Annotated in this window: 36 protein-coding genes (2 of these 36 running past the window's edge); 33 read left to right on the forward strand and 3 right to left on the reverse strand. The window is 39.8% G+C overall.

Annotated elements, in window-relative coordinates:
* The 11 genes from EO127_RS05955 to EO127_RS06005 all read left to right on the forward strand — a co-directional run.
* Window positions 1–355 carry the end of an NADP-dependent malic enzyme gene (locus EO127_RS05955; protein ID WP_127448558.1) on the forward strand. It extends 833 nt beyond the left edge of the window, so 355 of the gene's 1,188 nt are visible here — the last part of the coding sequence; its start codon lies off the left edge, out of view; the stop codon is at window positions 353–355.
* A gap of 215 nt (window positions 356–570) precedes the next feature.
* The gene (locus tag EO127_RS05960; protein ID WP_127068321.1) at window positions 571–1,245 is read left to right on the forward strand and encodes a helix-turn-helix transcriptional regulator; all 675 of its coding nucleotides are present in this window, start codon (window positions 571–573) and stop codon (window positions 1,243–1,245) included.
* The gene (gene dpaL, locus EO127_RS05965; protein ID WP_127448559.1) at window positions 1,217–2,425 is read left to right on the forward strand and encodes a diaminopropionate ammonia-lyase; all 1,209 of its coding nucleotides are present in this window, start codon (window positions 1,217–1,219) and stop codon (window positions 2,423–2,425) included. The genes EO127_RS05960 and dpaL overlap by 29 nt, the downstream gene beginning before the upstream one ends.
* 69 nt (window positions 2,426–2,494) lie before the next feature.
* On the forward strand, window positions 2,495–3,802 hold the full coding sequence (locus tag EO127_RS05970) for a YgeY family selenium metabolism-linked hydrolase (protein ID WP_127161079.1): 1,308 nt from the start codon (window positions 2,495–2,497) through the stop codon (window positions 3,800–3,802).
* A 45-nt stretch (window positions 3,803–3,847) separates the two neighbouring features.
* Window positions 3,848–5,041: a knotted carbamoyltransferase YgeW gene (ygeW, locus tag EO127_RS05975; protein ID WP_127147514.1), complete on the forward strand. Its 1,194-nt coding sequence runs from the start codon at window positions 3,848–3,850 to the stop codon at window positions 5,039–5,041.
* Window positions 5,042–5,127: 86 nt separating this feature from the next.
* Window positions 5,128–6,063: a carbamate kinase gene (gene arcC, locus EO127_RS05980; protein ID WP_127448560.1), complete on the forward strand. Its 936-nt coding sequence runs from the start codon at window positions 5,128–5,130 to the stop codon at window positions 6,061–6,063.
* A 48-nt stretch (window positions 6,064–6,111) separates the two neighbouring features.
* A complete protein-coding gene (gene ssnA / locus EO127_RS05985; protein ID WP_127448561.1) occupies window positions 6,112–7,440 on the forward strand; it encodes a putative aminohydrolase SsnA in 1,329 nt (442 codons plus the stop codon).
* Between the two features lie 26 nt (window positions 7,441–7,466).
* Window positions 7,467–9,167 (forward strand): selenate reductase, encoded by a 1,701-nt coding sequence (locus EO127_RS05990; RefSeq protein WP_127448562.1) that lies wholly within the window; start codon window positions 7,467–7,469, stop codon window positions 9,165–9,167.
* Between the two features lie 31 nt (window positions 9,168–9,198).
* On the forward strand, window positions 9,199–10,500 hold the full coding sequence (gene hydA, locus EO127_RS05995; protein WP_240646020.1) for a dihydropyrimidinase: 1,302 nt from the start codon (window positions 9,199–9,201) through the stop codon (window positions 10,498–10,500).
* Between the two features lie 18 nt (window positions 10,501–10,518).
* Window positions 10,519–13,068 carry a selenium-dependent xanthine dehydrogenase gene (gene xdh, locus EO127_RS06000; RefSeq protein WP_127448564.1) on the forward strand — a complete coding sequence of 850 codons (2,550 nt, stop codon included), beginning with the start codon at window positions 10,519–10,521 and terminating at the stop codon, window positions 13,066–13,068.
* Window positions 13,069–13,218: 150 nt separating this feature from the next.
* A complete protein-coding gene (locus tag EO127_RS06005) occupies window positions 13,219–14,619 on the forward strand; it encodes a nucleobase:cation symporter-2 family protein (protein ID WP_127448565.1) in 1,401 nt (466 codons plus the stop codon).
* Between the two features lie 137 nt (window positions 14,620–14,756).
* Here the strand turns inward: EO127_RS06005 and EO127_RS06010 are convergent, their stop codons facing one another.
* On the reverse strand, window positions 14,757–15,917 hold the full coding sequence (locus tag EO127_RS06010) for an aminotransferase class V-fold PLP-dependent enzyme (RefSeq protein WP_127448566.1): 1,161 nt from the start codon (window positions 15,915–15,917) through the stop codon (window positions 14,757–14,759).
* A gap of 119 nt (window positions 15,918–16,036) precedes the next feature.
* Here EO127_RS06010 and yedE point away from each other — a divergent pair, with 119 nt between their 5' ends.
* From yedE to EO127_RS06090, 16 genes are all read left to right on the forward strand, one after another.
* Entirely contained in the window at window positions 16,037–17,089 is a 1,053-nt protein-coding gene (gene yedE / locus EO127_RS06015) for a YedE family putative selenium transporter (protein ID WP_127448567.1), read from the forward strand.
* An 18-nt stretch (window positions 17,090–17,107) separates the two neighbouring features.
* Window positions 17,108–17,308 carry a sulfurtransferase TusA family protein gene (locus EO127_RS06020; protein ID WP_127448568.1) on the forward strand — a complete coding sequence of 67 codons (201 nt, stop codon included), beginning with the start codon at window positions 17,108–17,110 and terminating at the stop codon, window positions 17,306–17,308.
* Window positions 17,280–17,558: a DUF3343 domain-containing protein gene (locus tag EO127_RS06025; RefSeq protein ID WP_240646022.1), complete on the forward strand. Its 279-nt coding sequence runs from the start codon at window positions 17,280–17,282 to the stop codon at window positions 17,556–17,558. The genes EO127_RS06020 and EO127_RS06025 overlap by 29 nt, the downstream gene beginning before the upstream one ends.
* Before the next feature lie 252 nt (window positions 17,559–17,810).
* A complete protein-coding gene (locus tag EO127_RS06030; RefSeq protein ID WP_127448570.1) occupies window positions 17,811–18,599 on the forward strand; it encodes a xanthine dehydrogenase family protein subunit M in 789 nt (262 codons plus the stop codon).
* Entirely contained in the window at window positions 18,590–19,045 is a 456-nt protein-coding gene (locus EO127_RS06035; protein ID WP_127448571.1) for a (2Fe-2S)-binding protein, read from the forward strand. Before EO127_RS06030 ends, EO127_RS06035 begins: the two co-directional genes overlap by 10 nt.
* A complete protein-coding gene (locus EO127_RS06040) occupies window positions 19,042–21,324 on the forward strand; it encodes a xanthine dehydrogenase family protein molybdopterin-binding subunit (RefSeq protein WP_127448572.1) in 2,283 nt (760 codons plus the stop codon). Before EO127_RS06035 ends, EO127_RS06040 begins: the two co-directional genes overlap by 4 nt.
* A gap of 26 nt (window positions 21,325–21,350) precedes the next feature.
* A complete protein-coding gene (gene yqeC, locus EO127_RS06045; protein WP_127448573.1) occupies window positions 21,351–22,106 on the forward strand; it encodes a selenium cofactor biosynthesis protein YqeC in 756 nt (251 codons plus the stop codon).
* On the forward strand, window positions 22,097–22,750 hold the full coding sequence (locus EO127_RS06050; RefSeq protein ID WP_127448574.1) for an NTP transferase domain-containing protein: 654 nt from the start codon (window positions 22,097–22,099) through the stop codon (window positions 22,748–22,750). Before yqeC ends, EO127_RS06050 begins: the two co-directional genes overlap by 10 nt.
* A complete protein-coding gene (gene yqeB, locus EO127_RS06055) occupies window positions 22,725–23,528 on the forward strand; it encodes a selenium-dependent molybdenum cofactor biosynthesis protein YqeB (RefSeq protein ID WP_127448575.1) in 804 nt (267 codons plus the stop codon). The genes EO127_RS06050 and yqeB overlap by 26 nt, the downstream gene beginning before the upstream one ends.
* 4 nt (window positions 23,529–23,532) lie before the next feature.
* Window positions 23,533–24,258 (forward strand): XdhC family protein, encoded by a 726-nt coding sequence (locus tag EO127_RS06060; RefSeq protein WP_127448576.1) that lies wholly within the window; start codon window positions 23,533–23,535, stop codon window positions 24,256–24,258.
* Window positions 24,248–24,562, forward strand: a complete 315-nt coding sequence (locus EO127_RS06065) for an XdhC family protein (protein WP_127161061.1) — start codon at window positions 24,248–24,250, stop codon at window positions 24,560–24,562. Before EO127_RS06060 ends, EO127_RS06065 begins: the two co-directional genes overlap by 11 nt.
* Before the next feature lie 103 nt (window positions 24,563–24,665).
* On the forward strand, window positions 24,666–25,493 hold the full coding sequence (cdaA, locus tag EO127_RS06070; RefSeq protein WP_127068299.1) for a diadenylate cyclase CdaA: 828 nt from the start codon (window positions 24,666–24,668) through the stop codon (window positions 25,491–25,493).
* Window positions 25,490–26,419, forward strand: coding sequence for a YbbR-like domain-containing protein (locus EO127_RS06075; RefSeq protein WP_127448577.1), 930 nt, complete (start codon window positions 25,490–25,492; stop codon window positions 26,417–26,419). The genes cdaA and EO127_RS06075 overlap by 4 nt, the downstream gene beginning before the upstream one ends.
* Window positions 26,420–26,428: 9 nt before the next feature.
* Window positions 26,429–28,042, forward strand: coding sequence for an NAD(P)/FAD-dependent oxidoreductase (locus EO127_RS06080; protein ID WP_127448578.1), 1,614 nt, complete (start codon window positions 26,429–26,431; stop codon window positions 28,040–28,042).
* Window positions 28,035–29,381, forward strand: a complete 1,347-nt coding sequence (gene glmM, locus EO127_RS06085) for a phosphoglucosamine mutase (protein ID WP_127448579.1) — start codon at window positions 28,035–28,037, stop codon at window positions 29,379–29,381. The genes EO127_RS06080 and glmM overlap by 8 nt, the downstream gene beginning before the upstream one ends.
* Window positions 29,381–29,722: a hypothetical protein gene (locus tag EO127_RS06090; RefSeq protein WP_127448580.1), complete on the forward strand. Its 342-nt coding sequence runs from the start codon at window positions 29,381–29,383 to the stop codon at window positions 29,720–29,722. Before glmM ends, EO127_RS06090 begins: the two co-directional genes overlap by 1 nt.
* Window positions 29,723–29,888: 166 nt before the next feature.
* Here EO127_RS06090 and EO127_RS06095 read toward each other — a convergent pair whose 3' ends face one another.
* Together EO127_RS06095 and EO127_RS06100 are read right to left on the reverse strand one after the other, a co-directional pair.
* Window positions 29,889–30,824: a hypothetical protein gene (locus EO127_RS06095; protein ID WP_127448581.1), complete on the reverse strand. Its 936-nt coding sequence runs from the start codon at window positions 30,822–30,824 to the stop codon at window positions 29,889–29,891.
* An 81-nt stretch (window positions 30,825–30,905) separates the two neighbouring features.
* A complete protein-coding gene (locus tag EO127_RS06100) occupies window positions 30,906–31,808 on the reverse strand; it encodes a helix-turn-helix domain-containing protein (protein ID WP_127448582.1) in 903 nt (300 codons plus the stop codon).
* Window positions 31,809–31,993: 185 nt separating this feature from the next.
* Between EO127_RS06100 and EO127_RS06105 the strand changes: the two genes are divergently transcribed.
* The 6 genes from EO127_RS06105 to EO127_RS06130 all read left to right on the forward strand — a co-directional run.
* Window positions 31,994–32,611, forward strand: a complete 618-nt coding sequence (locus tag EO127_RS06105) for a site-2 protease family protein (RefSeq protein WP_127448583.1) — start codon at window positions 31,994–31,996, stop codon at window positions 32,609–32,611.
* Between the two features lie 149 nt (window positions 32,612–32,760).
* Window positions 32,761–33,477 (forward strand): DUF4198 domain-containing protein, encoded by a 717-nt coding sequence (locus EO127_RS06110; protein ID WP_127448584.1) that lies wholly within the window; start codon window positions 32,761–32,763, stop codon window positions 33,475–33,477.
* A 1,092-nt stretch (window positions 33,478–34,569) separates the two neighbouring features.
* Window positions 34,570–35,361 (forward strand): Rpn family recombination-promoting nuclease/putative transposase, encoded by a 792-nt coding sequence (locus EO127_RS06115; RefSeq protein WP_127448585.1) that lies wholly within the window; start codon window positions 34,570–34,572, stop codon window positions 35,359–35,361.
* A gap of 814 nt (window positions 35,362–36,175) precedes the next feature.
* Window positions 36,176–36,979, forward strand: a complete 804-nt coding sequence (locus tag EO127_RS06120; protein WP_127448586.1) for an Rpn family recombination-promoting nuclease/putative transposase — start codon at window positions 36,176–36,178, stop codon at window positions 36,977–36,979.
* A 571-nt stretch (window positions 36,980–37,550) separates the two neighbouring features.
* The gene (metE, locus tag EO127_RS06125; protein WP_127448587.1) at window positions 37,551–39,827 is read left to right on the forward strand and encodes a 5-methyltetrahydropteroyltriglutamate--homocysteine S-methyltransferase; all 2,277 of its coding nucleotides are present in this window, start codon (window positions 37,551–37,553) and stop codon (window positions 39,825–39,827) included.
* Between the two features lie 621 nt (window positions 39,828–40,448).
* Window positions 40,449–57,671, forward strand: the 5' portion of a protein-coding gene (locus EO127_RS06130) for an ESPR-type extended signal peptide-containing protein (RefSeq protein WP_127448588.1). Its footprint extends 927 nt past the window's final position; 17,223 of the gene's 18,150 nt are visible here — the first part of the coding sequence; the start codon lies at window positions 40,449–40,451; the stop codon falls past the right edge of the window.

The raw sequence follows: 57,671 nt of genomic DNA on the forward strand, positions 1-57,671 counted from the left end.
TATTGTATTTGCTATGGCAAACCCTAACCCAGAAGTAATGTACGATGATGCGAAAGCAGCAGGTGTACGTGTTATGGGTACAGGCCGTAGCGATGCGCCGAACCAAATTAACAATGTAAATGTATTCCCTGGTATTTTCCGTGGAGCCATCGACGTACAAGCACGTGAGATTAATGATGAAATGAAATTGGCAGCCGCTGAGGCGCTAGCAGCTCTTGTAACTGATGAAGAATTAGCAGAAGACTACGTAGTAGCCAATGCATTCGATAAACGTGTTCCATTGGCAGTAGCAAAAGCAGTTGCTGAAACGGCAATCAAAACTGGTGTAGCTCGTAAAACAGAAGTTCCTTACTAAGAGTAGGGCTTGTATATAGTATAGAGGTAGGTTGAGTGTTAATTCGACCTACCTCTATCTTTTTTTTATGAATGGGTTGTGAAAAACATCACCTAACAAAAAATTAGAAAACCTAAAAAATATTTAGAAAAAGTATTGAATTATGAATATGACAGTGCTATAATAAGGGCATACCTAATAAATTGTTAGATAGCCTAAAAAATAGTTAGGAGACAATTATGAAATTAGAACAATTAAAGGTAATTGCGCATGGTATTGCGACACAATTTGGAGCTTCATGTGAAGTGTTAATTCACGACGTGCAAATAGAAACATTAGAGAGTTCTATTGTGTATATTGAGCATGGAGATATTTCTAACCGAAATGTAGGTGATGGCGCCTCGCATGCAGTACTAGATGCGATACGAAATGACGATGGTCAGTGTCAGGGTAAACAAGCTTATCTCACACGAACCAAAGATGGAAGAGTTCTCCGATCGACGACGATGTATATACGTGATGATAATGATAAATTACAGTATTTATTGTGTATTAACTATGATATTACTGATTTTATTACATTACAAAACTCGTTAGATCGAATTATTACATCCAGTAATCGCGCATGGGAAACAAAAGGTGAACGAATTGTTACATCTGTTAGCGATTTGTTGAGCGATATGTTATCTCAAGCTGAAAAAGTAGTAGGGCGGCCAGCACATTTGATGAATAAAAATGAGCGCCTGGAAGCAATACGATATTTATATTGTCAAGGCGCTTTTTTGATTTCAAAAGCATCTGACAAAATTTCAGAGTATTTTAATGTTTCCAAATTTACATTATATAACGACCTAAATCAAGTGAAAGAAGAGGAGGAGTTACATGGAACGGATTCAATGGGTGAAAAATAATATGCCTGGGTCTGAAGATCTAAATACGCATATTATGAGTGTACAAGCAAGTGAAGGTGTGCGTGAATTTCATAAAAGTTTCCCACAATATGAAGAAACACCATTAACTGAATTACCACGTATGGCAGAGCATTTAGGATTGAACAGATTGTTCATTAAAGATGAATCCTACCGCTTTGGATTAAATGCTTTCAAAGTATTGGGTGGATCCTATGCGATTGCTAAATTCGTGGCACAAGAATTAGGTAAAGAAGTATCCGAGTTACCATACTCTGTATTAACATCTAAAGAATTGCGTGATGAATTTGGTCAAGCTACATTCTTCACAGCAACAGATGGTAATCACGGTCGTGGCGTAGCTTGGGCAGCGAATAAATTGGGCCAAAAATCTGTAGTATTTATGCCAAAAGGTTCTACAGAAACTCGTAAACAAAATATTGCAGCAGAAGGTGCAACAGTTACGATTGAAGAAATGAACTACGATGATTGCGTACGCTTAGCTACAGCAGAATCTAAAAAAGTAAACCACGGCGTTGTTATTCAAGATACAGCATGGGATGGCTATGAAGAAATTCCAGCATGGATTATGCAAGGCTATGGCACAATGGCATTAGAAGCTACTGAACAACTAGAAAAAGCAGGCGTAGACGTACCAACACATGTTATCGTTCAAGCTGGCGTTGGTTCCTTAGCAGGTGCTGTGACTGGTTATGTAGTAAACCGCTATAAAGATGCTCCTGTAAAACCCAAAATTGTTGTTGTAGAAGCATCTGCAGCAGACTGCTTATACAAAGGTGCTAAAGCAGGCGATGGAGACTTACGCATTGTTGGCGGTGATTTACAAACTATCATGGCAGGGTTAGCTTGCGGTGAACCAAATACAATCTCTTGGGACATCTTAAAAAATCATGTGGACGTATTCGTATCTGCTCCAGACTGGGTAGCATCTTTAGGTATGCGCATGAGTGCAGCTCCTATTAAAGGCGATGCAAGTATTACATCTGGTGAATCTGGTGCCGTACCATTTGGTTTAGTAGCAGCGGCTATGACAATGGATGAATATAAAGATTTACGTGAAGACTTAGGTTTTACAAAAGACTCCAAAGTTCTTTGTTTCTCCACAGAAGGGGATACAGATCCAACACGTTATCAAGAAATCGTATGGCAAGGAAAATTTTAATATAACCAAGTAGTCATATACAGTTAACATTAACTTTTAAGTATATGTGTGTTTAAGGAGGAAATGGTAATGGATTTACAAGCAGTAAAAAAAGCAGCAGAAGCTTATGGACCAGCGATGACAAAATTTTTAAGAGAAATCGTCGCATTCCCTGGTGAAAGTGCAGAAGAAGAACAACACGTTCGCCGCATTGAAAAAGAAATGAAAGACTTAGGATTCGATGAAGTAGAAGTAGATCCTATGGGTAACATTCTTGGCTATATGGGAACTGGTAAAACATTGATTGCTTTTGACGGACATATTGATACAGTAGGTATCGGCAACCGTGATAACTGGAACTTTGATCCATATGAGGGATTTGAAAGCGATACTGAAATCGGTGGCCGTGGCGTATCTGACCAATTAGGTGGTATCGTATCCGCAGTATACGGTGCAAAAATCATGAAAGACTTAGGTTTATTGAATGATAAATATCGTGTATTAGTAGTTGGTACAGTACAAGAAGAAGATTGCGACGGATTGTGCTGGGAATATATTATTAAAGAGCGTGGCATTCGTCCAGAATTCGTAGTATCCACAGAACCAACTGATGGCGGTATCTATCGTGGTCAACGTGGCCGTATGGAAATTCGTATCGATGTAGAAGGCGTATCTTGCCATGGTTCTGCACCAGATCGTGGTGACAATGCAATCTACAAAATGGCTGACATTTTACAAGATGTTCGTGCATTAAATGCAAATAACTCTACTGAAAGCACTCGCGTTAAAGGTTTGGAAAAAATGTTGGATCCAAAATTCAACCCTGACCATTATGAAGAAGCTCGTTTCTTGGGCCGTGGTACAGTAACAACTTCCCAAATTTTCTATACTTCTCCAAGTCGTTGTGCAGTAGCAGACTCTTGCGCAGTATCTCTTGACCGTCGTATGACTGCAGGCGAAACATGGCAAAGCTGCTTAAAAGAAATTGAAGATTTACCAGCTGTAAAAGCGCATGGTGCAAAAGTATCTATGTACGAATATGCTCGTCCATCCTGGACTGGTTTAACATATCCGATCGAATGTTACTTCCCAACATGGGTAATTCCTAAAGATCATAAAGTAACAAAAGCGTTAGAAGAATCTTACATCTCCTTATACGGTACAGAACGTATTGGTGCAGAAGTTACATTGGCAGAACGTAAAGCTCGCCCATTAACTGATAAATGGACATTCTCCACAAATGGCGTATCCATCATGGGACGTAATGGTATCCCTTGCATCGGTTTCGGTCCTGGCGCAGAAGCACAAGCACATGCTCCTAACGAAATCACATGGAAACAAGACCTTGTAACATGTGCAGCAGTATATGCAATCTTACCTACAAACTATTGCAAATAATAGTTTACATTTTATAAAGCTATAAATTATTAATGAGGTGCAAAAATGGCAGATTTCAAAAAATGTGTAGACGCATTAGCTAAGTTAGACACAAAAAACATGTACAACAACGATTTCTTCTTGACTTGGGAAAAAACAGACGACGAATTACAAGCTGTTTGGGCTGTAGCTGATGCATTACGTGCATTACGTGAGCGCAATATCTCTACAAAAGTATTCGACAGTGGTCTTGGTATCTCCTTATTCCGTGATAACTCCACTCGTACTCGTTTCTCCTTCGCATCTGCTTGTAACTTATTAGGTTTAGAAGTACAAGACTTAGATGAAGGAAAATCTCAAATCGCTCATGGCGAAACTGTACGTGAAACAGCTAACATGATCTCCTTCATGGCTGACATCATCGGTATCCGTGATGATATGTACATCGGTAAAGGTAATGCGTACATGCATGCAGTAGCTGATGCAGTAGAAGAAGGCCATAAAGACGGCGTATTAGAACAACGTCCTACATTGGTAAACTTACAATGCGATATTGACCATCCAACACAATTGATGGCTGATACTGCACATCTTATCAATGAATTTGGCGGACTTGAAAACTTAAAAGGTAAAAAAGTGGCTATGACTTGGGCATACTCCCCATCCTATGGTAAACCTCTTTCCGTACCACAAGGTGCTATCGGTTTATTCACTCGTTTAGGCATGGAAGTAGTATTAGCGCATCCAGAAGGATACGAAGTAATGCCAGAAGTTGAAGAAGTTGCTAAAAAACAAGCACAAGCTAGTGGCGGATCTTTCAAACGTACAAACGACATGAAAGAAGCTTTCAAAGATGCTGATATCGTATATCCTAAATCCTGGGCACCTTTCGCAGCAATGGAAGAAAGAACTGACCTATATGGTAAAGGCGATACTGCAGGTATCAAAGAATTAGAAGGGCGTTTGTTAGAACAAAATGCACAACATAAAGATTGGGCTTGCACAGAAGATATGATGAGTCTTACAAAAGACGGTAAAGCATTATATTTACATTGCTTACCAGCTGATATCACTGGTGTAAGCTGTGAAGAAGGCGAAGTTGACGCATCCGTATTTGATCGTTATCGTGTACCTCTTTACAAAGAAGCAAGCTATAAACCATATGTAATTGCTGCTATGATTTTATTAAGCAAATTTGAAAATCCAGTAGAATTATTGAAAGAGCTAGAAGAAAAGGGAACAGAAAGAGTTCTCCGCTAAGAGCAAAGGGGCTGTCTGTTCAGACAGTCCCTTATTTTAATCCCTACAAAGTAGTTAGGAATATATACACCATAGAGAGGTACCCTATGAAAAAACGTGTTGTTATCGCTTTAGGGGGCAATGCCCTAGGTAATACATTACCAGAACAAATGATTGCAGTAAAAGAAACTTCAAAAGCAATCGTAGATTTAATCGAAGCAGATTGTGATGTTATCGTTACCCATGGTAACGGTCCTCAAATCGGTATGATTAATAATGCTATGGCTGCATTAACAAGAGAGGTCTCTACTCAGCCTAACACACCATTATCTGTATGCGTAGCCATGAGCCAAGCGTATATTGGATATGATTTACAAAATGCATTGCGGGAAGAATTGTTAAATCGAGGAATTAATGATTTGCCTGTGATGACAATGGTTACACAAGTTCGTGTAGATGCAGATGATCCAGCTTTCTTAGACCCTACAAAACCAATTGGTCATTTTATGACGAAAGAAGAAGCCGTACATGCAGTGAATCAATATGATTACGTAGTGAAAGAAGACGCAGGTCGTGGCTATCGTCGTGTAGTAGCATCACCAGCGCCAAAAGAAATCATTGAGTTAGGTGCAATTAAAGGATTGATCGGAAAAGAACTTATCATCGCTTGCGGTGGCGGCGGTATTCCTGTAGTTCGTGAAGGCAATCACTTAACAGGTGCCTCTGCAGTTATCGATAAAGACTGGACTAGTAGCTTATTAGCGCAAGAAGTGGATGCTGATGTATTGATTATCTTAACAGCTATTGAAAAAGCAGCGATTAACTATGGTAAAGAAAACCAACAATGGTTAGAGCACATTACTGTAGAAGAAGCAGAAAAACACATCAAAAATGGTGAATTTGCAGCAGGTTCTATGAAACCAAAAATGGAAGCAGCAGTGGCATTTGCTAAATCGAAACCAGGTAGAAAAGCTATTATTACCCAATTAGAAAAATCTCGAGAAGGTATAGAAGGAAAAACAGGTACACACATCGAATTATAACAATAGCATTTCAAATACATACAGTGTTTCATAGAAAGGAGCCTATCTATGATTTTACTAGGAAAAGGAACTGTCGTTACACGTAATCCATTACAACCTATTATTGAAGATGGTGGGGTATTAATGGATGGTACTAAAATTGTAGCGGTAGACTCATACGAAACATTGCGCAAACAATATCCAAAAGCATATAGAGTGAATGCTCATGGACGCTTGATTATGCCTGGTTTTGTAAATGCTCATCATCATATTTATTCTGCCTTAGCCCGTGGATTATATATCCCTGGTAATAACCCAACAAATTTTAAAGAAATTTTAGATGGATTGTGGTTCTACTTAGATAAACATCTTGCGAAAGAAGATGTGTGGGCAAGCGCGATTGTGACTTATATGGCATGTATCGAAAATGGTGTGACTTCCATATTCGACCATCATGCAAGTTATGGAGAAACAGAAGGTAGTTTATCTGTTATCAGTGAAGTGGCTCAAGACTTCGGTGTTCGTTCTTGCTTATGTTACGAAGTAAGCGATCGAAATGGACAAGAAGAAATGGAGAAGGCGGTAGCAGAAAATGTACGTTTTGGTAAAGAAGCAAAGGAAAACCCTGAAACGATTGCCGCTATGATGGGCTTACATGCGTCTTTCACATTGAGTAAAGATACATTAGCCTATGTACGTGAACAAAACGTAGACAATTTGGGGTACCATATCCATGTAGCAGAAGGCACGACAGATCAAGAAGATAGCCAAGAAAAATATGGCATGCGTGCAGTACATCGCTTACATGAAGATGGTATTCTAGGACCGAAAACAATTGCTGGACATTGTATCCATGTAGATGACAGTGAAGTAAAAGTGTTAGCAGAAACAGGCACGATGGTAGCTCATAATCCAGAAAGTAACATGGGTAATGCAGTAGGAGCACCGAATGTATTAAAACTTATGGAAGCAGGTATTCCAGTAGGTCTTGGTACAGATGGTTATACTAGCGATATGTTAGAGTCCTACAAAGTAGCAAATTGCTTAGTAAAACATAACATGCAACATCCAAATGTTGGTTGGACTGAAATTCCTAATATGTTATTCAATACTAACCCGGCAATGATTGAAAAATTCTTCCCTGTAAAAGTTGGTACCTTAACACCGGGGGCAGAAGCGGATGTAATTGTTTTAGACTATATTCCTAGAACAGATTTACATGCTGATAATATCAATGGTCATTTACTATTTGGCCTCAATGGTCTCAATGTAATTACAACGATTTCAGGTGGTAAGGTACGTATGCTAGATCGTCAACTATGTGGCATGAATAAAGAAGAATTGCTACGAGAAGTACGACAAATTTCCCATCGTTTATGGAAACGATTAGTCCCATAATACACTTTCAGTAAGGAGTGAATACTATGAGCGATATCATGTATCCGGTAAGTTTCGGACATTTAATGAACCATATTTTAACAGAATATGCTACACACAATCGAGTATATAATGTGGAGCGCATGCACACAACAGGTACGGATCAACGGTTATCCTTATTTGGTCGTAACCTAGAAAATCCATTAGGTCCTGCAGCAGGTCCACATACTCAATTAGCTCAAAACTTAGTAGCGGCCTATGTGGGCGGTTCCCGATTCTTGGAATTAAAAACAGTACAAATTATGTTCGGTGAAGAATTGGGTATCCCAAGACCATGTATTTATTCAAAAGATGAAGCATACAACGTGGAATGGTCCTCTGAGTACCATTGCCATGCAGCTGCTGATGAATACATTAAAGCATGGTTTGCTATTAAATTAATTAGTAAAGAATGGGGCATCGGTGATCCAGATGGATTCATCTTTATCATGAGTGTTGGCTATAACTTAGCAGGCATTCAAAGTAAAGATGTAGATTCCTATATGGAAAGCTTACGTGCAGCACGTACAAAACCAGTTTGGAAAGAATGCGAAGAATGGGCATTAGCTAATGTACATCAATTTAAACATGTAACAGAAGAGTACATTCGCAATATTGATGACAATATTTGTCAAGGTATTACATTATCTACCATGCACGGCTGTCCTGCAGGCGAAATTGAATCGATTTGTACATACCTACTGAAAGAAAAACATCTAAATCTATATCTAAAATGTAACCCAACATTATTGGGATATGATCGTGTAAGAGAATTATTAGATCAAGCCGAGTTTGGATATATTGATTTTGATGCACATCAATTTGAAGTAGACTTATCTTTCAAAGAAGCAGTGCCAATGATTGAACGATTATTGACGATTGCAGAAGAAGAAGGTTTAGTATTTGGTGTGAAATTGACAAATACATTCCCTGTTTCTATTCACGAAAAAGAATTACCAGGTGAGCAAATGTATATGTCTGGTAAATCCTTATTACCATTATCTATCGGAGTGGCTCAATTATTGAGTGAAACATTTGGGGAACGCTTACCAATGTCTTATAGTGGTGGTGCAGATGCAAAAAATATCGCAGCTTTATTCCGCACAGGTATTTGGCCAATTACCGTATGTACAACATTATTACAAGGGTTAGGTTACAACCAGTTGGATAACTTGGCTAAATTAGTAGAAGCAGAAGATTACGATACTGCGAAGGTGATTAAACCAACAGAAATTAAAGCTTTTGCTGAGGCAATGGGAACAGCGCCTACATACAAAAAATCTGCAGCGGCTAAGAAAAAACGCGAAGAACAACCCGGTTTCCCAACAGCTCATGATAAAAATCATGAATGCCGTGTTGTATGTGGTACTTGCGTACGTGTTTGTCCAAATAGAACGAATGAATGCATTACTGTAGACGGTAAAAAATTGATCATTCACATTGATGAGTCTTGTAATGAATGTGGTAACTGTGCTTGTCATTGCGTACAACCATGCTTCCCATATAAAGATAAATTGACATACTTCATCGATGAAGAACGCTTATTAGCAAGCGATAATGATGGCTTTTATATTCAAGGTAAAGAATGCGGATATCGCTTCCAAGGCGCTACAGGTCGCACAGCGATTGATGCCTTACCAGAGGTGTTGAAAGGAGTAGTGGAAGCGTTCATTAAAGAACTTCCATATTATATCTATGATACTCATTGAACAAGGATATCTTGTACTCCCAACGGGAGTCATGCAAGGGACGATAGCAATTGAAAATGATAAGATTGTAGAGGTTGCCCCTCATATTGAGGCGAAACCGGGAGATGTACGAATCGATGCAAAAGGGCGTTATGTATTGCCTGGGGGAATTGATACACATACCCATTTTGAAATGACCAATGCATTTGCCACTACGGCAGATGATTTTGACAGTGGTACAAAGGCTGCTATTATGGGGGGAACCACGACGATTATCAATTTTGCATCGCCTTTTGAAGAATCTTTGTTAGAAGGTTTGCGACGCGATAAGAAACGGGCGGAAGGACGTTGCTCTTGTGATTATAAATTTCATATGGAAATTTTGAATATGAATGAGCAAGTAGCAGAAGAAATTCCTAAGGTCGTAGAAGAAGGCGTCGCATCCTTCAAAGTATATATGGCCTATAGCTTTAGTATTGATGATCGGTCAATTTACGAAGCAATCAAAGCAATTGCCCCAACCGGTGCGTTGGTGGCAGCCCACTGCGAGAATGGAGCGATGATTGCAGCTAAGGTACAGGAAATGAGAGCGGAAGGAGATACGGAAGCAAAGTATCATCCACTTTCAAAACCAGATACCATAGAAGCAGAAGCAATGCATCGTTTCATTCGACTAGGGGAATTAGCAGATTATCCAGTACATATTGTACATGTGAGTTCTGCAGCAGGATTAGATGTGATTGAGGAACGCAGAAAAAATGGGGCAAAAGTAACCTGTGAAACCTGCCCTCAATACTTATTATTGACAGATGAATTGTATAATCAGCCGGATGGAAAAGGATTGCGATATATCTTAAGTCCACCTCTTAGAAAACAAAGAGATGTGGAGATTCTGCAAGCGGCAGTAGAGCGCGGAGTTTTCCAAACATTATGTACGGATCATTGCAATTATACATTAGCGCAAAAAGCGCAGGGTCTTGGTGACTTTACGAAAACGCCAGGTGGATTGCCAGGTGTAGAAGAGCGGATGATTCTAATGTGGGATATGTTTGTTCATAGTGGACGAATTGATCCTGTAGAATATATGAAATTAACTAGCGAAACACCAGCTAAGTTATATGGATTATATCCAAAAAAAGGAACGTTACAGGTAGGAAGTGATGCGGATATTGTGATACTTTCACCGGATGTAACAGAATGTATGACTTCGGATAAAACTCATAGTCGGTCAGATTATACACCTTATGAGGGAATGACTGTACATGGTCGAATAGATGATGTGTTTTTACGTGGGCACCATGTGGTGCAAGATAGAAAATTAGTGGAAGCCTATAAAGGGGAATTCCAACAATAATCGGAGGGAGGTCTCTGTATGTACCGATTTCAAGTTAACGGTATTTGGCGTGAGGTGGAAGAAGATAAGCGACTAATGGATTATCTTCGCGATGACCTACGCTTAACCGGAACAAAGGACGGTTGTAGTGCAGGTGCTTGTGGGGCTTGTACGATTCTCATTGATGGGAAGAAGGTAAAAGCTTGTATAGGTAAAGTTTCGCAAATGGAAGGCAAATCAATTATTACTATTGAAGGCCTTACAGAGCGTGAAAAAGAAGTATATGTATATGCTTTTGCAGAATGTGGAGCTGTACAATGTGGTTTCTGTATTCCAGGTATGATTATTAGTGCAAAGGCATTATTAGATACTACACTAGAGCCTACAAGAGCAGATGTTCAAAAAGCTTTATTGGGCAATATTTGTCGTTGTACAGGATATGTAAAAATTGAAGATGCTATTTTATTAGCAGCTCGTATGTTTAAAGAGAATGTACCTGTTCCTAAAAATGATGCAGACGGTACGGTAGGATCTCGGTTGCATCGTGTTGATGCGATGGAGAAAGCATTGGGTACAGGTTTATATGTAGATGATATGGTAGTGGATGGCATGATTTATGCAAAAGCTATTCGCTCTAAATATCCAAGGGCTCGTGTAGATGCAATTCATATTGAAGAAGCTTTGGCACATCCTCAATGTGTGACAGTACTAACAGCGAAAGATGTACCTTTTAATAAAACAGGTCATATTGTTCCAGATTGGGACGTAATGATTGCAGAAGGGGATATCACTCGCTATGTAGGCGATGCCATTGCAGTAGTTGCAGTAAAAGAAAAAAAATATTTACAAGAAGTATGTAATCTAGTGACTGTAGACTATACAGAATTGACACCTGTAGTCACTCCAGAAGAGGCTTTAGCAGAAGGGGCGCCTCAATTACATCCGAATGGTAATATTTTGTCTCATCAATCATTAAGTCGTGGTAATGCAGATGAAGCAATTGCCAATGCGGCGCATGTAGTTACTCGTCATTATTCTACACCACAAACGGACCATGCATTTATGGAACCAGAATGTGCTATTGCAGTGAAAACTGAAGACGGAGTTCAACTCTATACAGGCAGTCAAAGTATATATGATGATCAACGTGAAGTGGCTCGTATGTTGGAGTTGGATGTGTCCAAAGTAAAAGTCCACAGCATGCTAGTAGGTGGTGGCTTTGGTGGTAAAGAAGATATGAGTGTGCAACATCATGCAGCACTTGTAGCTTGGAAAACGGGACTTCCAACGAAAGTACAGTTAACTCGACAAGAAAGTTTAGAAGTACATACAAAACGCCATGCCATGGAAATGGATATTACTACCGCTTGTGATGCAGAAGGTAAATTAGTAGCCACAAAAGTAAAAATTGTTTCCAATTGCGGAGCTTATGCATCCTTAGGTGGCCCGGTATTGCAACGGGCAGGTACACACTCTAGCGGTCCATATAATTTTGAAAACTTCTCGATGGATGGTATTTGTGTATATACGAATACAGTACCTGGCGGTGCATTCCGTGGGTTTGGTGTAACACAAACGATTTTTGGGCAAGAAGTGAACATTGATTTACTAGCTAAAGAAGTAGGTATGGATCCTTGGGAATTCCGCTATAAAAACGCAGTACGACCTGGTGATTACTTACCAAATGGACAATTATGTACTCCAGATACAGGTATTGTAGAATGTTTGGAAGCCGTTAAAGATTCGTATTATGCCAGTGATCGTACAGGGCTTGCCATTTGTATGAAAAATAGTGGTGTTGGTGTAGGTTTGCCAGATACAGGACGCGTTATCCTAGAGGTTCGTGACGGTAAAGTTCGTATTCGTACATCCGCAGCATGTATTGGTCAAGGTGTAGGTACAGTAGCGGCACAAATTGTGGTAGAAGCTACGAAACTTTTACCAGAACAAATTGTAGTAGAAGCACCAGATACAGAACGGACACCAAACTCTGGTACAACTACAGCATCTCGACAAACGGTATTTACAGGGGAAGCAACACGTAGAGCTGCTGAAAAATTAGCAGAATTATTGAAAACTCAAACGTTAGCAGATCTTGAAGGTAAAGAAATATACGAAGAGTTCCTAGGGGTTACGGATCCATTCGATTCGGATAAAAAACATCCTAAGAGCCATGTGGCTTATGGGTATGGAGCTTGCGTAGCTACGATTGGAGATGATAACAAAGTAAGTGAAATTCATGTGGCCTATGATGTAGGACGAGTGGTGAACCCTCAATCTTGTGAAGGCCAAGTTGAAGGTGGCACAATCATGGGGATGGGCTATGGTGTAACAGAAGACTTCAAATACAATGAAGGTAAAGTAGTTACAAAATATGGCACATTAGGCTTGTTGAGAGCTACGCAACGCCCAGAAATCAAATGTACATTCATAGAAAAAGGTACGCCAGACCAATATGCATATGGTGCTAAAGGTATTGGGGAAATTAGTAGTATTCCAATTGCTCCAGCTATTGCGAATGCATATAATCGTTTGGACGGTATGGAACGTTGTTCTTTACCACTTGAGAAAACTGGATATCGAAAATAATCAGTAAGGGAGAGAGTGTACTAAGTCTATGAGGGAGATGTTGTAACAAGCACGGAAGTGCTTGTTACAGCGTAAGATGATGTCGAATATTCAAAACATGATATAAGCATAAGACTAGTATATTCTATTAAGTAATATGAGGTGATTCATATGGCACATCAAATTCAGGGAGTTAATCATGTAGATGGAATGTTACCCATTCCTAAATTGTTTGCCTACGGCTTACAACACGTATTAGCCATGTATGCTGGAGCAGTAGCGGTTCCAATTATTATAGCTCAAGCTATGCACTTATCAGGAGCGCAATTGATTCAATTAATTAATGCAGACTTATTTACTTGTGGGATCGCTACATTGATCCAAACATTAGGATTTTGGAAAATAGGTGCAAAAATCCCGTTGATTCAAGGGATTACATTTGCCGCAGTATCCCCTATGATTTTAATTGGTCAGGAACATGGGATGACAAGTATTTATGGGGCCGTTATTGTAGCAGGGATAGTTACATTCTTGATTTCCCATCTATTTAGTCGTTTAATCCGCTTTTTTCCACCTGTAGTAACAGGTACCATTATTACAATAATTGGTATTACATTAATGCCAGTATCCGTTCGTTGGGTAGGGGGAGGTAATCCTAGTTCTCCTGATTTTGCGAACCCTGTCAATTTATTTCTGGCTATCTTAACATTGGTTATCGTGGTAGCTGTGTATCGATTTGGTAAAGGCTTCTGGAGTAATGTAGCCGTATTAGTAGGGTTAGTAGTAGGAACATTAGTGTCCATGGCTCTTGGCGTAGCCCATTTAGGAGCTGTTGGTGAAGCTGAATGGTTTGCAGTAGTGACACCACTTGCTTTTGGTTGGCCAACCTTTGAATTTTCATCCATAATTTCTATGGTCATTGTTATGTTAGTTGTTATGACAGAAACAACTGGCGACTGTATTGCTATCGGTGAAATTGTAGAAAAACCAATTGGTAAGAAAGAATTAGCAGCTTGTTTACGAGCAGACGGCTTTGCAACTATGATTGGTGGCTTACTAAATAGCTTCCCTCATACTGCATTTGCACAAAACGTTGGTCTTGTAGCAGTAACCAATGTAAAAAGTCGCTTTGTAGTGGCAGCATCTGGTGTTATCTTGGTGTTATTAGGCTTATTCCCTAAAATGGCGGCTGTGGTAGCAAGTATTCCTAATCCTGTATTAGGTGGTGCTGGCGTGGCTATGTTTGGTATGATTATCGCTAGTGGTATTCGTTCTTTGTCTAAAGTACAATTTGATGGTACTTACAACCTTATGATTGTAGCAATCAGTATTGGCGTGAGTATGATTCCTTTGGCAGTTCCAACATTCTATGATCATTTCCCTGAATGGCTAAAAATTGTTCTTCATAGTGGTATTACATTTGGTAGCTTAATGGCAGTGGCATTAAATGTATTATTAAATGGCTATGGTTGTGAAACACATGTAGCACAAGTAACACGTCGTGAAAAAGCAATTGCTCGCTTAGATAAGTGGAAAGCAGAGCGTAAAATTCGCAGAAAACAATCTATTTAATCACAATATTATATATGGCTAGAGTTAGGTTACATATATAAGTGCTTTCTTTATACAGAAAGTAGCAGGAAAATAGGTAAGCACCAATTATATGTATAATTGGTGCTTACTTTGTTTTTTAATATATGGTATTCTAGTTATAAGAGTTGTGTAGTCTGTAACAGATCCAAGCTATTTAATATAGTATCCACTTCATCAGCTGTGTTGTGGTAGCCAAAGGAAAAGCGAACGGTTCCTCTAGGATAGGTTCCTAGTACTTGATGGGCTGTAGGAGCACAGTGCAACCCAACTCTAGTAATAATATGATAGGTTTCTTCTAAATTGTGTGCCAGTTCTGCTGGGTCACAATGATTAGGAGAAATTGAAATGACGGCTGTCCGGTTATGAATGTTGGGCATACCATGAATGGTATACTTTGGTAGTTCTTGTAATCCACATATGAATTGTTTGGTCAAAGACAATTCGTGTTGGTAAATGCTATCGATACCTACTGTATTGAGATAGGACAAACTAGCATGAAGACCGAGGATGCCTGGAATGTTGGGCGTACCAGGTTCAAAGCGGTCGGGAAAGGTAGTGGGAATCTCTACAGTATGAGAGAAACTACCAGTGCCGCCAGTTAGTAGAGGGTGTATTTGATGAGCCACATCTTTGGTAAGAAGAAAGCCACCGACCCCTTGAGGCCCCAATAATCCTTTATGACCGGTAAAGCACAGGATATCAATGTTCATGTCTTTCATATGGATCGGTAAGATACCAGCAGATTGGGCAGCATCTACGATACACAATAGATTGTGCTCTTTACAGAATGCACCGATTTCAGCAATGGGTTGAATGGTACCACACACATTAGATACATGAGTCACTAGAATGGCCTTTGTAGTAGGTAAGAGGAGTGATTCTAAGGTGGAGGTAATCATTTCCCCTTGAGGTGTGCTTGGAATGGTGGAGTAAGATACACCTTTCATAGATAATTGGTGGAGCGGACGCATGACGGCGTTATGCTCTAAGCTGGAAATTAGGAGGTGATCACCGGCAGAAAAAAGACCTTGTAAGACCATATTTAGACTAGTTGTTACATTGGGAGTAAAGATGACGTATTTTGGACTAGGTCCACCTAATAGTTGTTGTAACTGTTGACGTGTTTCTAAGAGCAAGCGTTCTACTTGGTATGCATCCTCGTTAGAGGAGCGATGGACAGAGGCTCCGTTATAGGAAATGTAATCATACATAGCCTGCGCTACAGTGGGCGCTTTTGGAAAAGAGGTACTGCTATTATCTGTATAGATGGATTTCATAAGTATAACTCCTTTTAATATGTATATTATATTTAGTATAAAGTAAGCCATGAAAAATATCAATTTGTAGGGACCAAAGCAAACTAGTCGAAGAGGTAATGTTTAGTAGGAGAGGTACTATGAGTGTAGTCAGTGAAAAGCAAAGAATTATTATTGCTGGATTAATTATTGGCGCTATAGCTAGTTTTTTAGTGTTAGCGGGAAACCCACAAAATATGGGCTTTTGTATTGCTTGTTTCATTCGTGATTCTGTAGGGGGATTGGGTCTGCATAGAGCAGCACCAGTACAATACATTCGTCCAGAGATTATTGGATTAGTGTTAGGAGCCTTTTTATTATCTTGGTTCCGTGGAGAGCGATCTGCTAAAGGTGGTTCGGCTCCAGCAACGCGATTTACCTTAGGATTTTTTACTATGATTGGTTGTCTTATTTTCTTAGGTTGTCCATTCCGTATGATTTTGCGATTAGCTGGTGGTGATTGGAATGCTATTATGGGTCTATTAGGATTTACTGGCGGTATTGCAGTGGGGACCGTATTCTTAAAACGTGGCTATTCCTTGGGTAGAACGTATATCGTATCTAAAATGGATTCTTATATTATGCCCGTAGCACAGGTGATTTTATTAGGTCTTGTGGTGGCAGCGCCAGCGTTCATTTTCTTTACTGAAAAAGGACCAGGTGCCATTCACGCTCCATTGTGGATTTCTTTGGCAGCAGGTTTAGTCGTAGGTGGCTTAGCACAATACAGTCGTCTTTGTATGGTAGGTGGTATCCGAGATATCATTCTATTTAAAGAAACAAAATTAATTCTTGGTTTTATTGCGATTCTTGTAGCAGCGTTCCTAGTGAACATTTCCGTTGGTAACTTCCATCCTGGTTTTGTGAAACAACCAATTGCGCATACAGATGGATTGTGGAACTTCTTGGGTATGGCCTTGGCGGGCTTGTGCTGTACATTAATGGGTGGCTGCCCATTACGTCAATTGATCTTATCCGGTGAAGGTAATTCCGATTCTATGATTACAGTTGTAGGCTTAGCAGCAGGTGCAGCATTTGCACACAATTTTGGCTTGGCAGCCTCAGGTACAGGTGTTCCTGTAGCAGGTCAAATTGCTGTAGGTGTAGGCTTTGTTATCGCCTTAGTAATTGCTGTTAAAAATATGCGTAAATAAGGAAAGCGGGAGGTAAGTATGATTGATGTAAGAGGACTATCTTGTCCAGAACCAGTGATTATGGTACAAAAAGCGATGGCATCAGGTGACAGTCAATATACTGTGCAATCTGACTCTAAAACAGCGGTGGAAAATATTACTCGCTTTGTAGTAGCTCAAGGATACACAATCGTATCTAAAGAGGAGAACAGTGAGTATATTCTCACTATCACAAAATAATATGGAATATGTAGCAACGTTTTATTCTCACTTCGGGGCTATCCAATTTGAACAATTTTGTAAGCAGGCACACATAACTGTACGCTTACAGCCTGTTCCTCGTTGGCTTAGCTCATCATGTGGTACATGTGCAATTTTCCAAGTGGATCGATGCATTGTTGAAGACATTCCTGAAGATATTTTAGAAGATATAGAGCAGGTTGTAGAGAAACAAAAAGAAGGATATAGAGAGATCTATAAAAGTAATTGAACAGCTTGCAAACTATATCTCATATAAAATTGATATTAGGCATACATAAACTAGTCTCGCATAATGATAGATTCATTGGAGTACAAAGTAGTTTGTGTATGCCTATTTTTATTTCCATGATTGTTAGTAAGTTATGATGTATATGGATTATGCATATATGGATGCGTAGTATCTAAGGTAATTCATATGCCAAAATCTTCATATACATGGTACAATAAGGGTATAGAGATGTTGGAGTCAGGAGGTATAAGTATGCTTATGTTTATGCAAGTGCAACAGCCTAAAACAGTAGAAGAGGCGCATGCACTAATGGTGAAGCAAAAGATGGCGCCCATCTTAGCAGGTGGATGTTGGACACGATTGGGAAATCGTAAATGGCCTATGGTGATTGATTTGTCTGAATTGGGTCTTCGTTATATTGAAGAAGAAGACACAGAATATCGCATTGGAGCCATGGCAACACAACGAGATGTAGAGGTGTACGAACCATTTAAAACATTCTGTAGAGGAGTGCTCCCAAAAGCTGTGAAAGATATTTTAGGTGTTCAATTCCGCAGTATGGCTACCATGGGGGGATCGGTAGCAGCGAAATTCGGGTTCTCTGATATTATTCCTGCCTTATTAGCATTACGAGCAGAGGTACGTTTATTTGAAGCGGGCCGCATGCCAATTGAACAATACTTAACCTATGGAACAAGAGATTTATTGCTTGAAATCATTGTACCAAAACAAGAAGTACCAGTGGCGATTGAAGCCTTAAGAAAATCGACTTCAGATTTTCCATATTTAACAGGATCTGCTCGATTAGATGATCAAGGCTATTCCGTATACATTGGTTGTCGTCCGGGCAAACCAGCATTAGCTACAAAAGCTTGCCAGATGATTAATGAAAATGGATTAGGTGCTTTGGATGAAGCGGTAACCTTAATTCAAGAGGAATTATCCTTTCAAAGTAACTCACATGCAGGTGCAGAGTATCGCTTAGAGATGGCAAAAAACATGTTTAAACGATTGGTAAAAGAGGTGGCACAATGGAAATAATGTTACAAGTGAACGGAGTGAAACGAAAAGTTCTCATCGAAACAGATGAAATGTTATTGGAAACATTACGTAACTTAGGCTTTTATAGTGTACGTTGCGGTTGTGATACGACAAACTGCGGTTTATGTACTGTATGGGTAGATGGAGATCCTATGTTATCTTGTGCGTATCCTACTTTTAGAGCCGTAGGCCATGAGATTACTACCTTAGAAGGCGTAGCGGAAGAGGCAGCTCATTTGGCGGATTGCTTGGCAGAAGAAGGGGCTGATCAATGTGGCTACTGTACAACAGGCATGATGATGAGTGCTATTGCCTTGAGCCGTAAATATCCAAATGCTACGGATGAAGAAATTAAAGCTTACCTAAATAATAATTTATGTCGTTGTACAGGTTATGAATCGCATATGCGTGGGATTCGTAAATTTTTAGGAGGCAAAACACTATGAAACACTTAGGAAAAAGTTACAAAAAAACAGACTCCACAACGATTTTGAGTGGTAAAGCAGCCTATACAGAAGATTTTATTCCATCCAATGCACTATGTATTAAGGTGCTTCGTAGTCCTCATGCATTTGCTAAAATTGTAGATATTAATATTGAGGCCGCTTTAAAAGTACCAGGTGTGGAAGCGATTTATACTTACAAAGATGTGCCACAAACTAGATTTACCTTAGCGGGTCAAAGTTATCCAGAACCATCTGCATACGATATGTTGATTTTAGATCAAGTGGTTCGCTATGTGGGGGATGAAGTAGCCTTAGTGGTGGCCGTGGATGAACGGAGCGCATTAAAAGCGATGCCTCTCATTAAAGTAAAATATGAAGTCTATGAACCTGTGTTGGATATGCATACAGCCATCGATCATCCAAGTATTATTCATGCAGAAGATGATCTCCATTATAACTTCCCAGTAGGGGGAGATCCTAAGCGAAATATTGCGTGTTCCTATAGTCATGTAGTGGGTGATTTAGAAGCAGAATTGGCGAAATGTGATTATGTAGTAGAAGAGTCTTACTTTGACCAAGCTACTTTACAATCGGCAATGGAAACCTTTAGAACCTTTGCCACTATTGACCAATTTAATCGCCTTGTTATCACTAGTTCGACACAAGTACCATTCCATATTCGTAGACATGTGGCTCGTGCGTTAGGGATTTCAGCGGCACAAATTCGTGTTATCAAGCCTCGTATTGGCGGAGGTTTTGGCTCTAAACAAACGGGTTGTACAGAAATGTTCCCAGCCTTTGTGACATGGAAATTAAAAAAACCATCCTATATCGTGTACGATCGTCATGAAGCGAATAACTGCTCCACTAGTCGACATGCACGGGATTGGAAGATTCGTGTAGGGGCTACCAAAGATGGTATTATCCAAGTTATTGACATGGTAGCTGTATCCGATGCAGGAGCACATGGTAGCCATGCGTTGACAACTTTCACAGCAGGAGAACATAAATCCTTGCCTCTATATAACAAAACGAAAGCGATTCGTTATGAATCTAATGTGGTGTACACAAACCATATGCCAGGCGGGGCATTTCGTGGGTATGGTGCTACAGAAGCTTTATGGCCGTTGGAGTGTGCTATTACGAAATTGGCGCATACCATGGGTGTGGACGAAATTGAGTTACGCTTGAAAAACTTAATTGGTGTAGGAGAAACTGCACAATCCTTTCATCCAGGAGAAGTGTTGGCATCTGGCTTATTAAAAGAAGCTATCCAAAAAGCGAAAGAAATGTCCAACTGGGACAATCGTCCAAAATCTTGGAAAATAGATGACCGCCATATGGGTGGTTTAGGGGTTGCCCTAGCCTTTCAAGGATCGGGGATTGCCAATATTGATTCTGCCTCTGTAGAAGTACGCATGCTTGATGACGGTACGTATATGTTATTTACGGGATCTACAGATATGGGACAAGGTTCCAATACGGCATTGGCACAAATTGCTTGTGAAACTTTGGGATGTCCAATGGATATGATGGTTGTGTACGAAGCAGATACTGACGTAGTACCATTTGATCCAGGTTCTTATGCATCGAGTACGACCTATGTGACAGGGACTGCTACGAAACTGGCTTGTGACGAATTAAAAGAAAAAATCTTGCAAGAGTTTGGTCGTATTTTGGAAGTGGATCCAAGTACACTTTCCTTCGATGGAGAAAAAGTGTGGACCGAAGACGGTTCTAAAACGATGACGACTAAAGAGCTAGCGCCGAAGCTGGTATCGGGTCCGAAAGGTCATTATCTAAGCGGTATGGCGACATGGGGCAGTCAAACATCTCCGCCTCCTTTCATGGTGGGTATTGCAGAGGTGAAAGTAGACCTTGAAACTGGTAAAGTAACGCCTGAAAACTACTATGCTGTGGTTGATTGTGGTACCGTTGTAAATAGAAATCTAGCCACTGTACAAACAGAAGGCGGCGTAGTACAAGGTATTGGCATGGCATTGTATGAAGAAATTCGCTATTCCTCTCGTGGTGTGTTAGAAACGAATAACTTCATGCACTATAAATTACCAACACGATTAGATATTGGTAATATTCATGTAGATTTTGTGGAATCCTATGAACCAACAGGTGCTTATGGAATTAAATCCATTGGGGAAGTAGTTATCAATACGTCCTGTCCAGCGATTCAAGGGGCGATCTTGAATGCTACAGGTGCTGAGGTAACTACATTGCCAATGATTCCAGAGCGTGTGTATAAGGCATTACAAAATAAATAGGTAGAGCTAACAATAGGAGATTTGAGATGAGTGATAGGCAGTATTGGGAGTCCTTACTAGAACCTGGAATACTTGCTGTCGTAGGGGCTGGTGGTAAAACAACAGTGGTATCTAAATTAGGTGCTGTGGCAACCAGTCTAAAGCGACCCGTAGTGGTAACGACTACAACAAAGATGGGATCGGAACAAGTGGCCCCTTGGAATCCTTATTATGGAGATGATCTAGCACTAGGAGAGGCTTATATTGTAGAGCAAGTGAAACGTGGTCAGATGGGATCTTGGTTCCAAGCGATAGCAGGTCACAAAGTAGTAGGCTTAGAACCGGAATTACTGGACACATTACATGATCATCATCCAGATTGGTCCATTGTCGTTGAGGCAGATGGGGCAAAAACTAAATGGTTGAAAGCCCCGAAGCCTCACGAACCAGTGATACCGGCTAACACGGTGACTACTATTGCAGTAGTCAACATGCAGGTCTTAGGCAAACCACTCACAGAGGACTATGTGCATCGCATAGAAGAAGTGCAGGCTATCACGGGAATTGCACTAGGAGATAGGATAACTCCAGAAGGAGTAGCAAGACTATTAGAACACGAGAATGGTATCTTTCAATATGCTCGTGGAAAACGGATTGTGTTCTGTACAGGATGCGATGCGGTACATCCATCAGTGGTAGATACATTGTTGCAAGCTTTGCAATCTCTTCCATTACATAAGGTGGTATTGGCTAATGGATATCGCGAAAATTGTTGTATACAAAAGGTGCTAACATGGCAATAGGATGCGTGGTATTAGGGGCTGGACAATCGAAACGTATGGGACAGGCCAAGCAATTATTGACTTATCAAGGGCATACTTTGTTAGAGATTGCTCTTTCTAAGTATGGCAAGATACAACCTCTAGCGGTGGTGATTGACCCACGTATGGGTGTGGAGGATATGGTGCGTAAGGTACAGGGGATTCCTGTGTTTAATGAGGAACCACAACTAGGGCAAGGTACATCGATCCGATTGGGAGTTGAAGCCTTGTTACAATGGGAACGCACACAAAAAGAGCGCTTAGAGGCAATCCTATGTGGTGTTATCGATCAACCTTTACTAAATGTACAAGTGATTGAAGCGTTGTGTCATGCTTTCAGAGATATAGGCGACGAAAAGTCTATTGTACAGCCACAGTATGGACCGAATCAAGAACGAGGTAATCCCGTTGTGTTTGGCAGATATTGGGCGGATGCATTGTGCTTGATTCCTGGTGATATGGGGGGACGTGTCATTTTAAGAGGTGAAGGTGCTCCTCATGTGAGGTATGTATGGCTTGAAAGGCAATGTACTATGCATAGTGGTATTGATATTGATACGAAAGAAGACTATGACCGTATCGTAAGCGAAGGAGGACGTTATGAAACCAATCATTCTCATCCGTAGCGGTGGAGATGTGGCATCTGGCGCTATTTATCGTTTGTGGCGAGCAGGGTATCCTGTGGTGATTAATGAAATTGCCATTCCTACCATGATTCGTAGAGAAGTATCCTATGGGAATGCTGTGCATCGAGGGGAAATGATCTTAGAGCGCTTGCGCTCACGTCATGTACCTTTACAAGATGTGGCACAATTGTTGGCTAGCCGTGAGGCAATTCCTGTGGTGACAGAGCCTTATGAAACTGTATTAGCTACGATACAACCAACTATCGTGGTAGATGCAATTTTGGCGAAGAGAAATGTGGGGACTCAAAAAAGTGATGCCCCCTTGGTCATTGGATGCGGTCCAGGATTCAATGCTGGTAAGGATGTACATGTGGTGATTGAAACCATGCGTGGTCATACCTTAGGGCGATGCATTTATGAGGGTCCTGCTTTAGCCAATACGGGAATTCCTGGTAATGTGGGTGGCTATACGCATGAGCGAGTGATAAAATCTCCTGCGGAAGGTCTATTTGTAGCGAAAAGTCATATTGGAGATCAAGTAGAAGCAGGCTCCGTCATAGGCTATGTAGAGAATGTGCCAGTGCATGCAAAAATAACAGGTACCTTACGAGGCATCTTAGCTTCTAATATATTAGTAACGAAAGGCTTTAAATTGGCGGATGTGGACGCACGATGTGAAGACAGCCATTGTTTTACTATATCAGATAAAGCATTAGCTGTCGGCGGTGGTGTGATGGAGGCCATCACTGCTTGGGAATATGAGCAGATAAAGGAGTAGAACCATGAATCTGATTGATATTGCGCAAGATCGTATGGCAAAGGATGAATCATCTTTGATTGTGACGATTTTATCTGGAAATCGACAAGGTGATAAGGTGATGTATAGCTATACAGGAGAAGTGGTGTATGGCAATGCTATTGAAGGCTTTACAGTACCTCAACGAATAGAACCACAATTGTTTTCTATTGAAGATATGGAATGCTTTTTGCAACCTGTTGAAAAGGATCCAGAAATTCTTATTTTGGGCGCTGGACATGTCAGCCGTTGTGTGGCGGATCAATTCTTGTTTATTGGTTGCGGCGTCACCGTAGTCGATGACCGAGCGGAATACTTACAAGAACACTTTTTTGATTCCCGTGTAAAACGAGTACATTTAGATTTTAAAACACTCAAGGATAATTTAAATCTTCAAGCCTATACAGGTATTGTGGTGGTTACAAGAGCTCATGAGTTCGATAGCATGTGCTTGCACCAAGTGCGCCATGTGTTGCCAACCTATGTGGGTGTGATGGGTAGCCACAAACGTATTTTCCATGCCTTTGAAGTGTTGAAAGAAGAAGGCTGGATACAGCAAGAGCTAGACATGTTATATGGTCCTATTGGATTAGACTTAGGTGCGCAAACACCAGAAGAGATTGCACTTTCCATCGTAGCAGAATACATGGCAGTATCCTATCGTAAGCAAGGTGGTTTTTTATCAAAGAAGAGGTACACACATGAAGTATGAGTTTATTGAGTATTTACAACAACATAAGCAAGACACGTTAGCAGTGACAACGATTTTAAATACACATGGCTCCACTCCACGGAAAGCAGGTACTACTATGATTGTACATCCTGATGGCTCTATCTTTGGTACCATCGGTGGGGGCCGTGCAGAAAATGAAATTCGATTAAGTGCTGTAGATGCTTTGCAGAAGAAAGAAGCATTTCGTCGTATCTATGTGGACTTAAATGATGATGTAGCCGTTAAAGAGGGTATGGTTTGCGGCGGTAATATGGACGTACTTATCGAAACTTACCGTGCATAAATCGTAGGTTTACTAGAAAAAAATACCAATATAGGATACAATAAAAGGGTACATGCAAGAGCATGTACCCTTATTTTGTATTAGAAAGGATAGGAGATATTCTATGCTGTTTCAATTACAAACTACATTAGAAACATTACGATTCCTAGATATCGTAGATATTATAGTTGTAGCCACTTTATTCTATTGGTTATATAGACTAGTTAAAAATACGAGAGCCTTAGGCTTATTGAAAGGGTTAGGAGTATTAGTGGTCATCAACATCGTGGCACACTTTATGGGGTTGCATACCATTAGTTGGATTATGCAACAAAGTGTGGCCGTTCTAATGATTGCTCTGCCGATTGTATTTCAGCCAGAGTTACGACGCCTCTTAGAACAATTAGGTAGTGGTACTGGATTTTTCTCATCCCGCACTAAAATTTCTAAAGAAGAGCTCACATCCATTGTGAAAGAGGTCGTTATTGCTTGTCGTAGTATGTCTCGTCGTAAAATTGGGGCGCTCATGGTTTTTGAAAGAAACATGAAATTAGATGTGTTATCCATGCAGGGGACTCGTATCGATGGACTTGTGACCAGTGAACTGTTGATGAATTTGTTTTATCCAAAATCTCCTCTTCATGATGGAGCAGTAATCATTCGTAATGGACGTATTGAGACGGCTGCTAGTTTATTACCTGTCAGTCAAAACCGAGATGTGAGCAAGGAATTAGGCACACGACACCGGTCTGCCTTAGGGCAAAGCGAAGAAAGTGATGCTTTAGTAGTAGTGGTCAGCGAAGAAACAGGACAAATTTCTTATGCCTTAGGTGGACAAATTCATCGTGGCGTCACAGAAGATACATTGCGCACAGTTATGTTGTCTTTATTAGAGCCAACACCAAGTGCAGTCAGTTCTTTACTTAAAATAAAACGAGGTGAATCGAAATGATGCATTGGATAGTAGGGTTAAAACATAATTGGGGGATGAAATTATTCTGTTTATTTTGTGCCATTGGTATGTGGGTATTTGTTATGAAGGACCAAAATCCTGTGATAGAAATGACATATACTGTACCAGTGCAAGTGCAGAATTTGGATCAAAATTATTTGGTAGAAGGGGTACCGAGCGAAGTGCGTGTTCATTTGCGAGGACCTCGTAATGCTATCTTTGATATTAATCCATCTGTTTTGAAAGCCTATGTAAACATGAAGAATGCCCGTGTAGGACAGGAAAATGTAGCTATCAATTTTACAGCCCCTACGGGGACTTTCATCGATAGTATAACTCCAGAAAATGTAACAGTTACGGTGGATGAATACATGGTAAAAGAGTTACAAGTCCAGGCGCAACCATTAGGCACGGTGCCAAATGATATTGCCATTAAAGACTCTAAAGTTATGCCTACTACGGTAACGATTTCTGGACCAGCCCATTTGGTAAGCAGAGCATCCTATGCCGTGATTCGGATTAATCTAGATAAACATCGAGAAAGCTTCACGGAAGTAGGGGACATTTTACCTGTAGATTCTGCGGGCAATGTGGTAGAAGGATTGACGATCACACCGAAAGGCGCGCAAATTCAATATGAGCTAGAGCGCATTCGGATGGAGAAAAAGGTGCCAGTCCAAGCTAATGTAGTGGGTAATGTACCTAGTGGCTATACAGTGAAACGAGTAGTGATAGAACCAAAAGAGTTGACCATTGTAGGAAAAGAATCTCTTCTCAATGGGATTGATGGGGTTAAAACGATTGATATTCCTATCCATGGGGCTACGAGTAGTTTTACTGGGGGATATAGTCTAGTCTTGCCAGAAGGTGTAACAACAACCACAGACCGAGTTGTGGTGAAAGTGGAAATTGAACCACATATGTAGGAGAGAAACATGTTACGTATTATAAATTTTCGGATACCCGTGCAAGAGGCGGAGCAGTTAGAAACATTGCTTGTTAAAAAGTATAGTCCTTTACAAGGGCGTATTACAGCAATTCATGTGGTACGACGGGCTGTGGATGCGAGAAAGAAACCGCATATTACTTTCGTGTACACTATGTTCTTAGAAGTAGACCAAGAACAACAATTGATGAAAAAACTAAGTCGGTATAAAGATATTACTTTGATGGAACCTGAAATGTCGGAACCTATTGTGCGTGGTACTATGCCTATGCAATATCGACCAGTGGTGGTAGGTTTTGGACCGGCGGGCATGCTAGCGGCCTTTTACTTAGCTCGAGAAGGGTATCGTCCTATCGTGTTAGAACGAGGTCAAGATGTAGACCAACGTACCTTAGATGTAGAACAGTTTTGGAAAGAAGGTATTTTCAAACCTGAATCGAATGTACAGTTTGGTGAAGGTGGAGCAGGTACCTTTTCAGACGGTAAATTAACCACTCGTGTAACCCATCCAAGACTTCATGAGATTGCTACGTACTTTGTAGAATTTGGAGCTCCTGAAGAAATTTTATATAAACATAAACCTCATGTAGGAACAGATATTTTGCGCCATATGGTAAAAGCTATGCGACAGCAGATTATTGCTTGGGGCGGGGAAGTCCGTTTTGGTGCACAGGTGACAGATATTAAAGTACAAGATCAAACAGTAACAGACGTTGTGATCAATGGAACAGAACAAATCCCAGCAGATATTGTACTATTAGGGGTTGGACATAGTGCGCGTGATACGTATCGCATGCTCCATGATAGAGGGGTCCATTTAGAAGGGAAATCCTTTGCCATTGGTGTTCGTATTGAACACGATCAAGATGTTATCGATACGTCACAATATGGGGTGCATCCAGAGGATATTGGTCTAGGCGCGGCAGAATATTCTTTGGTATATCACGATAAAGAACAAGATCGTTCTTGCTATAGTTTCTGTATGTGCCCAGGAGGACAAGTCGTTGCCAGTGCTTCAGAAGAAGGTGGCGTTGTGACTAATGGTATGAGTTTATACGCTCGTGACAGTGGCATTGCCAATAGTGCTTTGGTGGTTACTGTAGGACCTCGTGATTTTGGAGATCATCCATTAGCCGGGGTGGACTTTCAACGAAAATGGGAAGAACAAGCTTTTATCGTGGGCGGGCGCAATTACCATGCACCAATTCAGACGGTAGGTCACTTCTTAGGCCGCACAGAGACAAATGATGTACAGCGTAAATCTTATAGTTATGAGCCTGGTGTGACACCAGCAGATATTCGTCAATGTTTGCCAGACTATGTGACGAATACATTAGCAGAGGCGTTGCCATATTTTGGGCGACGCATACAAGGCTTTGATGCGGACCATGTGTGTATGACTGGGGTGGAAACACGAACATCAGCACCGCTTCGCATCGTACGAGATGAACATAGACTTTCACAGTCCACGAAGGGATTATATCCTATCGGGGAAGGTGCAGGCTATGCAGGAGGCATTATGAGTGCCGCTTTAGATGGGGCAGAAACTGCCATATTAGTTATGAATACATATGGCCCTTTGAAAGGAGATCATCATGAGTAGATTATTCGGTACAGATGGGGTACGAGGTTTAGTCAATGAATTTTTAACGCCAGAGTTGGCCTATCATTTAGGTCGAGCAGCGGCGTCTTATTTTGGTCAATCCGTAGAACGTCCAACCTTCTTAATTGGACGTGATACACGTATTTCTGGAGGCATGCTAGAAAATGCTTTAGCCTCTGGTATTTGCGCAGTAGGCGGTGATGTGATTATTTTAGGGGAAGCACCAACCCCTGCCATTGCTTACTTGGTTCGCCAAAAAGGTTGTACTGCAGGGGTTGTGATTTCTGCATCCCATAATCCGTATCCAGATAATGGTATCAAATTCTTTGATGGTAATGGATTTAAATTACCAGATGCAGTAGAAGATGAAATTGAAAAGCTATGTACAGCTAGCGCAGATGATTGCTTGCCACGTCCAACAGATGGAGATATTGGACGGATTACGTATCATCAAGACTGGGTGGAAGAATATGTGAATTTCGTAGTATCCACTAGTGATGCTTTAACTGGATTGAAAGTTGTCTATGACGGAGCTCATGGGGCAGCTTCTAATGTGGGCCCTAAGATTCTTCGCCAATTAGGGGCAGAGGTAGTAGCCATCAATGTAGAGCCAACGGGCACAAATATCAACGATAACGCAGGGTCTACGCATTTAGAAGGCTTGCAAGAGGCGGTGCTTCGTGAAGGCGCACAAGTGGGGATTGCCAATGATGGTGATGCAGACCGTTGTTTGATGGTGGATGAAAAAGGTCAAGTCTTAGACGGTGACCAAATCATGTTGCTTTGTGGTTTACACCTGAAAGAACAAGGTAAACTAAAAGACAATATGATCGTAGGCACAGTGATGAGTAATATCGGCTTTCACAAGGCGGCAAAAGAGTTGGGTATGCAAACATGCAGCACAGCAGTAGGGGATCGTTATGTGTTGGAAAAAATGCTCGCTGATGGATACTCTATTGGTGGCGAACAATCGGGACATGTCATCTTCTTAGATTACAATAGTACAGGAGATGGTTTGTTGACGGCAGTGCAAACCTTGTCCATAATGAAAGAAAAAGGAAAATCTTTATCTGAACTAGCTGGTTTGATGACAAAATACCCACAATTGTTAGTAAATGTACGAGTGCTTACAAAAGCAGGCTGGGAGACGAATAGTGCGATCCAAGATGCGATCCGTGAAGCAGAAGAAGAATTGGGGGGCAATGGTCGTATTTTAGTGCGTCCATCTGGTACGGAACCATTGATTCGCGTTATGGCAGAAGGGCCAGACCAAGACCAATTGGATGAATTATGTAACCGTATTGGCGATGTGATCCGCATTGAACAAGGAGAAGCCTAATGTTTCGCTTAGTGACGGACGAAGAAACCTATGAACAAGGCACTTGGGATGATGTAGAAACGGTGCTACATCAGATTGTGGCAGATGAGCGTGTGTTTTTTACATTAGTTTGGGATACACCAAAAGAAAACAGCCACTTTGTCCAAGCCATTATGGATGAAGACCATCCAGATCAATTAAATTTAGAAATTGCCTTATCCAAAGATGGTCATAATTATATGTATGTGAAGAAGTATGTGACTATACCATGGTGTATGGATACATTAGAAACCATGTATGTACAAAACCATTTACCAGATATGAGCATTTGGGAGTTTGTCGGAGCGTTTCCGCAGGGATAGATGTTTGACGGCTTTGACGTTATGGATGGATAGGGTTCTTTAGGGGCCTTTTGGCTATTAAAATATAAAAAAGAGAGGAAAGTTGATGTTTCAATCAACTTTCCTCTTATTGTATTGGGAACCATTTTATAGGGTTCTATTTTGTGATAGCCCTTTTTAGATTTAGTTATTCCGCAATAGGTGCTTGTAATAGAGCATTGCCAGTATCCATGCCCACAGGACTAGGGCTTACCAAATATAAGCAAAGCACGATGAGGATGGTTAAACCGATGATTAACCAAGAGAATTTACCAGATTTACTGAATCCGTAGTATCCAAACATGCGGATACCGAAGGCACAACCAACGGCAGCAATTAAGGAAGCTAAGGAAAATTGATTTTCTAGTACAAATAGAACCATGGTGCCCGCAAAAGCGCCGATGACTGTGACCATAGGTACAATGCGATCAAAAGAAGATGGGAAATTTCGTTTCACTCCGTGAATATAGGAAGAAATATCTAATCCAAATAGACCTAATAGTAAGGATAAGGATGGCCAAATAGCAGTCCAGGATTGACGCATAGCATAGCGATTCGCCCCTGCATAGTAAGCAAACCAAGTTAAGCCCAACATAGCAATTCCCACCAATAGGAAGTACCAAGTATCAGGGATATGACGGTATGCTAAGACACCGACGATAGTCCAACCAGCAGCTAGTACGGAGGAAGTCCCAATTTGTTTTAGGGTAGGTCGTTCTGCTTGTGGAATGCGTTTGTATAGAGCAGCCCCTAATTCTAAGATAAAGAAAAAAATAAATAACCCAATGGATAGATGAGGAGATACTAGACTCAATCCAAAAGAGATAACTAGAGGGATAAGTAATTTCCAACCTGGGAAGAAGGTTAACTCTTTGAAGTCTAGTCGTACATCCTGTGTTTCTAAGGTAAATGTGTTATACAAAGTGAATGTCAACATAAATGATACGACTTCTACCGGTGTAGCCCCCCAATATAATAGGGTTGGTACTAATAAGAAAGAAATAGCAATTCCCGTAAATCGAGAAATGAATGCGGCTACAATACCTATTGTAAAGTAAGGTAGCAAGGCCAAGATATACTCCATAATGAACTCCTTTTTAATACATGATATACTTACTTTTAGTATACGTTACTTTGGAACGCATAGCAAGGATATCAATAGATATCAGTGGGTATTAGGAGAAATTTCTTGTGGATGTGTATCTTTGATAATCCGTCGAATTGTTTCTGGATGGCATCCATAGTGAGATGCGATTTCTGCTACAGATAGTTGATCCCTCTTGTGTAAATTTTGTATAGCATAGGTATGTTCGCGGATACGTCGTGCTTTTCGGTAGACTCCGTGGCGGATTAATAGATTGCGAATTGTATGGTACTTAGTTTGGTAGGTGGTGGCTAATTGTTGCAACGACGTACCTTGTACATAGTCAGAAATAATGGAGTATGTAGGAAGTTGCTCTTTATTCCCTCGTAACATAATTCCTCGTTCTCGTAACCGCGACGCAATGGTGGAGGGTTTGACAGAGTATAGCTTACCAATATGAATAGTAGACAGTTTGTGTTGTGTGTAGAGCTGGCAAATATCATCCATAGGTAAATCAATGCGCTTTAGGCTATTTCGGAGGGAAACACCATGGCGTTGTAATAGATGGATAATCGTAGAAGGAGCCACCTGTAATTCTCTGCCAATCATGGCAGCACTAGATCCTCTAGCGTAAGATTCTAAGATATAGGAGATAGGTAATGATGTTTGTGAAGAACTAGGGCGGAGTTCCTTTAGGTGCCATTTATGTAATCGACTATAGATAGTGCGAGGAGATACATGAAAATGCTGGGCAATGGATTTGATGGATTTACTACTTTTATAGAGTTGAGTCAGTTCCTCTTTGGAGATCGTGGGAATTCTACTATGAAAGGGAATCCCATAGTCTCGTAGTCGTTGGCAAATGGTGCTTTGACTACAGTGTAATTGCTCGGCGATAGCAGTAGTACTCATGCCTTTTGTTACATACAGTTGGTACAGTAATTCATAAGGAATGGGAATGATGAACTTTTTTGGTTTGCTCATAATAGGCCTCCTCCTATGTTTTCTGTGAATGATAGATTACTTTCAGTATGCACAGAATAGTGCACATTGTCCACTCACTGGTAGGAGTGTGTATGACTGGTAGGAAATTTTTTGCCATCTATGGAGGAAGAGGGGGACAATCGTGTATAATAAAAGGAACAGTTTTGATGATAGAAGGAGATACTATGAAAGATATGATTCATTATATTGCGATGCTACCGGCTATTGCCATCGCAATTTCTATATTTAACTACGCACAAGCGAAGATGGCGATCCGTTTGGGAGATACTACACCGAGACAATGGGGAAGAGATACGATTAATCCTTTCGCTCATATTGACTTACTTGGTATATTGGTGATGCTTATTGCTAGCGTAGGTTGGAGTAAGCCGATTCCCTTTTCACCCTATCATTTTAAAAACCCACGCACTGCGATGATACAAATTGCCTTAGCTGGATTAGGTGCTAATATTTTAGTGGCATTTCTGGCCTATGTAGGCATGTCCATTGCCATGCAAGTCAGCACAGTAAGCACTGGCTTACAAATGGTCATGTCCTATATCGTGACCTTGTGCATCGGCTTTGGCGTTTTCAATATGCTACCAGTGCCAGGCTTTATTGGATTTTATGTACTACTACAATATTTGCCTTATGAGTGGCAAGAAAAATTATTGAATGCTCAGTTGTGGTTCTTTATCGGCATTCTGGTGTTGGGACAATTTGGATTTTTAGGTGCTGTGATTCGTCCAGTATTTGCAGTGATTTTGGGTATTTTTGAAAGTATTGTTCATCTAATCCTATAATTAATGGATATGCGTCTTGTTAATACATAGATAAAAACAATCGTCAATTATAGAAATAATTCATAATTAAAAATAAATATTGCTAGTGATTCTCAAAAGATGTACAATATAAGTATTGTAATTTTATATTTCATAGGAGGATATCCATCATGAAAAAAAGTAAGTTAGCAATTCTTGCATTAGCATTAGTAGGGGCTGTATCTGTAGGATCCAATGCATCAGCACATGGCGTGTGGTTTGCAGAACGTATTGATCAACCAACATTGGTATTAGGCGAAGGTCCTGTAGATAACGCATACGAACCATCTATGGTAAAAAGCTTTGAAGCTTATGATGTGGCATATAATCCATTGGACATGAAAGTAATGCCTCATGAACACAATGTAACTATTGAGAAAAATAAAATGTTAGGTACTACAGCAACTACATTTGACTATGGCTATTTTACAAAAGATAAAGATGGCAAAATGCATAAAGCTATGATGAAAGATGTACCAAATGCTGTGAAATCTACGCATGCTGTAAAATATAATGTAAACTATTGGAATGCAGCAGTAAAACCTGAACGTTTGAATATGCCAATCGAAATCGTTCCAAGCGTTAACCCATTGACATTGCGTAAAGGTGATACTTACGAAATCCAAGTATTCAAAGATGGTATGCCGTATGCTAACGCTCCATTAATCAAAGACGTTATCAATGATTTGACTAATGAAAGTCAAGCTGATGCACAAGGTAAAGCAATGGTAACAGTGAGTGCTAATGGCTTGAACGTTGTGGGCGTAGAAGTAGCATTCCCAACAGAAACAAAAGGAGAACAAACAAAATACTTCTCTAGCTTGTCATTTACGATTCAACCAGAGTAAAACGTCTCTTGCGATGCTATGAAAACTTGTGGCGGCTTAACTAAATAAAGGAAAGAGCACGGCATACCCCCTCTCAAACGGTATTTCATAATGTTTGTTCGGAGGCACACCGTGCTCTTTTTGTATTTGTATCATTTGGATAGTAAAACTCGCCACAAGTTTTCTACGCATAACTGCGTTCCTTAGGTAATAGTGTTAAATATTATCAACGTTATGTGTGATTTATGCTATAATAAAATTAAAGAGTCATCAACGTGAGTTGGGCTCATCTCTTCCTATAATAGGAGGAGGTGATAGTATGTCTATATTTGAAAAGATTTATTTAATCATTCTTATTTTAGATCTGCTAATTAATTTCACTAATTTATTGAAATAGATTAATGAAGACGCCTAACGCAAAGAGGTCTGTCAACCTCACACGTTAGGCGTCATCATATTTCCAAGTTTTGAGATGAGCCTAACGCCGTTCACACGTTGATGGCTCTTCTTTTTACACGTGTAGTATAGCATATTCTGAGAAAAAATTCTACTAACACCTCTATAAAACGTCATTTGTTACGCTATGCAGCCTTGAGGCGGTCTTAACTGAATATGATAAAGGGATGACCGCAATACACTGTGATTGCTGCTTGTCACGTTAAATTAGATATATTAGGCAAAGGGAAGAGCACGGCATACCCCTCACAAACGGTATTTCATAATGTTTGTTCGGGGCATACCGTGCTCTTCTAAGGTATATGTATTTGTGACATAAGTGAACGTGACAAAGATTTAGCATACTCAGGGGATATTGCGGTCATCTTGTGTTTATTTGATTTAGTCAGTAAGAGCCGCCACAAAGGCTGCTACGCTTAATTGCGTTCCTTAGGGAAGGGGTGTACTCTTTTTTTGTCTGTGTTATTTAGTTAGTAAGGGGGGCACAAGTTTTATACATGTAACTAGGTTCCTTGGGGAGAATATATACTGATAGGAAATTTTAAAGGAGGATAAAGAATAGTTTGTGAATTGTATGGATAGGTGGTGCATGGCGCGCTACCGTACTGCATTATGGATGTGGTATAATTTAGTTAACTCAAAGAGCGAGGTACATCTATGCAATTCAAGTCTTTTGATGAGTTGAGTATTCAAGATAATTTTATCTTTGAAAAGGTGATGCGTGAGAAATCAATTTGTAAAGAATTATTAGAACGGGTATTGGAGATTTCAATTCTGGATATTGCGTATATTGAAACGGAAAAGACAATGGAGTCTGGTCTTGATGATAAAGGTGTGCGCTTGGACGTGTATGTGAATGATGACAAAGGAACAGTCTACAATATTGAAATGCAAACGTACAAGAATATGCCTGAGTTAATAAAACGGTCACGATTTTATCATAGTGCCATTGATCATTATTCTATGGAAAAGGGCGCTGACTATATGACATTGAATGATTGTTTTGTTATTTTTATTTGTACGTTCCCTATATTTTCTGGAAAGCTCCATAAGTACACGTATACAAAAAAGTGTACAGAAGAGCTGGGTAGAGAGTTAGGAGATGGTTTAACCACTATATTTTTAAGTACCAAGGCTCAAATGAATGATGTTTCAGAACTATTACAGAACTTCTTGGATTATGTAGATGGTAGACCTCCAGCAGATGGTTTGTTACAACAGATGGATGAGGTTGTGCACGTAGTGAAGCAAAGTAAGGAGTGGAGGGGTGAATATATGAAATTAGAAATGGATCGGAAGAAATATTGGCGTGAGGGAAAAAAAGAGGGGACACTAGAAGCAATTGTTGGTATGTTACGTGAAAAATTATCAGTAGAGATGATTGCCCGCATTACCAATATGCCTGTAGACCAAGTAATTCAAATTGGAAAAGAGCATGCGCTCTTATAAAACGTCACTTGTTACGCTATGCAGCCTTGAGGCGGCCTTAACTGAATATAATAAAGGGAAGCCCATGGCATACTCCTTCACAAACGGTATTTCATAATGTTTGTTCAGGAGCACGCCATGGGCTTCTTGCTTTTGTTTGATTTAGTCAGTAAAAACCGCCACAAAGGCTGCTACGCTTAACTGCGTTCCTTGGGAGAAATTATATCCAATTATAATCTTTAAGTAGTTAGCAATTATTATCAACGTTGTGTGTGATTTGTGCTATAATAAAATTAAAGAGTCATCAACGTGAGTTGGGCTCATCTCTTCCTATAATAGGAGGAGGTGATAGTATGACAGAGTTTGAAAAGTTTTATTTGATTATTCTAACTTTGGAATTACTAATTCATTTTATTGATTTATTTAAATAAATAATAAAATGGCCTAACGTAAAAGAGGTCTGACCACCTCACACGTTAGGTCCATTTTTATGTATACATTGAGATGAGCCTAACGCCATAGACACGTTGATGGCTCTTCTTTTTACATGTGTAGTATAGCATATTCTGAGAAAAAATTCTACTAACTCCGCTACGCTTAACTGCGTTCCTCAGAGAAGGGTGGCTCTTTTTTGTCTGCGTTATTTAGTTAGTAAGGGGGGCACAAGTTTTCTACACATAACTGTGTTACCTGAGGAGAACATATACTGATAGGAAATTTTAAAGGGAGATAAACGATAGTTTGCGAATTGTATGGATAGGTGGTGCATGGCGTGCTACCGTACTGCATTATGGATGTGGTATAATTTAGTTAACTCAAAGAGCGAGGTACATCTATGCAATTCAAGTCTTTTGATGAGTTGAGTATTCAAGATAATTTTATCTTTGAAAAGGTGATGCGTGAGAAATCGATTTGTAAGGAATTGTTAGAACGGGTATTGGAGATTTCAATTCTAGATATTGCGTATATTGAAACGGAAAAGACAATGGAGTCTGGTCTTGATGATAAAGGTGTGCGCTTGGACGTGTATGTGAATGATGACAAAGGAACTGTCTACAATATTGAAATGCAAACGTACAAGAATATGCCTGAGTTAATAAAACGGTCGCGCTTTTATCATAGTGCCATTGATCACTATTCTATGGAAAAGGGCGCTGACTATATGACATTGAATGATTGTTTTGTTATTTTTATTTGTACGTTCCCTATATTTTCTGGAAAGCGTCATAAGTACACGTATACAAAAAAGTGTACAGAAGAGCTAGGCAGAGAGCTGGGGGATGGTTTAACTACTATTTTTTTAAGTACTAAGGCAGAAATGAATGATGTTTCGGAAGTATTACAGAACTTCTTGGATTATGTAGATGGTAGACCTCCAGCAGATGGTCTGTTACAACAGATGGATGAGGTTGTGCACGTAGTGAAGCAAAGTAAGGAATGGAGAGGTGAATATATGAAATTAGAAATGGATCGGAAGAAATATTGGCGCGAGGGAAAAGAAGCGGGCAAAGTAGAGGGGACACTAGAGGCAATTGTCGGTATGTTACGTGAAAAATTATCAGTAGAGATGATTGCCCGTATTACTAATATGCCTGTAGATCAAGTGATTCAAATTGGAAAAGAGCATGCACTCTTATAAAACGTCTCTTGAGATGCTATGAAAACTTGTGGCATGCATTGAGCGGTTAAATGAACGAGCGCGACACATTCCTCCACAAACTGATCCTACGGTAGGTTTGCTCCGGAATATGTCGCGCTCATTTTGTATTTGTGTAATTCAGTCAATATGGGTGCCACAACTTTTTTCTACTCATCACTGTGTTCCTCAGGAGAATAAAGAGCACGGCATACCCCTCACAAACGGTATTTCATAATGTTTGTTCGGGGCACACCGTGCTCTTCTAAGGTATATGTAATTGTGACATAAGTGAACGTGACAAAGATTTAGCATACTCAGGGGATATTGCGGTCATCTTGCGTTTGTTCGATTTAGTCAATAAAGGTCTGCCTCAAATGCTACTACGCCTAACTGCGTTCCTTGGGAATGGGGGCAGGTCTCTTATTAATATTGTACATATAAATCATCTGCGTTATAGTTTTCATATATAACTTACTATCTTTTATACATATTATACAAATCCCTACTCAAAGAGTATAGTATAAACATCAGATTGATACTTATCGATGTACACTATGGAGGTGTTGTATATATGAAATATTCTGTAACTGGATTCCCACGTATTGGGGCGAAACGAGAGTTAAAATTTATTACTGAATCTTATTTCCGTGGCGATGTGAGCCTAGAGGATTTGACGAAGGTTGTGGAAGAGCAACGTGAGGTGCAATGGAAAGTGCAACAGGCGGCTGGAGCAGACTTCATTCCATCCAATGACTATTCCTTATACGATGGTGTGTTGGATACAGCGTTCACGTTGAATGCGATTCCAAAGCGTTATCAAAACCTAGGGTTAGGTGAGGTAGATACTTACTTTGCTGCGGCTCGTGGCTATCAAGGGGAGGCGGGCGATGTGAAAGCTTTTTCTATGAAGAAATGGTTCAACACGAACTATCACTACTTGGTGCCAGAAATCGACGATGACGTGAAGTTGCAATTGCGATCCACAGAGTTCCTAGATGGTTATCGTCAAGCGAAGTCATTAGGTATCGAAACTAAACCTGTTTTGGTGGGGCCTTTCACATTCTTACAATTAGCAGATTTTAGAGGTAACAAGAGTATTGATGATGTAGTGGATGATGTCATCACAGCCTATGTGGACATATTCAAGGCGGCCAAAGAAGAAGGTGTATCCTGGATTCAAGTAGATGAGCCGTACTTGGTATACGATCTTAACGAAGGGGACGTAGCATTATTCTCTCGCATCTATGAAAGCTTACTTCCGCAAAAACAAGGCTTACACGTATTATTGCAAACCTACTTTGGAGATATCCGTGATGCCTATGAAGTAGTAACAGGTCTTGATTTTGACGGCATTGGTTTAGACTTTATCGAGGGCAAGCAAACGGAATCCTTAGTGAAAACCCATGGGTTCCCACAAGGTAAACTGCTCTTTGCTGGTTTAGTGAATGGTAAAAACATTTGGCGCACAGATTATAAAAAAGTGTTGGCAAAATTGGAAGAATTAAAAGCAGCTGGCATCGATGTGGTGCTTAGCACATCTTGTTCCTTGCTACATGTGCCGTATACCGTGGAGAACGAGCCGAAGCTTCCACAAGCGGTGTTACAACATTTCTCCTTCGCCCATGAAAAATTAGGAGAATTAAGAGAAATTGCAGACCTAGTAGAGCTTTCAGATTACGCATCTCACGAAGCATTCCAAGTTAACCAAGCGTTGTTTACAGCATCTGAACTTCGCACCGATGAAAGTGTGCAACAAGCAGTTGCGGCCTTGGTAGAAGAAGATTTCAACCGCCCGCAAAGCATTAAAGAACGCCAAGCAGTGCAAAAAAATATCTTCCAATTGCCATTGTTACCAACCACAACCATCGGATCTTTCCCACAAACAAAAGCGGTGAAAGAAAATCGTAAATTGTTCCGCCAAGGAGAGATTTCTGAAGCGGAATACCGCGGAAAAGCAAAAGAGTTCATCAAAGACTGTATCAAATTGCAAGAAGACATCGGCTTAGATGTACTGGTACATGGCGAGTTCGAGCGCAATGATATGGTGGAATTTTTCGGAGAAAATTTAGATGGCTATGTGTTTACATCCAATGCGTGGGTACAGTCCTATGGTACACGGGGTGTAAAACCGCCAATCGTGTTTGGCGATATCAAAAGGAAACAAGCTATTACCACGGATTATAATGCATACGCTAGCAGCTTGACAGATAAACAAGTAAAAGGCATGTTGACAGGTCCTGTGACAATTTTGAATTGGTCCTTCCCTCGTGAAGACATTTCTACAAAAGAAATGATGTACCAAATCGGATTGGCTATCCGTGAAGAAGTGCTTGACCTAGAAGCGGCAGGCATTCGCATCATCCAAATCGATGAAGCGGCTCTTCGTGAAAAATTGCCATTACGCCGTGCTGATTGGTATGGCGATTATCTAGACTTTGCCATCAAAGCATTCCGTCTATGCCATGCGAAAGTGAAAGTGGAAACGCAAATTCATACGCATATGTGCTATAGCGAGTTTGAAGATATTATCTCTGAAATTGATGCCATGGATGCAGACGTGATTACCTTTGAGGCGTCACGATCCAAGTTAACATTACTAGATGCTTTATTGGAAAATAACTTCCAAACAGAAGTAGGACCTGGTGTGTATGATATCCACTCTCCACGAGTACCAAGCGTAGAAGAGATTAAAGATGTTATACGTTTGATCGTTTCAAAAATCCCGGTAGAACATGTATGGATAAACCCAGACTGCGGATTGAAAACACGTGGTGAGAAAGAAACAGTTGCCAGCCTACAACACATGGTACAAGCGGTACAAGAAATTCGAGCAGAGTTGAGTAAATAATAAATAATAGTAAGAAAACTACCAAGATACTTGAGTGCTTAGCATTTTAAGATATCTTGGTAGTTTTATATTTATACAGGTTGGGGGTGTATGATTTTTTAATGAGGGCATATTATATATTTTTTATATAGGAATTATAATAATTGAGAAGTACAGGTAACTATAAGCTAAGAATAAATAAAAAAATAGGTAGTTTTAATTTATTCGATGTGCTTTTATTTATTTTAATAGATAGTTAGAGTAAAAATGTACGATAATTGGGAATATCGATTTTTTTGGAAGTAAAATAAGTCTGAAATTTTAACATTTGAAGAAAAAACTATTCCAATGTGTACCTAATTAGTATATAATAGAGGTAAAATTCTATTTTGATAGGTAAAGTAGTTTGTGTGAGGCTTTAGTCTGAAAAGAGAGGCCGTATTAGGTGTTCTTAAAGGGTGGTGTGATGAATATATATAAAAATAATAATGAATGTTTATCTATTTTAATAAGTCGATTATGAAATACGTAAGCATTCAATTTTTTTGTGCCATAAATGCTTAGCTTAGCGGTATATATTGTAAGTAAGTATCACGTATTTGTTATGTAAATGTTGTAAACATATATGTACAGGAGTTTAGTATGAACAAAATTTTTAAGGTAATTTGGAGTAAGTCAAAACAATGCTATATTGTTGTATCTGAAATGGCAAAAAACCATTCCGGTAAGAAGAAAATAGTAGTAGCAAGCATCTTGGCGGCTATGGCTGTGGGTAGTGGATCTATAACTAATATGGTTGATGCAGCTGGAGAAGTCACACTGGCAGGGGGGAATGCAAAAACTCCTGGGTCTATTGCGATAGGATATGGTAGTGTTAGTGATGGAACTGTAATACACAACGATGGTTCCACTACGGTTCAACCTAGTATTGCTATTGGTGTAGGCGCCAAAAGTATGGGGAATTCTTCGGTTTCAGTTGGACAAGGTGCACAAGTCTTAGGGTATTCATATAGTGTTGCAGTTGGTCGTGGTTCTGAAGCTAATGGAGACTATGGTGTAAGTGTCGGTTATAATACACGAGCAAAGCTTCATGGTATTGCTATGGGGGAACAGGCTCGTGCGATGAAAGAAGGGGCCACTACCTTTGGTGTTAGTTCTCGAGGCTATGGCAATGGGTCCATTGCGATTGGTTGGCAATCCTTGGCAGGGGCTAATGTATACGATGAGAATGGAAACCCAGGAGTAGATATTAATCAAGACCCTGAAAAGACTATTTCTGATTATAATAAATGGGGCGATACAGCTATTGGTATACGGGCTGTAGCAACAGGTGGTAATGCCTTGGCGTTAGGCAGAAGTGCTACTGCTAAGGCTGCTAATGCAGTGGCAATTGGTGGTGGTAATGGATCATCATATACTGACAATACAGAAAAAACAGAAGCTACGGCAGAAAAGGCGGTGGCCATTGGCTATAAAACAGAAGCTTCTGCTGTAAGTTCTGTTGCCCTAGGTACATCGGCTATATCCGGTGGTGAAAATGGCGTAGCAATTGGTAATGATGCACAGGCACAGACAGCAAATACAATTGCTGTAGGTAGCACTTCTCGCGCAGTGAATGCAAATGATAGTGCGCTTGGTAATGCATCTAAAGCGACTGGTGGTGGAGCGACCGCTATCGGTTATACAGTAACAACTAGTGGTAACCAAGCCTTTGGTGCTGGTTCTAATACAGAGGTATCTGGTGCAGGTGCAGTGGGTATTGGTTACAAAGTGAAGGCATCGGGGAATCGGGCCATCAGTATTGGTAATGATAATGGCGATAGCAACCCAACGGTAGCATCTGGTGAGAAAGCGATAGCCATTGGTTCAGGTGCAAACTCGGCAGGCAGTGCATCGATTGCCATGGGTAGAAATGTTAGTGTCGACAGAGAATATACCACAGCGATTGGTACAAATATTACTGCTAGCAAGAATGCTTCAGCTAGCACAATCATTGGGTACAATTCTTTTACAAAAGCAAACCAGTCTGTTAACATTGGCTCTACTAATGAAACAGATGAAAGTGCAAGATACTCTACAGCAATTGGTTATGATGTGCGCGCAAAAGGTAGAAATGCTGTTGCCATCGGATCTAGCGGTGAAAGTAGTGCAAAAGTAGTTGCCGCAGGTGAAGATGCTATTGCCATTGGTACATCAGCGCAAGGTAATAACACATCTGCCACAGCTATTGGTAAACAAGCAATAGCAAGTGATACCAATTCTATTGCATTTGGTACCTCCGCCAAAGGAGTTGGAGCCTCCTCCACAGCGATTGGTAATGGCGCCACAACGGCGAAAGCTAATGCTATTGCATTAGGTACATCCGCACAAGGGACAGGAGAATCATCTGTAGCGATTGGTAATGGTGCTCAAGCAACTGATTCACATGCCTTTGCAGCGGGGGTAGGTGCTAAAGCCACAGGAAGCTCTGCTATTGCTGTAGGTAATAGTGCGTCAGCGGCTAAAGCTAACTCAGTAGCTATAGGTACTGACACAACGGCTTCTGAAAAAGAAACTGTGGCGGTAGGTTTGCGAGCTTCTGCAAATGGTTTGCGATCTGTTTCTGTCGGTATTGATACAGAATCAACAACAGCAGATGGCGTTTCTGTGGGTTACTTATCCAAATCACAAGCATTAGGAGCTGTGGCCATTGGTAGAAATGCAGTAGTAACAGCAGAAAAATCTACAGCTGTAGGCTATGATCTATCTATTACAAATTCAGCTAGTACAAATATTGGGTATACTTCTACAGTTAATGCGAATCAAGCCACTAGTGTGGGTGCTCGAAACTTAGTAGAAGCGGGAGCACAATATGGTACGGCATTAGGATATTTTGTTAATATATCTGGTAAAAATGCAATCGGTATTGGCTCTAGTGATGATAAAAAGAATGTAATTGCATCTGCTAAAGATGCGGCTGCTATTGGTACATCTGCACAAGCGACAGCAGCGAGTGCTATGGCATTAGGTACTAATGCGAATGCTGCCTTAGCACACTCTGTGGCACTAGGTGAAGGATCTACAACAACAACGGATGATGGTGCCTCTAAAATAGCATATTTAACTAATGAATCTACTAACAATAGTGGTAATGGTGTGATATCTGTTGGTAACAAACGAAATACTTCTGATACAGGTACTATTACACGTCGTATTGTCAGTGTAGCTGGTGGTACTGATGATTTTGATGCGGTCAATGTAAAACAATTAAAAACATTAGAATCCAATGAATGGTTATTACGTACGCAGAATGCGGGAGATGCTAACCCAACTGATGTGGCGCCTCAAACTGTGAATAATCAAACTAAGAAACGTGTTACTTTAAAAGCAGGCGATAATATTGCCATTTCTAATTCCAATGGTGTTGTTACGTTAAATGTTACTAATGTTGTAAAATCTGTAGCTACTGATAATACAAATGCATTAGATATTTCGAATACTAATGGGGCTGTTAAAATCAACCCTAAATTGGCAACTTCTGTGGATGCAGCAGGAGAGGCTAATAAATTAGTAACAGCAGGTACTGTAAAAACTGCTTTAGATCTTAAGGTGAATAAAGCAGATGAATTACATGTAAAACCAGGTAACTATACAGTTCAAAGTAGTGGTGATGTATCTTTAATTCAAGAAAATGCCAATAGCCAAGCTCAAAGTGATAAAGCGTTCACTATTAAAGATGTAGCTAAAAAATCTGTAGTAGATACATTGCAATCTGATTTTAACACTTTCAAAACGAAAGCGATTACTTTCACAGGTGATGACAACCAAGGAGTAGCTCGTACATTAGATACGACATTAACCGTAAAAGGTGGTGCGAATTACACGTCTACTACAGCGAATACTAATATTCGTGTGGAAAAAGACGGTACGACTGGGTTAGCTGTTAAATTATCTGATAAGTTAACAGGGATGAAAGAAATCGCTGGCACTGGTACGCAAGATTTAGTGATCAAAAATGGCGATACAAAAGTGACTGTAAAAGCTCCAGCTAATGGAGATAAAGGTACAGTGGACTTTGGTGATGCGAAAGTAGTAGCCTCTAATTTAGATGCATCTATCAAATATCGTGCTAACGATGAAGCAGTAGCAAAGGCTAAATCTGTTAAATTAGCCGATGGATTTAACTTTGTAGCAAGTAATGTTACAGATACTGCAACAGAAGGTCCAAAATCTGGTTTAGCAATCAAAGCAGAAGATAATGGTAAAGTAACATTCGGTTTAGATAAAGCAACTCGCAATACTATCGATAATGCAGCAGATAAAAACTTAAGCAATTTAACGCAAGATGGTAAAAATAAAGTTACAGAATTAGCGAAAACAGCAGCACAAGATGCTGTAAAAGTAGCTGCTGGTCATAATACAACGGTGACGACTGATACAAGTACTGCAGGTGTAACGACATACAAAGTGAATGCTAATGATACAACAGTAGCAGTTACTGGAAATGGACTTGCCATTACTGGTGGTGAGTTAGGTACAGATAAAGTACGTAAATATTCCTTAGATTTATCTGCAGCTACTAAAGGTAAATTAGCTGCTGTAGGGAATTTAGCAACCAATGTGATTGGTGGAACTACAATTGCTGCAGATGGCACTGTAACAGGTCCAACTTTCAGTATTACTAAAGCAGATGGTACTGCTGAAAATGCTGGAACTATTAAAGAGGCCATCGAAAAATTAGATGCAGCGAATAAGGGGCAAAATACTAAAATCTCTGATACTGCAGAAAAAGTAACAAATTTAGCTACTGCATTAGGTGGTGGTGCTAAAGTAGAAAATGGTACTTTCACAGGTCCTACATATAACATTACAAAAGCGGATGGTTCAGGCACAGAAACAGCATCTAATGTTGGTGATGCAATTAGCAAATTAGATACTCGTATTACTACAGCTAATGGTGCATTAGTGACTAAAGGCTTAGACTTCACAGGTAATGACACAACTGATGCTGGTAAAGTACATCGTGATTTAGGTACTACTTTGACAATTAAAGGTGCGGAAAACTTCACTCGTACAGCAACTGAAACAAACAACATCAAAGTTGTGAAAAATGGCGATGCTCTTGATGTAAAATTGGCAGAAAACCTTGCGAAGATGAAAGAAATCTCTGGTGATGGTGCTAGTGATTTAGTGATCAAAAATGGCGATACAAAAGTAACTGTAAAAGCTCCAACTACTGGAGATAAAGGTACAGTCGACTTTGGCGATGCGAAAGTAGTAGCGTCTAACTTAGATGCGAATATCTCTTATAAAGCTGGTAGTGAAGATACTAAGAAAAAAGTTAAACTACAAGATGGATTTAACTTCACAGCAGCCACAGATACTACTGTCACTGCAGAAGGCCCTAAAGCTGGTTTAGCCATCAAAGCAGAAGATAATGGCAAAGTTACATTTGGTTTAGACAAAGCGACTCGTGAAAAAGTCGATAATGCAGCGGATAAAAACTTAAGTAATTTATCTGATGATGGTAAAAATAAAGTCAAAGAATTGGCGAAAACAGCAGCACAAGATGCTGTGAAAGTAGCAGATGGTATTAATACTACTGTTGAAAAAGATACAACGACTACAGGCGTAACTACATATAAAGTAAATGCTAACGATACAACTGTGGCTGTAACAGGTGATGGCCTTGCCATTACTGGTGGTGATTTAGGTACAGATAAAGTACGTAAGTATTCCTTAGATTTATCTGCGGCTACAAAAGGTAAATTAGCAGCTGTAGGAAATCTAGCTACAAATGTAATCGGTGGCACTACAGTTAATGCAGATGGTACAGTAGTAGGACCAACTTTCAGTATTACAAATGCAGCAGGTACTGCTGAAGATGCTGGAACTATTAAAGAAGCAATTGAGAAACTAGATGCAGCGAATAAAGGACAAAATACAAAAATCTCTGAAACGGCAGAAAAGGTAACCCAATTAGGAGAAACAGTTACTAATAATTACAATGATTTATCTAAAAAAATTAGTGATGGTACTACGAATATAACTAATACACTCACTACAAAAGGCTTAGATTTCACAGGTAATGACACAACTGATGCTGGCAAAGTACACCGTGACTTAGGTACTACCTTAACAATTAAAGGTGCAGAAAACTTCGCTCGTGCAGCGACTGAAACAAATAACATCAAAGTTGTTAAAAATGGCGATGCTCTTGATGTGAAATTAGCAGAAAACCTTGCTAATATGAAAGAAATCTCTGGTGATGGTAGTAGTGATTTAGTGATCAAAAATGGCGATACAAAAGTGACTGTAAAAGCTCCAACTAATGGAGACAAAGGTACAGTAAACTTTGGTGATGCAAAAGTAATTGCTAAGAACTTAGAGGCAAGTATTGCTTATAAATCAAATAAAGACACTGCTAAGAAAACAGTTAAATTAGAAGATGGCTTTAACTTCACAGCTGCTGCAGATACAGCAGCAGATACAGATGTACCAAAATCTGGATTAGCTATTACAACAGGTGCTAATGGTGAAGTAACATTTGGTTTAGATAAAGCAACTCGCAATACTATCGATAATGCAGCAGATAAAAACTTAAGTAATTTATCTGATGATGGTAAAAATAAAGTCAAAGAATTAGCAAAAGGTGCAGCACAAGATGCTGTAAAAGTAGCAGACGGTATTAATACTACTGTTGAAAAAGATACAGCAACTGCAGGTGTAACGACATATAAAGTAAATGCTAACGATACTACAGTAGCGGTAACAGGTGATGGACTTGCGATTACTGGTGGAGATTTAGGTACAGATAAAGTACGTAAATATTCCTTAGATTTATCTGATGCGACAAAAGGTAAATTAAAAGCAGTAGATGGTTTGTCTACTGTTATCGGTGGTACTAATATTACAGCAGATGGTACTGTGACAGGTCCAAAATTCAATATTACTAAAGCAGATGGTACAACAGAAGAAGCAACGACTATTAAAGATGCTATTGATAAATTAAATACTACCAATGCTGGACAAAACACAAAAATCTCTGAAACTGCAGGAAAAGTAACAACTTTAGAAGGAAAAGTAGACGGTATCGTTGAGAAAGGTATGACTTTTGCTGGTGATGATGCAGCGGCAGATAAAGTGACTCGTAAATTAGGAGAAACTTTAAATATTCATGGTCAAAACAACATCACTGTGAAAAAAGATGGTACTGCAGTAGATACATTAAATGTAAAACTTGCTAGTGATTTGAAAAATATCACATCTATCAGCAGTGGAGATGGTACAACAGGTTCTAAAGTTACATTAGGCGCAGATGGTGTATCTATCGCTAATACAGCAGCAGGCCAAGGTGGAGCAGCTGGTGAAACTAAAACTGTGACAATCGGTAAAGATGGCATCAATGCTGGTGGCATGAAAATAACTAACGTAGCAGAAGCTAAAGCTGAAGGCGATGCAGCAAATAAAAAATATGTAGATGATGCGATTTCTAATTTGGGAAATATTGTATCTGGTAATGCTACATTAAACTTTGCTGGTAATGTAACAAAAAATGCACAAGATCAAGCAACTGAAAAAGTAGGCTTATCCTTGGCAACAGGTACATTACATGTGAATGGTGCTAATAACGAAATCACTACGACAGCAAAAGGAGATACAATTACAGTTGGATTAGCTGAAACTGTAAAAGCTCAATTAGCAAAAGTAGGGGATACAGCTTCTAACGGTCGTGATGGTAAAGATGGCGCATCTGGTGCAAAAGGCTTAACTGGTAAAGATGGCTTAAACGATAAAACGTTAACTGATAAAGTGAATGCATTGCGTAATGGCGAAGCTGGATCTGTAGTATATACAGATGAAAATGGTGCACGTTTAGTAAAAGCTAAAGATGGAGAATACTATAAAGCTACAGATGTAGATGCAACAGGTAATGTATTGAATGGTGCAACAAAAGCTACTACTGTAGAAGCTCGTGTAGTGAACCCAGATGGTACAACAACAGGTGGTACAACTAAATTGTCCAACATCGCAGATGGCAAAGTAGCAGCAGGTTCTAAAGATGCTGTAAATGGCGGTCAATTATATACTGCTAAATCTGAAATTGGTGCTATCATCGGTGGCACAACAATTAATGAAAATGGCAAAATTACAGGACCAACTTTCAGCATTACTAATGAAGCTGGTACTGCTGAAAATGCTGGAACTATTAAAGAGGCCATCGAAAAACTAGATGCTACGAACGCAGCACAAAATACTAAGATTTCTGGAAATACAGAAAAATTAACAAAATTAGGTAAAACGGTTACTAACAATTACAATGAATTATCTACTAAAATTACCCAAGCAGGTACAAATGTAACTAATGCATTGACTACAAAAGGTTTAAACTTCACCGGTGATGATACAACAGATGCTGGTAAAGTACATCGTGATTTAGGTGAAACCTTAACGCTCAAAGGTGGGGAAAACTTCACTCGTGCAGCAGCTGAGAACAACATCAAAGTTGTTAAAAATGGTGATGCTCTTGATGTGAAATTAGCAAAAAACCTTGCCAATATGAAAGAAATCTCTGGTGATGGTACTAGTGATTTAGTGATCAAAAATGGCGATACAAAAGTAACTGTAAAAGCTCCAACTAATGGAGATACTGGTACTGTGGACTTTGGTAAAGCAAAAGTAGTAGCACCTAATTTAGATGCGAGCATCTCTTATAAAGCAGGTAATGGAGATACTAAGAAAACAGTTAAACTACAAGATGGATTTAATTTCACTGCAGCCACAGATACTACTACCACTGCAGAAGGTCCTAAATCTGGTTTAGCAATCACAACAGGCGATAATGGTGTAGTGACATTCGGTTTAGATAAAGCGACTCGTAGCACTATTGATAATGCAGCAGATAAAAACTTAAGCAATTTATCTGATGATGGCAAAAATAAAGTTAAAGAGCTAGCAAAAGGCGCAGCTCAAGATGCTGTGAAAGTAGCAGACGGTATTAATACTACTGTTGAAAAAGATACAGCAACTGCAGGTGTAACGACATATAAAGTAAATGCAAATGATACAACAGTAGCGGTGAATGCAGATACCTTGGCTATTTCCGGTGGTGACCTAAATGCTACAACTAAAGTTCGTGCCTATACATTAGACTTATCTAACACAGTAAAAGCAAAATTAAATGCTATTAACAATGTAGGCGATACAGCATCTAATGGTCGTGATGGTGTAAATGGCGCATCTGGTGCGAAAGGTTTAACTGGCGCAGATGGCTTAAATGACAAAACGTTAACAGATAAAGTAAATGCATTACGTAACGGCGAAGCTGGATCTGTAGTCTATACAGATGAAAATGGCGCACGTTTAGTGAAAGCTAAAGATGGAGTATACTATAAAGCTACAGATGTAGATAAAGATGGCAATGTATTGAATGGCGCAACACCAGCTAGCACTGTAGAAGCTCGTTTAGTAAATCCTAAAGGAGAAACTACAGTTCCTACTAAATTGTCCAACATCGCTGATGGCAAAGTAGCAGCAAACTCCAAAGATGCTGTAAACGGTGGTCAATTGAATACTGTTAAATCTGATTTAGCTACAGCCTTAGGTGGTGGTGCTAAAGTAGAAAATGGTGTATTCACAGGCCCTACCTATAACATCACAAAAGATGATGGCAGCAATACAACAGAAGCAGTGAAGAATGTTGGCGATGCAATTAGTAAATTAGATGGACGCATCAACAATGCCAATACTACACTTGCTAATAAAGGCTTAGATTTCACTGGTAATGATACAACTGCGAAAGTACACCGTAATTTAGGTGAAACTTTAACAATCAAAGGTGCAGAAAACTTCACTCGTACAGCAACTGAGACAAACAACATCAAAGTGGTTAAAACTGATAATGACCTTGATGTGAAATTAGCAGAAAACCTTGGTAATATCAAATCTATCAGTAATACTACTGGAGAAGGAAAACCAGGTTCTACTATTACCTTAGGTGCAGATGGTGTATCCATTGCTAATACAGCAGCAGGTCAAGATGGTGCAGCAGGAGAGACTAAAACTGTTACTATCGGTAAAGATGGCATCAATGCTGGTGGCATGAAAGTTACTAATGTAGCTAAAGCAGTAGCAGATGAAGATGCAGCTAACAAAAAATATGTAGATGAGGCCATTTCTAATTTAGATACTACTATTAGAGGGAATGCTACATTAAACTTTGCTGGTAATGTGACAAAAGATGCACAAGATAAAGCAACAGATAAAGTAGGGTTAGCGCTGTCTACTGGTACATTACATGTAAATGGTGCCGATAATGAAATCACTACTACAGCAAAAGGTGATACGATTACTGTTGGACTAGCGCAAGCGGTAAAAGACCAATTAGCAAAAGTAGGCGATACAGCTTCTAACGGTCGTGATGGCAAAGATGGTGCATCTGGTGCGAAAGGCTTAACTGGTGCAGATGGTTTAAATGACAAAACATTAACAGATAAAGTAAATGCCTTGCGTAATGGTGAAGCTGGATCTGTAGTCTATACAGATGAAAATGGCGCACGTTTAGTGAAAGCTAAAGATGGAGAATACTATAAAGCTGCAGATGTAGATAAAGATGGCAATGTATTGAATGGTGCAACACCAGCTAGCACTGTAGAAGCTCGTTTAGTAAATCCTAAAGGAGAAACTACAGTTCCTACTAAATTGTCCAACATCGCTGATGGCAAAGTAGTAGCAAACTCCAAAGATGCTGTAAACGGTGGTCAATTACATACTGCTAAATCTGAAATTGGTGCTATCATCGGTGGTACAACAATTAATGAAAATGGCAAAATTACAGGACCAACTTTCAGTATTACAAATGCGGCTGGTACTAAAGATGATGCCACTACGATTAAGGATGCTATTGAAAAATTAGATGCTACCAATGCAGCACAAAATACAAAAATTAACGATACAGCAGAAAAAGTTACTACTTTAGATGGAAAAGTAGCTGATATTGTTGATAAAGGTATGGTATTCGCTGGTGATGATGCAACAGCAGATAAAGTAACTCGTAAACTAGGAGAAACTTTAAATATCCATGGTCAAAATAACATCACTGTGAAAAAAGATGGTACTGCAGTAGATACATTAAATGTAAAACTTGCTAGTGATTTGAAAAATATCACATCTATCACTAATGCTGATACAGACGGAAAACCAGGTAGCAAAATTACCTTAGATGCAAATGGTGTATCCATTGCTAATACAGCAGCAGGTCAAGATGGTGCAGCAGGAGAGACTAAAACTGTTACTATCGGTAAAGATGGCATCAATGCTGGTGGTATGAAAATCACTAATGTGGCGAAAGCGACAGAGAATGGCGATGCAGCGAATAAAGAATATGTAGATAATGCGATTAATAACTTAAATACAACAGTGACTAATAATGCAAATCTACGTTATGCTGGCGATACTAATGAAGGTGCAGTAAGTGGTGAAGATCACTTGAACTTACCATTAGCGACTGGTACTTTAAAAGTAGCTGGTACAGCGGATCAAATCAAAACTGTTGCTAATAATGGAACGATTACTTTATCCTTAGATGAAAAAGTAGCCAACAAGTTAAATAAACTTGGCGACACAGCTTCTAATGGACGTGATGGTGCGAATGGAACATCTGGTGCTACTGGTTTAACTGGTAAAGATAGCTTAAATGACAAAACTTTAACAGATAAAGTAAATGCCTTGCGTAATGGTGAAGCAGGCACTGTGGTATACACTGATGATGCAGGGGAACGTTTGGTGAAAGCCAATGACGGCAAGTACTATCACAAAGATGACCTAAAAGCTGACGGCACACCAAAAACAGCAGATGAAAACAATGGAACTGAACCAAAAGCAGTAGACAATCCGCAAGCTCGTGTAGTAAATCCAAATGGAGGCGCTAAAGCGCCTACTACTTTATCCAACATCGCTGATGGTAAAGTAGCAGCAAACTCCAAAGAAGCTGTGAACGGTGGTCAATTGAATACTGTTAAATCTGATTTAGCTACTGCATTAGGTGGTGGTGCTAAAGTAGAAAACGGTGTATTCACAGGCCCTACGTACAACATCACAAAAGATGATGGCAGCAATACAAAAGAAGAAGTGAAGAATGTTGGCGATGCAATCAGTAAATTAGATGGACGTATCAACAATGCTAATACTACACTTGCTAATAAAGGCTTAGATTTCACAGGTAATGATACAACTGCGAAAGTACACCGTAATTTAGGTGAAACTTTAACAATCAAAGGTGCAGAAAACTTCACTCGTACAGCGACTGAAACAAACAACATCAAAGTGGTTAAAACAGGTAATGATCTTGATGTGAAATTAGCGGAAAACCTTGGTAATATCAAATCTATCAGTAATACGACTGGAGAAGGAAAACCAGGTTCTACCATTACCTTAGGTGCAGATGGTGTATCCATTGCTAATACAGCAGCAGGTCAAGATGGTGCTGCGGGTACTACAAAAACTGTTACTATCGGTAAAGATGGCATCAATGCTGGTGGAATGAAAGTTACTAATGTAGCTAAAGCAGAAGCAGATGGCGATGCAGCGAATAAAGCATATGTAGATGATGCGATTAAGAACTTAAATACAACAGTGACTAATAATGCAAATCTACGTTATGCTGGTGATACTAACGTAGGTGCAGCAGGTGAAGATCACTTGAACTTACCATTAGCGACTGGTACTTTAAAAGTAGCTGGTACTGCTGACCAAATCAAAACTGTAGCTAATAATGGAACCATTACTTTATCCTTAGATGAAAAAGTGACAAACAAGTTAGATAAACTTGGTGACACAGCTTCCAATGGACGTGATGGTGCTAATGGTTTAACTGGTAAAGATGGCTTAAATGACAAAACTTTAACAGATAAAGTCAATGCCTTGCGTAATGGCGAAGCTGGCTCAGTAGTGTATACTAACGAAGCTGGTGACCGTGTTGTAAAAGCAAAAGATGGTAAATACTATAAAGCTGATGAAGTAAAAGCTGACGGTACTGTGAAAACTGCCGATGAAAACAATGGCAAGGCGCCAGAAGAAGTGACAACTCCACAGGCTCGTGTGGTAAATCCTAATGGAGAAACTACAGTTCCTACTAAATTGTCCAACATCGCTGATGGAAAAGTAGCAGCAAACTCCAAAGAAGCTGTGAACGGCGGACAATTGAACACTGTTAAATCTGATTTAGCTACAGCATTAGGTGGTGGTGCTAAAGTAGAAAATGGTACCTTCACAGGTCCTACCTACAACATCACAGAAGATGATGGTAGCAATACAAAAGAAGAAGTGAAGAATGTTGGTGATGCAATCAGTAAATTAGATGGACGTATCAACAATGCGAATACTACGCTTGCTAATAAAGGTTTAGATTTCACAGGTAATGATACAACTGATGCTGGTAAAGTACACCGTAATTTAGGCGAAACTTTAACGATCAAAGGTGCAGAAAACTTCACTCGTGCAGCAACTGAAACAAATAATATCAAAGTGGTTAAAACTGATAATGACCTTGATGTGAAATTAGCAGAAAACCTTGGTAATATTAAATCCATCAGTAATGCTACAGGAGAAGGAAAACCAGGCTCTACCATTACTTTAGGTGCAGATGGTGTATCTATCGCTAATACAGCAGCAGGTGCAGATGGAGCAGCTGGTGAAACGAAAACTGTCACTATCGGTAAAGATGGCATCAATGCTGGTGGCATGAAAGTTACTAATGTAGCTAAAGCAGAAGCAGATGGCGATGCAGCGAACAAAAAATATGTAGATGATGCAATTACCAACTTAAATACAACAGTGACTAATAATGCAAATCTACGATATGCTGGCGATACTAATGAAGGTGTAGCAAATGGTGAAGATCACTTGAACTTACCATTAGCGACTGGTACTTTAAAAGTAGCTGGTACAGCTGATCAAATCAAAACTGTTGCTAATAATGGAACGATTACTCTATCCTTAGATGAAAAAGTAGCCAACAAGTTAAATAAACTTGGCGACACAGCTTCTAATGGACGTGATGGTGCGAATGGAACATCTGGTGCTACTGGTTTAACTGGTAAAGATGGCTTAAATGACAAAACTTTAACAGATAAAGTAAATGCCTTGCGTAATGGTGAAGCAGGCACTGTGGTATACACTGATGATGCAGGGGAACGTTTGGTGAAAGCCAATGACGGCAAGTACTATCACAAAGATGACCTAAAAGCAGACGGCACACCAAAAACAGCAGATGAAAACAATGGAACTGCACCAAAAGCAGTAGACAATCCACAAGCTCGTGTGGTGAATGCGAATGGAGATGCTAAAGCGCCTACTACTTTATCCAATATCGCTGATGGCAAAGTAGCAGCAGGTTCCAAAGATGCTGTGAACGGTGGACAATTGAATACTGTTAAATCTGACTTAGCTACTGCATTAGGTGGTGGTGCTAAAGTAGAAAACGGTGTATTCACAGGTCCTACGTACAACATCACAAAAGATGATGGCAGCAATACAAAAGAAGAAGTGAAGAATGTTGGCGATGCAATCAGTAAATTAGATGGACGTATCAACAATGCCAATACTACACTTGCTAATAAAGGCTTAGATTTTACAGGTAACGATACAACTGATGCTGGTAAAGTACATCGTAATTTAGGCGAAACTTTAACCATCAAAGGTGCAGAAAACTTCACTCGTACAGCGGCTGAAGCAAACAACATCAAAGTGGTTAAAACTGATAATGATCTTGATGTGAAATTAGCGGAGAACCTTGGTAATATCAAAGAAATCGCTGGTAATGGTAAAGATGACTTAGTGATTAAAAATGGTGATGCTACCATTACCTTGAAACCTAAAAAAGAGGCAGAAGGTACTAACCCTGCTACACCAGCTACAGTAGACTTTGGCGATACGAAAGTAGTAGCATCTAATCTTGATGCATCTATCAAATACCGTGCTAATGATGAAGAGGCAGCAAATGCTAAATCTGTTAAATTAGCCGATGGCTTTAATTTTGTAGCAAGTACTGTTACAGATACTGCAACAGAAGGGCCAAAATCTGGCTTGGTTATCAAAGCGGAAGATAATGGTAAAGTAACATTTGGCTTAGATAAAGCAACTCGTGAAAAAGTTGACAACGCAGCGGATAAAAACTTAAGCAATTTAACTGATGATGGTAAAAATAAAGTCAAAGAATTAGCTGGAGAAGCTGCTAAAGCGTCAGTAAAAGTGGCAGATGGTATTAACACAACTGTTACTACAGATACAACTACTACTCCAGGAGTAACTACGTATAAAGTAAATGCTAATGATACAACAGTAGCAGTGAATGCAGATACCTTGGCTATTTCCGGCGGTACTCCAGATGCTACAACTAAAGTTCGTGCCTATACATTAGACTTATCTGACACAGTAAAAGCAAAATTAAATGCTATTAACAATGTTGGTGACACAGCTTCTAACGGTCGTGACGGTGTAAATGGCACATCTGGTGCACAAGGCTTAACTGGTAAAGACGGCTTAAACGATAAAACATTAACAGATAAAGTGAATGCATTACGTAATGGCGAAGCTGGATCTGTGGTGTACACTAACGAAGCTGGCGACCGTGTGGTAAAAGCAAAAGATGGTAAATACTACAAAGCTGATGAAGTAAAAGCTGATGGTACTGTAAAAACTGCTGAGGAAAACAAAGGTAAAGCACCAGAAGAAGTGAAAACACCGCAAGCTCGTGTGGTAAATCCTAATGGAAAAACTACGGCTCCTACTACTTTATCCAACATCGCTGATGGAAAAATCGCAGCAGATTCCAAAGAGGCTGTGAACGGCGGTCAATTGAATACTGTTAAATCTGATTTAGCTACAGCCTTAGGTGGAGGTGCTAAAGTAGAAAACGGTGTATTCACAGGACCAACGTATAACATCACAAAAGATGATGGCACAGGTACAGAAGCAACATCGAATGTTGGTGAAGCAATCAGTAAATTAGATGGCCGTATCAACAATGCTAATACTACACTTGCTAATAAAGGCTTAGATTTCACAGGTAATGATACAACTGCGAAAGTACACCGTAATTTAGGTGAAACTTTAACAATCAAAGGTGCTGATAACTTCACGCGCACAGATGCTGAAACAAACAATATCAAAGTTGTGAAAAATAATAATGATCTTGATGTGAAATTAGCAGAAAACCTTGGTAACATCAAAGAAATCGCTGGTAATGGTAAAGATGACTTAGTGATTAAAAACGGTGATGCTACCATTACCTTGAAACCTAAAAAAGAGGCAGAAGGTGCTAACCCTGCTACACCAGCTACAGTCGACTTTGGCAATACAAAAGTAGTAGCACCTAATTTAGACGCATCTATCACATATCGTGCGAATAGCGCAGAAGATGCAGATGCTAAGACTGTAACATTACAAAAAGGTTTGAACTTCGTGTCTGGTGATGGTACAGCAGCTACTGCTGAAGCAGCAAAAGCAGGTATCACAATTGCAGCTGATAAAGATGGAAAAGTTGTATTTGGCTTGAATGAAGCAACACGCAATGCTATCGATAATGCAGCAGATAAAAACTTAAATAACTTATCTCAAGAGGGTAAGGATAAAGTGGCTGATTTAGCAAAAACAGCAGCAAGAGAGGCAGTAAAAGTAGCAGCTGGTAATAATGTGACAGTAACACCTGAAACGAAAGATGGCGTTACTACCTATACTGTAAATGGCCGTGATACGACTGTAAAAGCAGCTGATAAAGGAAGTGTTTCTGTTACTGGTGGAACACTAAATGCTAACGGTGAACGTGAATATACTGTAGATTTAACAGCAGAAGCAAAAGCTGAATTGGGTAAGATTTCTGATCTGAATACACGCTTGGGCAGTGCAGAAGGCAAAATCACAACGCTTCAAGGTGATATGACGAAGGCAAAAGATGATATTGCAGCGAATACGAAAGCAATTGAAGCTAATAAAGAAGCTATAGCTACAAATAAAAATGCAATTGCTGACAATGCAAAAAATATTGCAGCCAATACAAAAGATATCGATGCTAATAAACAAGGTATTGCAGAAAATAAAGAAAAAATTGGCGAAAATGCAAAAGCGATTGCTAAAAATGCAGATGCTATTAAATCTAATACAGATCGTATTCATACAGTAGAAACTCGTGTTGACACAGTAGAAACTCGTGTTGACACAGCAGAAGGCAAAATTGCTGCTAATGAAAAAGCAATTAAAGACAATGCATCTGCTATTCAATCTAATACAAAAGCAATTGGTGATAATACAACAGCCATTGCAAAAAATGCAAGCGATATCACAAAAGCAAATAAAGAGATTGAAAGCTTAAAAGGTAATTCTGCAACGAAAGATTTAAGTAACCTAACCAATACTGGCAAGGATACAATTACTAAATTGATTGATGTGAAGGGTGAAAATGGTATTACTGTTACACCAAGCACAAATACAGACTCAAGAGTAAAAACTTTCACAGCAAAATTAAATGACACTGTTACCTTCGGTTCTGGTGATAAGAAAATTACTGTAGATGGTACAACTGGTACTGTTACAAGTAAAGCAGTAGCAGCGGATACAGTAAAAGCTAACACTGTAGATGCTAAGACTGTTCAATTAGGAGACTCTACAGGAACTAATACAACTGTTACAGCAGATGGTATTGCAGTAACAACTAAGAACCCTGATGGCACTACATCTAAAGTAGAAATCAAAAATGGTACAGTCTCTGGTTTAACAAATACGAAGTGGGATCCAGCCAAAGTAGTTACTGACGCAGATCGCAGTGTAGTGGCAACGCAAGGTCAAGTGAAAGATGTAACGGATACCTTGGCCCGTGGTCGAGTATTTGTA

The sequence above is a fragment of the Veillonella sp. 3310 genome (assembly GCF_003999875.1).
In the GTDB taxonomy this organism is placed as follows: domain Bacteria; phylum Bacillota; class Negativicutes; order Veillonellales; family Veillonellaceae; genus F0422.

What these genes read in the sequence shown, in the direction of transcription:
- dpaL (WP_127448559.1), top strand. Translation starts at nt 1,217, where the DNA reads ATGGAACGGATTCAATGGGTGAAAAATAATATGCCTGGGTCTGAAGAT.
- EO127_RS05970 (WP_127161079.1), top strand. Translation starts at nt 2,495, where the DNA reads ATGGATTTACAAGCAGTAAAAAAAGCAGCAGAAGCTTATGGACCAGCG.
- ygeW (WP_127147514.1), top strand. Translation starts at nt 3,848, where the DNA reads ATGGCAGATTTCAAAAAATGTGTAGACGCATTAGCTAAGTTAGACACA.
- arcC (WP_127448560.1), top strand. Translation starts at nt 5,128, where the DNA reads ATGAAAAAACGTGTTGTTATCGCTTTAGGGGGCAATGCCCTAGGTAAT.
- ssnA (WP_127448561.1), top strand. Translation starts at nt 6,112, where the DNA reads ATGATTTTACTAGGAAAAGGAACTGTCGTTACACGTAATCCATTACAA.
- EO127_RS05990 (WP_127448562.1), top strand. Translation starts at nt 7,467, where the DNA reads ATGAGCGATATCATGTATCCGGTAAGTTTCGGACATTTAATGAACCAT.
- hydA (WP_240646020.1), top strand. Translation starts at nt 9,199, where the DNA reads ATGCAAGGGACGATAGCAATTGAAAATGATAAGATTGTAGAGGTTGCC.
- xdh (WP_127448564.1), top strand. Translation starts at nt 10,519, where the DNA reads ATGTACCGATTTCAAGTTAACGGTATTTGGCGTGAGGTGGAAGAAGAT.
- EO127_RS06005 (WP_127448565.1), top strand. Translation starts at nt 13,219, where the DNA reads ATGGCACATCAAATTCAGGGAGTTAATCATGTAGATGGAATGTTACCC.
- EO127_RS06010 (WP_127448566.1), bottom strand. Translation starts at nt 15,917, where the DNA reads ATGAAATCCATCTATACAGATAATAGCAGTACCTCTTTTCCAAAAGCG.
- yedE (WP_127448567.1), top strand. Translation starts at nt 16,037, where the DNA reads ATGAGTGTAGTCAGTGAAAAGCAAAGAATTATTATTGCTGGATTAATT.
- EO127_RS06020 (WP_127448568.1), top strand. Translation starts at nt 17,108, where the DNA reads ATGATTGATGTAAGAGGACTATCTTGTCCAGAACCAGTGATTATGGTA.
- EO127_RS06030 (WP_127448570.1), top strand. Translation starts at nt 17,811, where the DNA reads ATGCTTATGTTTATGCAAGTGCAACAGCCTAAAACAGTAGAAGAGGCG.
- EO127_RS06035 (WP_127448571.1), top strand. Translation starts at nt 18,590, where the DNA reads ATGGAAATAATGTTACAAGTGAACGGAGTGAAACGAAAAGTTCTCATC.
- EO127_RS06040 (WP_127448572.1), top strand. Translation starts at nt 19,042, where the DNA reads ATGAAACACTTAGGAAAAAGTTACAAAAAAACAGACTCCACAACGATT.
- yqeC (WP_127448573.1), top strand. Translation starts at nt 21,351, where the DNA reads ATGAGTGATAGGCAGTATTGGGAGTCCTTACTAGAACCTGGAATACTT.
- EO127_RS06050 (WP_127448574.1), top strand. Translation starts at nt 22,097, where the DNA reads ATGGCAATAGGATGCGTGGTATTAGGGGCTGGACAATCGAAACGTATG.
- yqeB (WP_127448575.1), top strand. Translation starts at nt 22,725, where the DNA reads ATGAAACCAATCATTCTCATCCGTAGCGGTGGAGATGTGGCATCTGGC.
- EO127_RS06060 (WP_127448576.1), top strand. Translation starts at nt 23,533, where the DNA reads ATGAATCTGATTGATATTGCGCAAGATCGTATGGCAAAGGATGAATCA.
- EO127_RS06065 (WP_127161061.1), top strand. Translation starts at nt 24,248, where the DNA reads ATGAAGTATGAGTTTATTGAGTATTTACAACAACATAAGCAAGACACG.
- cdaA (WP_127068299.1), top strand. Translation starts at nt 24,666, where the DNA reads ATGCTGTTTCAATTACAAACTACATTAGAAACATTACGATTCCTAGAT.
- EO127_RS06075 (WP_127448577.1), top strand. Translation starts at nt 25,490, where the DNA reads ATGATGCATTGGATAGTAGGGTTAAAACATAATTGGGGGATGAAATTA.
- EO127_RS06080 (WP_127448578.1), top strand. Translation starts at nt 26,429, where the DNA reads ATGTTACGTATTATAAATTTTCGGATACCCGTGCAAGAGGCGGAGCAG.
- glmM (WP_127448579.1), top strand. Translation starts at nt 28,035, where the DNA reads ATGAGTAGATTATTCGGTACAGATGGGGTACGAGGTTTAGTCAATGAA.
- EO127_RS06090 (WP_127448580.1), top strand. Translation starts at nt 29,381, where the DNA reads ATGTTTCGCTTAGTGACGGACGAAGAAACCTATGAACAAGGCACTTGG.
- EO127_RS06095 (WP_127448581.1), bottom strand. Translation starts at nt 30,824, where the DNA reads ATGGAGTATATCTTGGCCTTGCTACCTTACTTTACAATAGGTATTGTA.
- EO127_RS06100 (WP_127448582.1), bottom strand. Translation starts at nt 31,808, where the DNA reads ATGAGCAAACCAAAAAAGTTCATCATTCCCATTCCTTATGAATTACTG.
- EO127_RS06105 (WP_127448583.1), top strand. Translation starts at nt 31,994, where the DNA reads ATGAAAGATATGATTCATTATATTGCGATGCTACCGGCTATTGCCATC.
- EO127_RS06110 (WP_127448584.1), top strand. Translation starts at nt 32,761, where the DNA reads ATGAAAAAAAGTAAGTTAGCAATTCTTGCATTAGCATTAGTAGGGGCT.
- EO127_RS06115 (WP_127448585.1), top strand. Translation starts at nt 34,570, where the DNA reads ATGCAATTCAAGTCTTTTGATGAGTTGAGTATTCAAGATAATTTTATC.
- EO127_RS06120 (WP_127448586.1), top strand. Translation starts at nt 36,176, where the DNA reads ATGCAATTCAAGTCTTTTGATGAGTTGAGTATTCAAGATAATTTTATC.
- metE (WP_127448587.1), top strand. Translation starts at nt 37,551, where the DNA reads ATGAAATATTCTGTAACTGGATTCCCACGTATTGGGGCGAAACGAGAG.